Consider the following 57,671-nt stretch of genomic DNA (forward strand, 5'->3'; position numbering starts at 1 on the left):
GGGGGAACCCCTTGAACAAGCTTGCGAGCAAAGTGCGTTCCGGAATTGTGGTGGCAGCCGCCGCGCTAGGCCTGGGAATGGCGGTCTTCGTGGCGCCGAGTCCCGCACTGGCTGCGCTTACCTCTGAGGACAACACGGCGGTGGCAGCCTCTGCGCCGTCGGATACATCCCAGAAGATCTCGGTGGCCGGCGCAACGGTGTACTTCGTGGACAACGGCGACACCTGGTACGTCAAGGACACCGCCGCGGACGGCAGGTCCGCCGTTGTGCTGTGGGAGAATTACATCAACTTCGAGAGGGCGCGTATCGGGACGTGTGCCAACAAGTTGGGTAACGGAACGTGGGGGAAATGCGCCAAAGATTACGCTGAGAGCAGCGGTATTCGCGCCATGGCGTGCACCTATGACTTCAGTGCCGGAGTCCGGGGTTCGTGCTCCGACTGGGAGGTCGTCAAGGGCGAAATCATCCCTTGATCAGTATTGCGGGAAGTAGTTTCAACCTGCACAGGGATCTGAGTTCATGCGAGCGCGGTTCTTCGTGGGCACCTGGTCAGCCACCTTCTGCCAGCGTGACGGCTTCGACAGGAGTCGGAGCCGTGTGAACGGCGTGCGCACGCTTTCCCAGGCACATGTCCGCGAAGGTCCCCGCCTCCGGTACTAGGTGTGCTGTCCGGACAGGCCGGCTGAGGTGCGACCTCGGAGTCCACGCTCGCCGACAGGTGAAGGCCTCCGATTGTGGGGTGGAGCAGGAACCGCTCCGGCAATCAGGAGGCCTTCATGCTTCACCCTTCAGCCCACCGGGTGCGGGCCGCCGCCGCCGGACATCCCCGCCGAAGCCGACGCGGCGAGCCTGGCGAACGTCCACCTGGGCGAGAGACATCCGCGAATGGGACCGCAACATGGTCGGTGCGCTCGGCGACGGCACCAGGGCGGTCGTCTTCGCCCACCTGAAATCCATCCTCAACGCCGCCGTTCACGACGAGAAGACCGGCAGGAACCCGTGCCTGGCTCGTTCGGTCACCGCGCCGCGCCCCATCCAGCGCAAGATTCCCTGGAAAGCGGAGACCGTCTCGGCGATCCAGGCAGGCATCCAGTGGCGCTCCCGTCTCTGACGGCCTGGCGACGGCCTGAGCGGGGTGAAGGTGGGTGTCTTCGCAGTTCAGGTGTAGACGGGCCGCCGATACGGGACCTACCGGCGGCCCGCGGCCGCGGCGTCGGAACGGGGGATCCGGCGCCCGCGAGCAGTCCAACGGTACGCCCCGCGGCTGTGCCGGCCTCGAAAACCGGGGCGGTCCACGCCGCGCCCGGCCCGGGAAAAGGGCGCCGTGACGGCGGCCGGGGGCGGCGCTCACCTCGCGGAACGGGTCGCGCGTCGGCCCCGGGCGGCCGGGCCCGCCGGGAAAAGGGGCGGCGCGACGGCGCCCCTCACCCGTAGCGTGTCGGGCATCACGGTCTGTTCGGGTGGGAAAGGCGCATCCTGAACACAGCGCCCTCTCAGGTGCGCCCGCGCAGAATGCCGTGAGCCCTGAACCCGCGAGGTGGCCCGTGCGATGACCGATCTGCTGACCATGTTGGCCACACCGGCGTGGGTCTATCTCGCGCTGTTCGGCTTCCTCGCCGTGGACGCCCTGATCCCGGTCGTGCCGATCCAGGCCATCATGATCACGTCAGGCGCGCTGACCGTCTACGGGGATCTTCATCTGGCCCTGGTCATCGCGGTGGGAGCGGCCGGCATGTTCACCGGCGACGCCACCGCGTTCGTGCTCGGACGCTCCACCGGGCACCGGCTGAGCGCCCTGCGTGCCCGTTTCGCCCCGCGCAACGACGAGGGCGGCGACTCCCGGACCCGGCGGGCGGCCGAACGCTTCACCCGCGGCCTGCGCCGGCCCGGCCCGCTCGTGATGCTGCTCTGCCGGTTCGTCCCGGGCGGCCGGATGGCCTCCGGCTACCACGCCGGCCGCACCGGATACCCGATCAAGTACTTCGTCGGGTACGACGGTGCGGCCGCGCTCTGCTGGGCCAGTTACGGCGGGCTGGTCGGGCACCTGGGCGGCACCGCGATCACCCAGTCGGCGTGGCGGCTGTTCGCGCTCGCGGCGGGCGCCGCGGTCATCTTCGGCACGGCCGGCTGGATCCTCGCCCTCTTCGGCGGCAAGCCACCGCAGGACGGCCCACCGGAGGCTCCGGTCACTGAATCTCGTGCTGCATCAGCTGACGGGCCGCCTCCGCGATCGAACCCGACAGCGACGGATAGATCGTGATGGTGTGGGCCAGCTGGTCCACGGTCAGGTTGTTCTCGATCGCCATGGTGATCGGCAGGATCAGCTCGCTCGCCTTCGGCGCCACCACCACACCACCGACGATCTGACCGGTCGCCGGGCGGCAGAACAGCTTGACGAACCCGTCCTGCAGGCCGGCCATCTTGGCCCGGGCGTTGCCGGTCAACGGCAGCATCACCTGGCGGGCCGGGGTACGCCCGGAGTCCACCTCGTTCTGCGAGACGCCGACGGTGGCCAGCTCCGGGTCGGTGAACACGTTCGCCGAAACGGTACGCAGCCGCAGCGGGTTCACCGCCTCCCCCATCGCGTGCCAGATCGCGATCCGGCCCTGCATCGCGGCGACGCTGGCCAGCGGGAGCACGCCGGTGCAGTCGCCGGCCGCGTAGATGCCCGGCACGTTGGTGCGCGACACCCGGTCGACGGTCACGTAGCCGCCGTTGCCGACCGCGACACCGTACTCGGCCAGGCCCAGGTCGGCGGTGTTCGGGATGGCGCCGACCGCGATCAGCGCGTGCGAGGCCTCGATCACCCGGCCGTCGGCCAGGGTCACCCGGACGCCGTCGCCGGTGTTGACCACCGAGTCGCCCCGGGCCTGGCTGAGGATCGTCATCCCACGGTCGCGGAACACCCGCTCGATCGCCATGGCCGCGTCGGCGTCCTCGTGCGGCATCACCCGCTCGCGGCTGGAGACCAGCGTCACCCGCACGCCCATCGCGAGGTAGGCGCTGGCGAACTCGGCGCCGGTCACGCCGGAGCCGATCACCACCAGGTGCTCGGGAAGCTCGGTCAGGTCGTACACCTGCCGCCAGTCGAGGATGCGCTGCCCGTCCGGGCGGGCGGTGGGCAGCACCCGCGGGGTGGCGCCGGTGGCCAGCAGGACCGTGTCGGCCTCGACCGCGTACTGCTCGCCGCCGTCCGGCGTGATCAGCACCTGATGGGTGTGACCGAGCCGGTCCTCGCCCATCCGGGCCCGGCCGCGGACCACGTCCACCCCCGCCTTGACCAGCTTGGTCCGGATGTCCCCGGACTGCGCCAGGGCCAGCTGCTTGACCCGCTGGTTGACCGCGACCGCGTCGACGCTGACCCCGTCCAGGCCGGCGGAGCGGATCCCGAAGCGGTCGTTGCGGCGGTGCCCGGTCATCACCTCGGAGCTGGCGATGAAGGTCTTGGACGGCACACAGTCGGTCAGCACGCAGGCGCCGCCGGGGCCGTCCGCCTCGACCAGGGTCACATCGGCGTCGAGCTGCGCGGCGACCAGGGCCGCCTCATAGCCGCCCGGTCCCCCACCGATGATCACGATCCGACTCACGATTTCCCGACCTCCAAAAAGCGGCTGTGGTTCGCCGCGGCGAAAAGCGGTTGTGCCGACACGCACTCCTCATATTCTCACCACCGTCGGATCCGGCTATCGTCGTCGCCGTGCGTCATTACGCCGCGTATGGCTCGAACCTGGACCCCGCCCGCATGCTGGCCTACTGTCCGCACTCGCCCATGGTGGGCGTGGGCTGGATCGAGGGCTGGCGCCTGACCTTCGCCGGAGAAGGGGAAATGGGCTGGGAGGGGGCGGTGACGACGATCGTCGAATCGCCCGGCGACCGTGTCTTCGTCTCCCTCTACGACGTGCATCCGTGGGATGCGGCACAACTCGACGAGGTCGAGGGGGTGCCCGCCGGGACGTACCAGAAGCTCACCGTGCGTGTCTCCACGCTCGACGGCGAGGTGCCCGCCTGGGTCTACGTCTTCGCGGGTTACGAGGGCGGCATGCCGACCGCGTGGTACCTCTCGGAGATCGCCAACGCGGCCGAGAAGGCCGGCGCGCCCGACGACTACGTCAGCGAGCTGCGCCGCCGCCCGACCCGGACGGCGTCGCCCGAAGCCTGACCGGGGGTCACCGCGTCAGCCGCGGTCCGCGGTCACCGTGGTCTGGTACACGTTCGCCCGGTACAGCGGGGTCATCCCGACCCCGTGGTAGAGGCGCGCGGCCTCGGTCGGGTTGGCCAGGTCCACGCCCAGACCGACCTCCGGCCGGCCCTTCGCGGCGTAGGCGGCGAAGGCGCGGCGCAGCAGAGCCGCGCCGATACCCCGCTTACGGTACGGCCGGAGCACCGCGAGGTAGCGCACCCAGGCCTCGTCGCCCCCGTCGCCCGGGTCGGCCGACTGCAGCACGCCGGCCAGCCCGCCGTCCCCGGTCTCGGCGACGAACCACTCGTCGAAGGAGACCGTGCTGTCCGTCTCGAACTGGTGCCGCCAGCCGGCGTGGTCCATCGCCGGGTGGTCGGAGTCGCGGAACGCCTCCTCGATCACCGCGTGGAAGCGGCGCATCTCGTCGGCGTCGTCGTGACGCACCGCGCGGACGGTCACGCCGGGCGGCGGCTCCGGGGCCGTCCCGCTCACGCCGGCCAGCGACATCCGCATCCGGGCGTGCTGCTTGAGGAACGTGAAACCGGCGCCGGTGAGCGCCTCGATGTACGCCGTCTCGTTGGGGATCGCCCCGGCCCGCACGGTGTACACCTGGTGGCCCAACTCGGCGGCGCGCTCCGCCATCCGGCCCATCATCAGCTCCAGGAGGGGGCGCTGTGCCGGGACGCCGCGCTCCGGCCAGACGTACACCTCCAGGAAATCCCGGGCCTGGCCGGTGTGGTTACGCGCGTACGCCCACCCGGCGATCCGGCCGCCGGCGTCGAAGGCCAGCCAGGAGTCCCGGGACATGTCGGTGTTCGGGCCGGTCAGCTCCTCGCGCACCTCGTCCGCGGTGAAGTCCGGCTCGCCGATCGCGGCGATGTCGCTGGCATGCACCAGCGCGAGGATCTGCGGCACGTCGTCGAGGGTGGGCCGGCGGATGGTCCAGCCGTCCGGAAGCGCACTCATGCGGGCATCCGACCACGCGGGCCGGCTCCTGCCAATCGATTTCACTGGTTCGGCTGGTCCCCGGCCGCACGCTCGCCGGCGGTGCGGCCGATCCGCAGCGCGTGGCGCGGCCGGTTCCCCGCGTACGCGGTGTGGCCGATTCCCGGCGCCTGGCACGGCCGGTTCTCAGTGCGCGAAGCGGTGCCGACTCCGATTCTCAGTGCGCGAAGCGGTGCCGACTCCGATTCTCAGCGCGCGAAGCGGTGGGCCAGCGACTCCAGCAGGCCGGCGAACTCCACCCGCTCCGGGCGGTCCAGCGTCGCGTACGCCTGGCCGGCGAGCGAGTTCGCCACCGCCTCGGCCCACATCAGCCGGCGCACCAGCGGACCGGCCGGAGGATACGGCGGCTGCCAGCCGAACGCGACCGCGCCGGTCTCCCCTTCCGGCCCGGCGAGGATCGCCTCCAGCGGGGTCAGGCCACCCGCCCGTACCGCGATCACGTGCACGCCCTGGCGGTGCTCGTGCAGCAGGTGCAGCAGCACCGCGGCCTGCGCGCCCGGTTCCTGGCTGGGTACCGGCATGGCCCGCCACGCGGCGAACAGCGGCAGCCCTGCCGGGTCCACCTCGTCCACCACCCGCCGGCCCAGCTCCAGCAGCCGAGGCAGCCGCGGGAAGCCGCCGACCTGCTCCTGCCCCCAGGTGCACAGCTCACGCAGGTGCCAGGTGGCCACCTCGGGCGGCGCCGAGCTCTTCGCGGTCGCCTCCCAGCCCTCGGTGACCGCCTCCGGCGCGATGAACGCCAGCGCGGCCGCCACCGTCTCCGGGCGCACGTCGCCGAGCGCCCCGGCCCGGGCCGAGACGTGATAGGCCCAGCCGGAGAGCCCGAGCAGACGGGCCCGGCGCAGCGTCTGCGGCGATTCGGCGAAAGCTCCGACGATGGTGGCGAGGCCCGTCTTGGCGTTGGCGGCGGCCTGTTCGGGGGTCACCGCCCGATTCTGCTCCGCTTGACCGGTTGAGGAAAACGCTCCGGCAATCGATAACCGTCCGGCTGTGAGATCTCACCCACATCGACCGACCGCCGCACCGCAGCCGGTCACCGGTCGATCACGACGGGTCCGTCACCTCGTCCAGAGCGGCCTGCACGTCACCGACCCGACGACGGGCGGCTGCGGCCTCCCGCTCGGCGACACGGCGCGCCTGCTTGCGGCGGGCCACGTCGGCCACCGCCTCGGTCCGCCGCCGTTCCAGCTCGGCCAGCTCCGCCTCCAGGTCGTCGACCAGGTCCGCGGCATCACGCTCGGCCGCCTCGGCCCGCTCCAGGTGCTCGTCCGCGCGCCGCTCGGCGGCCTCGGCGGAGGCCAGCTCGCGCTCCAGCTCCCGGCGTCTGCGCTCGGCCTCCCGGCGGCGGCGTTCCCGGGCCGCCCGCTGCTGGGCGGACACCCGCTCGACCGCGGCCGACGGCTCCTCGGCGACGCCCTCCTGCTCGCCGCCGGTGATCCGGCGGGCCGGCGGCTCCTCGGCGACGCCCTCCTGCTCGCCGCCGGTGATCAGGCGCAGCCGCGGGCGGGGCACCTCGCCGAACCCGGCGTACGCCGCGGAGCGGATCAGCCGCCCGGTCCGGACCTGCTCGGCGACCTCCGGATCGGCGAGCGCCGCGGTCAGGGTCGACTCGACCTCGCCCAGCGGCAGTTTCCCCGCCCCGGCGCCGGCCGCCACCGCCAGCTCGCGGGCCGCCGCGACCAGCGCCGACACGAACCGGCGGCGCTGCTCGGAGAGCTCCCGCAGCTGTTCCCCCCGCAGTTCGCGCTGTGCGGCCCGCAGCGCGCCGGAGAGCTCGACCAGCTCGCCGATCAGATCCGGACGCCTGCGGACCAGCAGGTTCACCACCCAGGCGGCCACGGTGGGCTTCTTCAAGGCGGCGAGCCGCTTGGCCGTCTCCCGGTCACCGGCCGCCCGGGCCTGCTGGATCGCGGCGGCGCGGGTGGCCACGAAACCGTCGGGGGGCTCCTCGTAGAGCCGCCGGAGGACGTCGTCGATCAGGCTGGGCACGTCAGTCGAGCGTGTCGCCGGGCGCCAGGTGCTGGTACCGGGTGCCGGAGAAGTTCTCCAGGTGCCGGTCGGAGATCGCCGCCCCGCGCTCGTTGAGCAGCCCGTCGTGCACCGCGAACGCCCGGCCGGGCCGCACCGCCCGGGCGAAGTCGATGGCCTCGGCGACCTTCATCCACGGCGCGTTGAGCGGGACGCAGAGGGTGTCGACGGTGGCGCCCTCGGGGACGACGAACGAGTCGCCGGGGTGGTACACGTTCGTGCCCTCGTCCGCGATCAGATAGCCCAGGTTCGCGATTCGCGGGATGTCCGGGTGGATCACGGCGTGCCGGCCGCCGTACGCCCGCAGCCGGAACCCGGCGGCCTCGAACTCGTCACCGGGCGCCACCGCCGTGGTCGCCGCGGCCACCTCGCCGAGCTTGGCCAGCACGTCCGCGTGCGCGAAGATCCGCAGCTCCGGCCGGCGGGTCACCGCCGCGACGACCGCGGCGACGTCCAGGTGGTCGAAGTGCTCGTGGGTGACGACCACCGCGTCCGCACCGTCCAGCACCGACTTCTCGGTGAATTCGCCCGGATCGACGACGAGCACCCCCGCCCCCTCGATCCGTAGACAGGCATGGGTGAACTTCGTGACACGCACGGTGCTCCTCCGTCGCTGAATCGTGACCGGTCATCTCGCAGTCTGCCGGAACCGGGCAGCGCCCGCCGTACGTCCCAGGGGTCAGTCGTACCGACGATCGGAGTAGTCATGCGGAAACGGGGACACATCTGGCTCGGCGCCGTGCTGCTTGCCGGAGCGCTCCTGACCGGTTGCGGCGCCGACGGCGCGGCCGAGGACTCCGGCTCGGGCAGCGCCGCCCAGCCGGCCGCGGTCGACGCGAACCCGGCCGAGCCCGCCGCCGGGGCCGCCCAGCACGGCAGGGACACCGCCGCCCAGGCGCCGCCGGACGTGGCGCAGCGTTCGATCGTCTACACCGGCACGATCACCGTGCGGGTCGGCGACGTGAACGCGGCTGCCGCCCAGATCACCGGCATCGCGGGCGGCACGGGCGGGTTCGTCGGCGGCGACGACCGGCACAGCGGCGCCGACGGGTCCGACACCGCCACGCTCAAGCTGCGGATCCCCGCCGCGAAGTTCGGCTCGGCGCTGGAGCAGATCGCCGGGCTGGGCGAGGAGCAGAGCCGTGCGATCAACACCGAGGACGTCACCGAGCAGGTCGTCGACCTGGACGCCCGGATCGCGGTGCAGCAGGCCCGGGTGGACAGCGGCCGCAAGCTGCTCGGCCAGGCCAAGTCGCTCGACGACCTGGTGATGCTGGAGAAGGAGGTGGCCAGCCGGGAGTCCGACCTGGCGTCGTTGCAGGCCAAGAAGCGCCGGCTGGCCGACCTGACCGCGCTCAGCACGGTCACCGTGGTCCTGCTCGGCCCCGAGGCGCCGGCCCAGCCCGCCGAGGACGACGGTCCCGCCGGTTTCCTGGGCGGGCTGGCCGGCGGCTGGCGGGCCCTGGTGGCGTCGCTGGGCGTGCTGCTGACCGTCCTCGGCGCGCTGCTGCCCTGGCTCCTCGCGCTGGGCCTGCCGGCGTACGGCCTCCTCCACCTGAGCCGCCGCTACCGCCGCGCCCGCGGCGGCGAGGAGGTACCGGCCACGCCCGCGCCGCCCGCGGAGACTCCGGCCACTCCGTGACGGCTCGGCCGACACGCGCGGTGGGACGTCGCGCCGGGCACACCGGTGGGACCGCCTCGCCGGTATGGGCGGGGCTGGGGCGGTGGCCTGCGGACGGGGCCCCGAGGTCGTACCGGAGGCGGGTTGTCCCGGGCCCGCGCGGGCCGCGCCGGGCGGCGCGGCCTCGGGCGGGGCCGGCCCGGGTCAGAAGGCGCCGGTGGAGAGCGCCGCCAGCGCGGTGTGCGTCATCACCCGGATGCCGTGCGCGATGCAGCTCTCGTCCACGTCGAAGTCGCCCTGGTGCAGGTCGTGCCGGGTGTCGGAGCCGGGGATCCCGGTGCCGAGCCGGATCATCGCGCCGGGCACGTGTTCCAGGTAGTAGGAGAAGTCCTCGCCGCCCATGCTGATCTCGGCCTCGACCACCCGGTCGGCGCCGAGCGCGGCGCCGGCGGCGCCCGCGATGATGGCGCTGGCCATCCGGTCGTTGATCACCGGCGGGACGCCGCGCTTGTACTCCACCTCGACCTCGGCGCCGGTCGCGGCGACCACGTCCCGGATCAGCTTGGTGATCATCTCGGGGGCTTCGCGCCAGGCGTCCCGGTTGAGGATGCGCACCGTGCCGCTGACCTCGCCGGCGCCGGGGATGGCGTTGAACGCCTGACCGGCGTGCACCGAGCCCCAGACGAGCGAGACGCCGGCCCGCGGGTCGACCCGGCGGTCGAGCAGGGCCGGCACGTCGACGATCACCCGCCCGAGCGCGTGCACCAGGTCGGCGGTCAGGTGCGGGCGCGCGGTGTGCCCGCCCGGGCCGGAGAGCTTGACCTTGATGGTGTCCGCGGCGGCGGTGAACGGACCGGAGCGGACCCCGACCAGGCCGGCCGGCAGCTGCGGGTAGCAGTGCAGGGCGTAGATCGCGGAAACGTCCTTGAGCCCGCCGGCCGCGATCACCTCGGGCGCGCCGGACGGGATCGCCTCCTCGGCGGGCTGGAACAGCAGCCGCACCCGGCCGGGCAGCTCGCCCTGCTCGTGCAGCTCGGCCAGGAGCAGGCCGAGGCCGAGCAGGATGGTGGTGTGCACGTCGTGCCCGCAGGCGTGGGCCAGCTTCTCGGCGGTGCTGCGGTACGGCACGTCCTTGAGGTCGTGCAGCGGCAGCGCGTCGAGGTCGGCCCGGAAGGCGACCATCCGGTCACCCTCGCCGATGTCGCAGATCACCCCGTTGCCGCGGGGCATCAGCCGGGGCCGCAGGCCGGCCACGGTCAGTTCCCGCATGATCAGGGCCGCGGTCTCGAATTCGGAGTGTGACGGCTCCGGGTGGGCGTGGATGTGCCGGCGGATGGTCACCAGCTCGGCTCCCCGGGCGGCGAGCCAGTGGTCGAGCTGGCCGGTCAGGGGGTCCTCGCCGGGCTGCGGCCCGGCCCACGCCGTATCGGCGCCGGCGGGCGCCGTCAGAGCAGTAGTCACGTCGGCTTCCAGATCACTCTCGGATTTGGTCGGGTTTGGCGACGCGCGACAGCTTAGTCCGATCTTGGTCACGCTGTGTAACGGTCAGGTAAACATGCCGGCCCCGGTGATGCGGCGCAGCGGACTTGTCGGGGCGGCCGCCCGGGAGATCGTCCCGGCCCGCCCACCACAACGGGTAACGAATCGCGGAGGTAACGCGACGCACCACGAGTACGTCGAGCGGCCTCAGAACCGCTCGACCGGCCGATGGACGCCCCACACGTCGCGCAGCGTGTGGCAGACCTCCCCCACCGTGGCACGGAGTCGTAGCGCCTCCTTCATCAACGGTAGGACGTTCGTGCTTCCGGCGGCGGCCTTCGCCAATGCGGCCAGGGCGCGCTGTACGCCCGGATTGTCCCGCTCGTCCCGCAGCCGGGCGAGCCGCGCCGCCTGGGCCGCCTCGATCGCCGGGTCGACCCGCAGCGGCTCGTACTTCTCCTCGGTGTCCATGACGAACCGGTTGACACCGACCACGACACGTTCGCCGCTGTCGATCTCGTTGGCGATACGGTACGCCGACTGCTCGATTTCCGCCTTCTGGAAACCCTGCTCGATCGCGTCGACCGCGGAGCCGTACTCGAAGACCCGCTCGATCAGGCGGGTCGCCTCCCGCTCCACCGCGTCGGTCATCGCCTCCACCGCGTACGAGCCGGCGAACGGGTCGACGGTGCCGGTCAGGCCGCTCTCGTAGGCCAGCACCTGCTGGGTGCGCAGCGCGAGCCGGGCGGACTTCTCGGTCGGCAGGGCGATGGCCTCGTCGTACGAGTTGGTGTGCAGCGACTGCGTCCCACCGGCGACCGCGCCCAGCGCCTGGATCGCCACCCGGATCAGGTTGACCTCCGGCTGCTGGGCGGTCAGCTGCACGCCCGCCGTCTGGGTGTGGAACCGCAGCATCATCGACTTCGGGTCCTTGGCGCCGAAGTCGTCCCGCATGATCCGGGCCCACATGCGGCGCGCGGCACGGAACTTGGCGATCTCCTCCAGCAGCGTGGTACGGGCCACGAAGAAGAACGACAGCCGGGGCGCGAAGTCGTCGACGGCCAGGCCCGCGGCGATCGCGGCCCGGACGTACTCGATGCCGTTGGCCAGGGTGAACGCGATCTCCTGCGCGGGCGTCGCGCCGGCCTCGGCCATGTGGTAGCCGGAGATCGAGATGGTGTTCCACTTCGGGATCTCGGCCCGGCAGTAGGCGAAGGTGTCGGCCACCAGCCGCAGCGACGGCTTGGGCGGGAAGATGTACGTCCCGCGGGCGATGTACTCCTTCAGGATGTCGTTCTGGATGGTGCCCTGCAGGGCGGCGCCGGGCACCCCCTGCTCCTCGGCGACCAGCTGGTAGAGCAGCAGCAGCACCGAGCCGGGCGCGTTGATGGTCATCGAGGTGGACACCCGGTCCAGCGGGATGCCGTCGAACAGCTGCCGCATGTCGTCGATCGAGTCGATCGCCACGCCGACCTTGCCGACCTCGCCGTGCGCGATCGGGTCGTCCGAGTCGTAACCCATCTGGGTGGGCAGGTCGAACGCCACCGACAGGCCCATCGTGCCGGCTTCCAGCAGCTGGTGATAGCGCGCGTTGGACTCGGCGGCGGTGCCGAAGCCGGCGTACTGCCGCATGGTCCAGGGGCGCTTGGTGTACATCGTGGGATAGACGCCACGGGTGTAGGGGAACTCACCCGGCCGATCCAGGCCGGCGCCGGGAGGCACGTCGTCCGGGCCGTACACCGGCTTGATCGGAAAACCCGACTCTGCGTTCACGAGGTGATCCTAAGGCTCGTTCAGGCGGCTGACAGTACGGGAGGTCGCGCCGGGCGCGAGGGCCTGCCCACCCTCGGCCACTCGCCCGCTACCCGCTGTCGTTTCCCGGTGAACACTCCGACCGCGACTTTCGTTGCGGCAGGCGAGCGGGCAAGATAGCTGGGTCAGCCCCAGCCCCCTAGACCCCCTCGGTGGCACCCTCAGTGACTCAGATTCCGACGTGGAGCAGCGGCGACGCGGCCTCCCTCAGCGGACGTGCGGCCCCCGGCACGCTGATCGGCGGGCGGTACACCCTGCGCGCCGCGGTGGGTCACGGCGGCATGGGCACGGTCTGGCGGGCGGCGGACACGCTGCTGCGCCGTGATGTGGCGATCAAGGAGGTCATCCTCCCGCCGGGGCTGGCGCCCAGCGACCGCGACGCGATGTACGAGCGGACCATGCGCGAGGCGCGGGCCGCCGCCGCCCTGCAGCACCCCGCGGTCGTGCAGGTCTACGACGTCGTCCACGAGAACGGCCGCCCGTGGATCGTGATGGAGCTGCTGGAGGCGCGCAGCCTCGCCGACATGGTGATCGAGGACGGCCCGGTGGCGTCCCGGGTGGTCGCCAAGATCGGCATCGCGCTGCTCGGCGCGCTGGAGGTGGCGCACGCACACGGCGTGCTGCACCGCGACGTCAAGCCGGCCAACGTGCTGATCTGCTCGGACGGCCGGTGCGTGCTGACCGACTTCGGCGTCGCCCGGATGCCCACCGACGTGCAGCTGACCACGCCGGGCATGGTGCTCGGCTCGCCGCACTTCATCTCCCCCGAGCGGGCGATGGGCCACGAGTTCGGCCCGCCCAGCGACCTGTTCTCGCTCGGCGTGACGCTGTACACGGCGATCGAGGGCCGCCCGCCGTTCGACAAGGGCGACCCGATCGAGACGATGCACGCGGTCGTCGAGGACCCGCCCGCCCCGGTGGTCCGGGCCGGCTCGCTCACCCCGGTGCTGATGGGCCTGCTGGAGAAGAACCCGGCCCAGCGGATGGACGTGCAGACCGCGCGCACCCTGCTGCGGCAGCAGCTGGCCGGCCCGCTGGCCAGCAAGAACCCGCCGCACATGATGACCGATCCGTACTCGGTCGTCCCGACCCGGCCGGTCTCGCCGCCGCCCGAGGCGCCGACCCAGCCGATCCCGCCGCAGCCCAGCGGCCAGATCGGCGGCCGGGCCATGCTCAGCCCGGGCGAGTCGCTCACCGACCACCTGAACAAGCTGGAGCAGCAGAACTCCGGGGGCCGGCGACGCGCCCCGCAGGCGCCGGACCCGGGGTATCCGACCGGCGCCATGCCGGCCCACCAGATCCCCGCGACCACCGGCGCGACCAGCGTGATCCCGCCGCAGGACGCCTGGCTGCCGGGCGGCGCGCGGCAGGGCACCGTGGTCACCAGCCCGGCGGCGAAACGCCGGATGGCCGTGCAGAACGCCGCCCAGGCGGTCCGCGACACCACGGACCGGGCGGTGCGGACGTTCCGCGGCTGGCCGCGCAACAGGCAGCTGGCGGTCGGCGGTGGCGTGGCCGCGGCGCTCGCGCTGATCCTCGTCCTCTCGCTCACCGGCGGCGACGACGCTCCCCCGGCCGCCCCGGTGGCCGCCCCGGACAGCAGCGCGCCCGCCGTGTCGGCTGCCGTGCAGACCCAGGACTACCGGGGCAACAAGGCCATCTCGGTGAAGGTGCCGGCCGGCTGGAAGCGCACCGTGAACGGCAACTACGTCGACTACATCGACCCGGCCGACAAGCTGCGCAAGGTGCGTGTGCTGGCCGAGCCGGGCAAGGCCACCCCGGCCCGGTTCGTCACCGAGATCGCGCCGAACGGCCTGAAAAAATCAGCCAACTGTCCCAAGCCGTTCAGATCGGTCGGCACCACCGAGGACGTCCAGATGGCCGGCCACCCGGCCGCGCAGCTGGAGTACACCTGCGGCACCGGTGACGCGATGCGGCACGGACTGTGGCGGATGACCCAGGTCGACGGCACGATGTACTCGTTCTTCCTGAGCACTCCGGCGGCCGAGTTCGACGGGAGCAGGAAGTATTTCGACGCGATGGCGGAGAGCTTCCAGCTCAACCTGTGACGGCTCTGTGCTATCAATCCGTAATGGCACCAGAAGTTGATATTGAACTCCGGGCGACGGCCGAGGCCTGGCTCGCGGACGACCCGGATCCAGCAGCTCAGTCCGAGCTGCGTGAACTGATCGATGGTCTGCCGGCCACCGCGGCCGAGCTGCGGGACCGATTCGCCGGACCGCTCACGTTCGGGACGGCGGGGCTGCGCGGCCGGCTCCGCGCCGGGCCCAACGGGATGAACCTCGCGGTGGTCACCCGCGCCGCGGCGGGCCTGGTGGCCTGGCTGGCCGAGCAGGGCGGCGAGGGCCCGCTGGTGATCGGCTACGACGCCCGGCACGGCTCCCGGGAGTTCGCCGAGCAGACCGCCCGGGTGGCGACCGGCGCCGGTCGCGAGGCGCTGCTGATGCCGTCGGTGCTGCCCACCCCGGTGCTGGCGTACGCGGTGCGGGCCCTGGACGCGGTGGCCGGCGTGATGGTCACCGCCAGTCACAACCCGCCGCAGGACAACGGCTACAAGGTCTACCTGGGCGGGCGGCTCGGCGGTCCGGCCGGGGACGGCGCGCAGATCGTGCCGCCGGCCGACACCGGCATCGAGGCGGCCATCCGGGCGGTCGGGAGCGTCACGTCGGTCCCGCTGGGCGAGGCCGGCCGGGTTCTCGGCGAGGAGATCGTCTCCTCGTACGTCGATCGCGCCGCCGCCGTGCCCGCCGCCGGCGGCCCGCGGGACCTGGTCGTCGCGTACACCCCGCTGCACGGCGTCGGGGGCGGCACCCTGACCGCCGCGTTCGCCGCCGCCGGGTTCGCCACCCCGGCCGTGGTCGCCGACCAGGCCGAGCCGGACCCCGAGTTCCCCACCGTCGCGTTCCCCAACCCGGAGGAGCCGGGCGCGATGGACCACCTGCTCGCGCTGGCCGGCCACATCGGGGCGGACCTGGCGATCGCCAACGACCCGGACGCCGACCGCTGCGCGGTGGCGATCCCCGGGCCGGACGGCGGCTGGCGGCCGCTGCGCGGCGACGAGCTCGGGGTGCTGCTCGCCGACCACCTGATCCGACGCGGCACGCCCGGCACGTACGCCACCACGATCGTGTCGTCGACGCTGCTGGGCCGGCTGTGCGCGGCGCGCGGGGTGCCGTACGCGGAGACCCTGACCGGCTTCAAGTGGATCGTCCGGGCCGCCGAGGACCTGGCGTTCGGATACGAGGAGGCGCTCGGCTACTGCGTCGCCCCGGCCATGGTGCGCGACAAGGACGGCATCACCGCGGCGCTGACCGTGGCCGAGCTGGCCGCCGCCCTGAAGGCCGAGGGGCGCACGCTCGCCGACCGGCTTGACGAACTGTCCGTCGAGTTCGGCGTGCACGCCACCGACCAGCTCTCGGTGCGGGTGGACGACCTGGCCGAGATCGGGCTGGCGATGGGGCGGGCCCGGAGCAACCCGCCGGCCACGCTGCTCGGGATGCCGGTCACCGAGGTCGCCGACCGGCTGCCGGAGAACGACGTGCTGACCTTCCGCACCGGGAACGCCCGCGTGGTGATCCGCCCGTCCGGCACCGAACCGAAGCTCAAGGCGTACCTCGAAGTGGTGGAGCCGGTCGCCGGCGGTGACCTGGCGGCGGCCCGGACCCGGGCCGCGGCCGCGCTGACCGCCCTGCGCGCGGAGATCGCGGCGGTTCTCGGCGTCTGACCACCCTCCCGGGTGTCCGGCGCCGGACACCCGGGGGTGGGCTCAGGAGGCCTTGGGCGTGCCGAGGGCGGCCGAGATGGCCTTGCCCAGGGTGGCGACCACGAGAGCGACGCTGGGGCGCACGATCGAGTCCTCCAGGTTCGCACCGCCCGCGAACCCGGCCCCGGCCGAGATCTCCTCAAGCCGCCGGTGGGCCCGCTCGACCTCCTCGGCGGGCAGCTTCAGGGCCGGCTCCATCCGGGCCGCGCAGAGCAGGGTGGCCAGCGCCGCGGTGCGCTCGTCCGGCACCCGGTCGCTGGTCAGCGCCTCGGTGAGCCGCTCGCGGATCTCCGCCTCGAACGCCGGGTCGGTGGTCGGGTAGCGGTGCACGTGGATGAAGTCGAGCTGGGTCTCGTCGACGTCCTTCACCACCCCGCGGGCGCACAGGTCCTCCAGCACCCGGGTGCGCAGCCGGTGCCGCAGCCGCTGCAGCCACTGCGCCGGGGTGTGCGGCGGGTCGCCGGCCAGTTTCGTGAGCACCGCGTCGGCGACCGTGTCCCCGATCGGCGTCGTGTCCTTGACCTGCAGGTAGCCATCGACGTAGGCGACCCGGCCCGCCAGCGCCAGATCGATCAGCACAGCCGCGGCCATGCCGAGATCGAGGCCGATCCGGGAGCCGGTCGCTTTGCCTGTCTGGTCGTCGTACGCGAGAAGGAGGAGTTCCTCGGCGAGCGGAATGGACGTCATGGAGAAAACATAACGGCTCGGCGCTCGGGCGCCAGCGCCCAGTCGACCGGCTTCGACCGCGACCGGACGACAGCGGACGACCCGAACCGCGTCGGTACACCCAGGGTAGCCGAAGGGTGATCGGCGGTGACCGCCTTCCGCTCGTGCCACCGGCTGGGCGGCCGCGCCCACCGGCGCCGGTCGGGCCGCGCGGGGCCGGTGGATGCCACCGGATCAGGTGGACGGGGGACGACCGGACGGCTGACCGAGGAACACCCGCCGGACCACCCGCTCGCTGGCGTGCCCGTCCTCCAGCGAGCAGAACCGCGCACGGAACCGGGCCCGCCGCGCGGCCGCCGCGGCGTCGTCCACCCGGCCCCCGCGGAACGCGTCGACCAGCTCGTCGAAGGTGCGGGCGAAGGTGCCGGGATGGTCGGTGGCCAGGTCGAAGGAGACGCCGCGGACCGCCCGGTAGACGTCCCAGTCCGGCGCGAAGATCACCAGCGGCCGGTCCAGCACCGCGTAGTCGAACATCACCGAGGAGAAATCGGTGATCATCACGTCCGCGGCCAGGCAGAGCCGCTCGATCGACGGGTGCCGGGACACGTCGAGCACCCGCGGGTGCCGCGGCGGGAAGCCCAGCGCGTCGTAGAAGTAGTGCCCGCGCAGCAGCACCCGGGTGTCCGGGCCGAGCGCCTCGGCCAGCGCGTCCACGTCCAGCACCGGGGTGAAGACCGGGTGCCACTCACGGTGCGTCGGCGCGTAGAGCACCACCCGCTCGTGCGCGGCGACGCCCAGCTCGGCGCGGGCCGCGGCGATGTCCGCCGCGGTGGCCAGCGCCAGCCGGTCGTTGCGTGGGTAGCCGGTCTCCAGGGTCTCCCCGCCGATCGGGAACTGCCGGTCCCACAGCAGCGTGGTGTGCCGGTTCGCGCTGATGCTGAAGTCCCATTTGGCCAGGTTGCGGCGCATCCGCTCGGCGTCGAACCCGCGCAGCGAGGCGGGGAACCGCGGCTGGTCCAGCCCCATCGTCTTGAGCGGGGTGCCGTGGTGGGTCTGCACGTGGACCTGGCCGCGGCGCTTCACCACGTACGGCGGGAAGGTGGCGTTGTTGACCAGGTACCTCGCGCGGGCCAGGGCGCGGAAGTAGGGGCGGGTGCCGGGCCGGACGACGACGACCCCGGCGGGCGCCTCGTGACCGTTCCCGACCACCCAGACCCCGCGGACGTGCGGGGCCAGCTCGGCGGCCTTCTCGTAGATCGCGGCCGGGTTGCAGGCGTACCCGCGGTACCAGTACGCGGCGTACACCGCGAGGTTGTCGTCCAGCGGGCGGCGCAGCTGCCAGTGGTAGTACAGACGCAGGCCGGCCTTGCGCAGGACGTCGCGGAACCGGCGGGCCGGGCCGGCGACCCGGCGCGGGATCCGGCGCAGGGCTCGCAGCGCGCGGTACGTCCGGTACCGGTCCCCGGCGACCAGCGCGAGCCGCAGGCCGCCGAGCCCGCCCGGGGAGTGCGCGCGCAGCAACCGGGACACCTCGGCGAACATGCCGCGCCGGGCCGCCGCCGGCACCCGGGTCGCCAGGACCCCGAGCGACTCGTCGACCGCCCGGCGCACGGCGGCGCGGCGCAGCTGCGGCTCGGCGGTCGCGGCGGCCGGCCGGGTGAGCGGGTGCTCGTACTGGGCGACGGCGGTGGCGTGCTCCGGCGAGCCGGCGCCGCGCAGCGAGCCGAGACGGTCCGGGCGGGCCACGTAGCAGGCGTGCCCGACGGTGGCGACGGTGCGGGCGGCCAGCAGGGTCTCGTACCCGAACGCGTGGTCCTCGTAGAGTCCCGGCCGGAACCGGATGCCCGCCTCGATCAGCAGAGCGCGGCGAACGATCAGGCCGCCCAGCGGGGGTGGCGGCGCGGCCAGCGCCGCCGGGCCGGAGCGCACCTCGTCGCCCGGCACGGTCCACCGGCTGACCCGGCGGTCCCAGCGCTCCCGGGCCACCCCGACGACCAGCACGTCCGGCTGCTCGGCGCGCAACCGGTCCGCGATCACCCCCAGCGCGGCGGGCACGATCCGGTCGTCGCCGTCGACGAACCAGACGTAGTCCCCGGTCGCCCGGTCCAGGCCGGCGTTACGGGCCCCGCCCGGGCCCCGCCGGCTCGCCAGGTGCACGGCGACGACCCGCGGGTCCGCGGCCGCCCGCTCGTCGATCAGCGCGCCGCAGTGGTCCGGGGACGCGTCGTCCACCGCCACCAGCTCGACCGGGGTGTCGTGCTGGTGGCGCAGGACCGAGTCCAGGCATTCGGTCAGGTACCCCTGGACCCGCCACGCGGTCGTGACGACGGTGAGCGCAGCGCTCATCCGGCGTCCGCGACCACCTTGTCCATCACGTCCATGATCTGCTGTGACGTGGTGCCGTCGCCGTACGGGTTGGCGATGGTCGCCATCCGCTCGTACTCCGCCGGGTCGTCGAGCAGGCGCGCGGCCTCCCGGACGATGTCCTCACGACCGGTGCCGACCAGGCGCAGCGTGCCGGCCGCCACCCCCTCCGGGCGCTCCGTGGTGTCCCGCAGCACCAGCACCGGCTTGCCGAGGCTGGGCGCCTCCTCCTGGATGCCGCCGCTGTCGGTCATCACCAGGTACGAGCGGCTCAGGATGTTGTGGAAGTCGGTGGTGCCGAGCGGCTCGATCACCCGGATCGCCGGCGACGTGAGGTACCGGTCCGCGGCCTGCCGGACGACCGGGTTCATGTGGATCGGGTAGACCAGCCGGTGGGTGTCGGCGTACCGCTGCGCGACGTCGTTGATCGCCGAGAACATCTGGCCCAGCTCGGAGATGTTCTCCCGGCGGTGGACCGTGATCAGGACCAGCTTGCGGTCGCCGACCTCGTCCAGCACCGGGTGCCGGAAGTCGTCGCGCACGGTGTAGCGCAGCATGTCGATCGCGCTGTTGCCGACCACGAAGATCCGCGACGGATCCTTGCCCTCCCGCTCCAGGTTGCCCCGGGTGACCTCGGTGGGCGTGAAGTGGTAGTCGGTCAGCACCCCGGTGAGCTGCCGGTTCATCTCCTCCGGGAACGGCGAGTGCTTGTTGAACGTGCGCAGCCCGGCCTCCACGTGGGAGAGCGGCACGTTGCGGTACAGCGCGATCAGGCTGCCGGCCAGCGTGGTCGAGGTGTCCCCGTGCACGAACAGGTGGTCCGGGCGGACCTGGGCGACCACCTGGTCGAGCGGGCTCAGCGTGCGGGCCAGGATGTCGGCCAGCGTCTGCTGCTGCGTCATGATCTTCAGGTTGAAGTCGGCCGACATGCCCATCTCGTCGAGCAGCTGGTCGAGCATCTCGCGGTGCTGGCCGGTGTTGACCACGACCACCTCGTGCTCGCGGCGGCGCGCCTCCATGATCACCGGGTAGAGCTTGATGAACTCCGGGCGCGTCCCGAAGACGAACATCAACCTGCTCACTTGGCGGTCCTCTCCAGCACGGCGGTCCTCTCCAGCACGGCGTCGATGATGCGCTTGCGGTTCTGCCGGTCGCCGTACGCGAAGAACCCGTCCGCGGCGCGGACCTTCTCCTCCGCGGACCGGAAGCCGCGCTCGGCCGCCGCGACCACCGCCGCGACCGCGGCCTCGTGGTCCTCGACCCGGGTGCCCAGCTCCTCGTAGAGGCCGAGGTCGGCGCCCGTGTTGGTGCTGTGTTTCTGCAGCTCCGGGAAGGTGAAGTAGACCACCGGGCGGCGCAGGTACAGCATGTCGAACGAGATCGACGAATAGTCGGTGATCATCATCCGGGCGGACGAGAGCAGCTCGGCGAAGCTCGGCACCTGGCTGAACGGCACCACCTCGACGTGCTGGTCCTCGTCGAAGCAGTGCGCGAACTGGCTGATGCTGGAGTGCAGCACGAGCTTCAGGCGCACCCCCGCCGCGGACATCGCCGCGCTGACCCGCGAGTCGTGGATCAGGCGGTGCCAGCTGCGGAAGAACTCGGAGTCGCGGAACTCCGCCTCGGTCGCGTCGGACAGGAAGGACCGCCAGGTCGGGCTGACCAGCACGTAGTCGCCGTCCTTGGCCTCCAGCAGGTCGTGCCGGGCCAGACCGGTGAGCTTCAACCGGTCCGGGCCGAGGTTGTAGCGGACGTTGTTGATCAGCCCGTTGTACTCGCGCTCGGCCGACGCGCAGAACAGGTGGTACTTCTTGGCGCCCAGCCAGCCGGACAGGTCCGACCGGATGATGCCGTGCTGGAGGAAGACCAGCTTGTACCGCGGCTTGAGGTCGGACGCGCCGTACGACGCCCACGGCTTGATGATCACGTCGTCGACGTGCGACGCGAAGAAGTACTCGCAGTTGAAGTGCAGCCGCCAGTGCTCCAGCGAGTTGTACGCGACCAGGTTGAAGCCGTCGGCGGCCAGCCGGTCGTAGTCCGGGCTGTCCCGCCGGATCACGAAGGCGATCTTGTCGTGGAGCCGGTTGTCGCGGACGTACCGGTAGAGGGCCTCACCGTTGTCCGCGGCCTTCTCCCGGCGGTCCATGAAGACCCAGTACCCGTTGGCGACGCCGGCCAGGTTCTTGCGGATCCGGGTGGTCCAGAGCTTGCCGAGACCACCCTCCTCGCGCACCGCCCGCCGGCTGAGGCCGACCAGGTTCGAGGCCTTGAGGGCCAGCTGGACCGGGCGGCGCTCCATCTCCTTGAGCCGCTTGGCCTGCGCCCGGTTGCGGCGGTTGGCCGCGCCGGTGCGCTGGTTCATGAAGAACAGCATCAACTGGCTGTACTGGCGGTCGCGCAGCAGCTCGACGATCCGCCGGTCGGTGGCGTTCGCGGTCAGCAGCAGGCGGTCGAAGCCGAACGACTCGCACGCCTCCCGGCACAGCTCCAGCGCCCGGTCGGTCAGACCCGGGTCGAGCAGCAGCAGCTTGGGCAGGTAGAAGGTGCGCAGCAGGGCGGCGACGCGGTAGGCCACGATGGCCTCGTTGAAGTACACCGACAGCGCGTCGTCCAGGCCCGCGAAGATCGGGACCAGGTCCTCGTACACCTTGATCCGGATCTTGCTGGTGATGCTGCCGGTGCGCGCCACCGTGTACAGGTAGACGACGTCGTTGATCTTGGTGATCTTCTCGGAGAGCAGCAGGTACTTCTTGTCGAAGATCTCGTCCTCGCTGCTGCTGACGCTCTCCAGGAAGCGCAGCCCGTACCGCTCGATCAGGTCGCGCCGGTAGATCGTCTTCAGGATGACCGGCCGCTGGGAGAGCAGATCCAGCTTGATCTCGTACGAGTTCTGGTTGACGTACGGCTTCTCGGCCATCCAGTCGACCCAGACCGGGTTCTTGCCGTCGGTCTTCTCCTTGACGCCGTACCGCGTCGCGATGACCACGTCGCTCCGGTGCTTCTCCATGGCCTTCAGGAGCGTGCTGTAGCCGTCCTTGTAGATCCGGTCGTCCGGGTCCATGAAGATGACGTATTCGCCGGTGGCGCGCTCCAGACCGGCGTTGCGCGGCCGGCCGGGCCCGCCGGAGCCCTCGTCGAAGCTGATCGGGAAGAAATTGTCCGGGTACCGCTTCTGGTACTCCTGGATGATCTCCCAGGTCCGGTCCTTGGAGCCGTCGTTGACCGGGATCACCTCGAACTGGGCGAACGCGGATTGCCGGACGATGGACTCGAACGCGTCCTCGATGAAGGCATCGACGTTGTAGCACGCCAGGATGATCGAAACCTTGAACAACTAAACTCCTTGAACCCGTTTCGGCCGGGCGGGGTTGGATGGGTCTTGCCTCACGGGGAGGTACACACCGTCACGGCAGCTCGTAGGGAGACCGGAAGGGATAGTACGCGGTCAGGAAGCCGGTGAGCAGTTTCGCCTGCTCCTGGGGTGAGACATCGCTCTCCACCGTGTCGTTGAGGCAGAAGACCTGGTATGGCCGCTTCTTCAAGGTCATGTCGAAGTGCTCCTCGGTGTGCGGCTGGGCGAGGTCGCGGTACATGAACTTCAGCTCGCCGATCACCGCCCGCCCGGTCAGGTACGACCAGTGCTGCTGCAGCGAGGACAGCACCGCGATGTCGTCCGGGTGCCGGAACTGGTGCGACGCGGTCGCCTCGAACGCCTCCGGGCACCGCTGCTCGATCTCGGCCAGCACGCTGCGGCGTGCGGCGTGCGGCGTGTGCTTCATCTTGTACGCCACCCGCCGCCCGAACTCGCGCTCGATGATCGCCCGGTTGTTCTTGCCGGCGGCCATCACCGGCGGCTCGTCGGCGACCGGCAGGCCCCCGTCCACCCGGTAGGTGGACAGGAAGAACCGGGTCTGCCCGGTCGCCGTGAAGAAGAACCCCGGCTGCAGCGGCTGCCCCAGGAAGACGTCGTCGTTCATGTAGATGAAGTGCTCGGCGAGCCCTTCGATGTGGTGCAGCCGGGTCTCGATCGCCATCGAGTTGAACGTCGGCAGCCGACCGGCCGTACCGAAGATCTCCTTGTGGCTGACCACGGTGACCTTGGGGTGCTCGGTGTTCAGCCAGGCCGGCACCTGGTCGTCGGTGACCAGGAAGATCCGCCGCACCCAGGGGGCGTACATGTGCAGCGAGCGCAGCGAGTACCGCAGCTCGTCGCGGGAGATGTAGCGCGACAGGTTGGCCGCCTGCTCGTTGCCGCCGGCCCAGCCGTTCTCGGCGAGCGCCGCGTTCTTGCGGGCCAGCCAGGCCGGATCGCCGCCGTCGACCCACGTGTAGACGACGTCGATCGGGAAGTCGACGTGGTCGATCGGCGGCAGCAGGAACGGCTGCCGGGTCGGGTAGCTGCGGGACGGCCCGGCGCCGTGGAAGTCGCTGAAGACGCTCTCCGGCGCCTCGACCACCGGGTCGGCGGCCGACACCACCTCGGTGGACCGGTTGTAGCGCGGCGCGGTCAGGCGGCCGTCCGGCAGCTCCGCCCAGAACTCCACCTCGCAGGCGTGCTGGCGGCCCAGCAGCAGGGTCCGGGACGGGTCGGTGACCGGCCAGTAGACCGCGGTGGCCACCGGCTCGGGCGCGAGCTCCTCCTCCGGGCCCTCCACGCTCTCCGCCTTGGCGGCGGCGGCCGGCCGGTCCGGGACGTTGGCCGCGCGGCCGGTCGGCGTCTTGGCGCCCTTCGCGCGCCGGGGCGGTGGCATGGCGGCGCCGGGCACCATCGCGGTCACCGTCCACCGGCGTTCCGGCAGCACCGGCCGCACCGTGGCGCCCGCCCCGGCCAGCTCGGCCAGCAGCGGCTCGACCCGCGGCCGGAACGACTCGGGCACCGCCACCACGGTCCGCTCGAAGCGGTTGGCCGGCACCCGGAACCAGGGCACCCCGGCGGCGTCCAGCGCGTCGGCCACCCGGTCCAGGTTGGCGGACCGGACCGAGAGCGGCGTGGCCTCCGGGTCGACGTGCGCCTCGTCGATCGGGCGCGGCCCGCCCGAGGCCGGCGCGAGCCTGTTACGCGCGGCTTCGGGCAGGGCCCGGCCGAGCCAGCGGCGAACCGGCCGGGGAACCACCTTCCGTGCGACAACCATCGGGCGCAGCACCTCTGTCGTCCTCTCCCCCGAGCCTGGTGGGGTCCCGGTCGGCGGAGCGCGGACCGTCGGCCGGCGAGGACGGACGGCCGGCGCACCGGCGGGTCGTTCGATTCTCCCGGGCGTGGGCGCGCGGGAGCATGACGTCGAGACCGGATGGCACAGTCACGCCACACCGGTCACCCCGGGATCATCTCATTCGGCGACAACGGCGCTGAAGGAACCCTTCGGGGGTAGTTCATCGGCTGTTCGTGCCTCGTCCGGCGGCTTCTGCTATGGCCGGGGTGCCGCGGCTTCTGCTACGACCGGCGTGCCGCGGCGCCGGCCCGGCCGCTAACCTTCGCGGTCCACCACTTCGCGACCGGGACGCGCGTGCCGGTGCGGCCGCGGCCACCCGGCGCGATCCGGTCGCCGGCCAGACAGGAGAAGCACATGCGGGCGGTGCTCGCCACGCTGGGTTATGTATTGTCGCCCGACTCGTCCCGGGTTCTGATGATCCGTCGGGACACCCGGCCGGACGACATTCATTTCGGCTACTACAACGGGCTGGGCGGGAAACTCGAGCCGGACGAGGACGTGCCGTCCGGGATGCGCCGGGAGATCGCCGAGGAGGCCGGGCTGCAGTGCGGACGGCTCGACCTCGCCGGGACCATCTCCTGGCCCGGCTTCGGCCGCGACGGGGAGAACTGGTTCGGCTTCCTCTTCCGGATCCCGGTGTGGAGCGGCACCCCGAAGACCGCCAACCACGAGGGCTCGCTGCACTGGGTGGAGCGCGCCGATCTGCTCGCCGGGCGGCTGCCGATGTGGGAGTCGGACCGGCATTTCCTGCCGCTGGTCTTCGCCGACTCGCCGACGGTGTTCCACGGCGTGATGCCGTTCCGGGCGGGGCGGGCGCAGTCCTGGTCGTACACGACGTGAGCGGGCGCGCCCGGCGGGCAGGCACACCCGGCGGGCGGGCGCGCCCGGCGGGCAGGCACACCCGGCGGGCAGGCACACCCGGCGGGCAGGCACACCCGGCGGGCAGGCGCGCCCGGCAGGCAGGCGCGCCGCGCTCTTTCAGAATCGGCGCATGCCGCCGAACTGACGGTCGCCGGCGTCGCCGAGACCCGGGACGATGTACGCCTTCTCGTTCAGCCCCTCGTCGATCGACGCGGTGATCAGGCGCAGCGGCAGCCCGGACGCGCGCAGGCGCTCGATGCCCTCCGGGGCGGCCAGCACGCAGCAGACGATGATGTCGGTGCAGCCCCGGTCGGCGAGCAGCCGACAGCAGTGCAGCAGCGAGCCGCCGGTGGCCAGCATCGGGTCGAGCACCAGCACCGGCTGGCCGGACAGGTCGCTGGGCAGCGACTCCATGTACGCCCGGGGCTCGTGGGTCTCCTCGTCGCGGGCCAGGCCGACGAAGCCCATCGACGACTCGGGCAGCAGGCCCAGCGCGGCGTCGGCCATGCCCAGCCCGGCGCGCAGCACCGGCACGATCAGCGGCGGGTTCGCCAGCCGGGTGCCCTCGGTGGCCGCGACCGGCGTCTCGATCGGGTACTTCTCCACCGCGAAGAGCCGGGCTGCCTCGTAGACCACCATCGTGGTGAGCTCGTGCAGGGAGGCGCGGAAGACACCGGACTCGGTCTCGGTCCGGCGCATCGCGGTGAGCCGGGTCTGAGCCAGCGGGTGATCTACGACTAGGACGTCCACGGAGCTCAACCTACCGTTCACCCAAGATCAACTGCCGTCGGGTCGCATAGAATCGTTCTCATGACTGCGACAGCGCCCGTCGGCCTGTCCGATCTCCGCGCTTACCTGCACGGCCTGCCCGGGGTCGACAGGGTGGGCGTCGAGGCCAGGGCGGCCGCGCTGGGCACCCGTTCGGTGAAGTCGAGCAGCAAGGCCCGGGCGATCGACCTGGCGATCCGGATGGTGGACCTGACCACCCTGGAGGGCGCCGACACGCCCGGCAAGGTGCGGGCGCTGTGCGCCAAGGGCCGGCGGCCCGACCCGGCCGACCCGAGCTGTCCCCCGGTCGCCGCGATCTGCGTCTACCCGGCGATGGTCGAGGTGGCCGCGGCCGCGCTGGCCGGCTCCGGGGTGCACCTGGCCAGCGTCGCCACCGCGTTCCCGTCCGGGCAGGCCCCGCTCGAGGTGAAACTGGCCGACACCCGCGCGGCGGTGGCGGCCGGCGCCGACGAGATCGACATGGTGATCAGCCGGGGCGCGTTCCTGGCCGGCGACTACGCGACGGTCTTCGACGAGATCGTCGCGGTCAAACAGGCGTGCGGCGACGCGCATCTCAAGGTCATCCTGGAGACGGGCGAGCTGGCCACGTACGACAACGTCCGGCGCGCCTCCTGGCTGGCCATGCTGGCCGGCGCCGACTTCATCAAGACCTCCACCGGCAAGGTGGCGGTGAACGCGACGCTGCCGGTGACCCTGGTCATGCTGGAGGCGGTGCGCGACTTCCGGGAGCGGCACGGGCGGCAGGTCGGCGTGAAACCGGCCGGTGGCATCAAGACCACCAAGGACGCGGTCAAGTACCTGGTACTGATCAACGAGACCGCCGGCGTGGACTGGCTCGACCCGGCGTGGTTCCGGTTCGGCGCCTCCTCGCTGCTCAACGACCTGCTGATGCAGCGCGCCAAGCTCACCACCGGCCACTACGGCGGCCCGGACTACTTCACCCTGGACTGAGGGACCGAGGGCCGGGCCCGAGCGGCCGGCCCCGCCGCACTGCGAGAGAAACCGTGGTGAGAATGTTCGAATACGCTCCCGCCCCCGAGTCGCGCTCGGTCGTCGACATCGCGGCTTCCTACGGACTCTTCATCGACGGCTCGTTCGAACCGGGCCGGGACGGCAACGTCTTCAAGACCGTCAACCCGGCCACCGAGGAGGTGCTCGCCGAGGTCGCCGCGGCCGGCCCGGAGGACGTGGACCGCGCGGTCGCCGCCGCCCGGCGCGCCTTCGACGGCTGGTCCGCGCTGCCCGGCGCGGAACGCGCGAAGTACCTCTTCCGGATCGCCCGGATCATCCAGGAGCGCTCCCGGGAGCTGGCCGTGCTGGAGTCGCTCGACAACGGCAAGCCGATCCGGGAGTCGCGGGACGTCGACCTGCCGCTGGTCGCCGCGCACTTCTTCTACTACGCCGGCTGGGCGGACAAGCTGACGTACGCCGGCTTCGGCCCGGACCCGCGGCCGATCGGCGTGGCCGGGCAGGTCATCCCGTGGAACTTCCCGCTGCTGATGCTGGCCTGGAAGGTCGCGCCCGCGCTGGCCACCGGCAACACCGTGGTGCTCAAGCCCGCCGAGACCACCCCGCTGTCCGCGCTGTTCTTCGCCGACGTCTGCCGGCAGGCGCAGCTGCCGCCGGGCGTGGTCAACATCGTCACCGGCGCCGGCGACACCGGGGCCTACCTGGTGGCCCACCCGGACGTGGACAAGGTGGCGTTCACCGGCTCCACCGCGGTGGGCCGGCAGATCGCCCGGACGGTGGCCGGCACCGGCAAGCGGCTGACCCTGGAGCTGGGCGGCAAGGCGGCCAACATCGTGTTCGACGACGCGCCGCTCGACCAGGCGGTCGAGGGGATCGTCGACGGGATCTTCTTCAACCAGGGGCACGTCTGCTGCGCCGGGTCGCGCCTGCTGGTGCAGGAGTCGATCGCCGAGGAGCTGCTCGCCTCGCTCAAGCGGCGGATGGCCACGCTGCGCGTCGGGGACCCGCTGGACAAGAACACCGACGTCGGTGCGATCAACTCGGCGGCGCAGCTGGCCCGCATCACCGAGCTCGCCGAGACCGGCGCGGCCGAGGGCGCGCAGCGCTGGTCGCCGCCCTGCCGGCTGCCGGAGCGCGGCTTCTGGTTCGCCCCGACGATCTTCACCGGGGTGACCCAGGCGCACCGGATCGCCCGGGAGGAGATCTTCGGGCCGGTGCTGTCGGTGCTCACCTTCCGCACCCCGGCCGAGGCGGTCGAGAAGGCCAACAACACCCCGTACGGGCTGTCCGCCGGGATCTGGTCGGAGAAGGGCTCGCGGATCCTGGCCGTGGCCGACCGGCTGCGCGCCGGGGTGGTCTGGGCCAACACGTTCAACAAGTTCGACCCGGCGTCGCCGTTCGGCGGTTACAAGGAGTCCGGTTACGGCCGCGAGGGTGGCCGCCACGGCCTGGAGGCGTACCTTGCCTAAGTCATCGAAGGTGGTGGAGACGGCACGCCCGCGGCTCGCCGTCCGCAAGACCTACAAGCTCTACATCGGCGGCAGGTTCCCGCGCAGCGAGTCAGGACGGACCTTCGTGGTGGACGGCGACAACGTGGCCCTCGCCTCGCGCAAGGACGCCCGTGACGCGGTGGTCGCGGCCCGCGCGGCGCAGCCCGGCTGGGCCGGGGCCACCGCGTACCACCGCGGGCAGGTGCTCTACCGGGTCGCCGAGATGTCGGAGGCGCGCCGGGCCGAGTTCACCGCGCTCGGTGTGCCCGCCGCCGAGGTGGACGCGGCCGTCGACCGCTGGGTCTGGTACGCCGGTTGGTCCGACAAGATCGCCCAGGTGGCCGGCGCGGCCAACCCGGTGGCCGGCCCGTTCTTCAACGTCTCCGCGCCGGAGCCGACCGGGGTCGTCGCCGTGGTCGCCCCGGCCACGCTGCTCGGCCTGGTGAGCGTGATCGCCCCGGCCGTGGTCACCGGCAACACCGTGGTGGTGCTGGCCGCCGACCCGCAGATCGCGATCACCCTGGCCGAGGTCCTGGCCACCTCGGACGTGCCCGGCGGCGTGGTCAACATCCTCACCGGGCGGTACGCCGAGACCGCCCCCTGGCTGGCCGCGCACGCCGACGTGAACGCCCTCGACCTGACTGGCGTGGAACACCCGGACCTGGCCGCCGAACTGGAGCGGGCCGCGGCCGGCACGCTCAAACGGGTGGTGCGGCCACCGGGCGGCGAGATCGACTTCACCGCCGACCCGGGGCTCAAGCCGATGACCTCGTTGCTGGAGACGAAGACGGTGTGGCACCCGAAGGGTTATTGACGACGCGCGGGGAAAGGGAGGGGACGGGGCCGCTGTCACACAGCGTTGCGGACTAGGGTATGTGCCCGTAGTCACCCGTCCCGCCCACCCCCAGATCAACCCGGAGGTCTACCGTGACCAGCCAGTCCGACGAGCCTGAGGCGTCCACGCCGGTGGCCGAGAAGTCCTCAGCGGAGGGGCTCAACGGGCGTGAGCTCTGGGAGCAGGTCCGCGTCGAGCCGGTCGAGATCGCTCTCCCGGGCGGCGTCGGCCTGACCCTGCGGGCGTACCGGAAGGCCTCCGAGCTGACCCCGACCGAGATCGAGGCCGAGGACGACGACCCGTTCGACACGCGCAAGCGCGCCGCCCTCGACGAGGACGGCGAGGAGGGGATCATCGTCGACGAGGAGTACGAGGCGCTCCTCGCCGAGGGCGACGACGAGGACGGCAGGTCAGCCGACGACAAATCCGATTCCGCCGAGGAGCCGGAGGAGGCGAAGACCCAGCCGGAGGACGAGGAAGTACCCATGTTCCTCAGTCACAAGGGCCGCTTGCTCGCCTTCAAGAACGCCGAAGCGCTGGTCGCCTTCATTCGTTCGGGTGCTCCGCACGATCTCGCACAATTGGACAGCTGGGGCGAGCTCGCGGAGCGGGTACAGTCGAGCGACATCGACCCGCTTCCGGAGGAGCGCTACGAACTCGACCTCGTGGTGGAGAACCTGCGGGGCGGACACGACACCTGGGACCTGCCGCTGCTCATCGCCGCCGGCGAGGTGGCGCGTGACCTCGGCTACGCGCTCCGGATCAAGCCGGTGATCCTGGCGCTGTCGGCCGGCTCCCCGCTCGACGACCTCGACGAGTCCCTGCGTGCCGCGGAGAGCGGTGGCATGGGCGGTTTCTTCGGTCGCCGGCGGCTGAAGAAGATCGGGGCACAGCAGGCGAGTCTCGGCTGGCGGTCGGTCATCGGCAAGATCTCTGCTGCTGTGGACTGGCGTGACTGACCGATTACCAGGGAACATCAGTCCTTGGCCACAGAGAAGCAGTCCCGGGGAGGAGGACGACGCCGTGGCGCTCGTGCGCGTGTACTGCGGTCTGGCGTCGGCTGATGATTCGGTGCGTACGGCCTCGGCCGCGCCGCTGACCATCGCCGTGGTGGACGACGCAGGACGGCTGCTCGGCGTCCACGAGATCAGCGACGACCCGGCCGGTTACGCCCTGCTGGGAACGCTGCTCGTGGAACGTACGACGGGGTTCAGCGACGCGGCCGTGGCCGCCGACAGTGACGACCACGTCGTCACCTCGCTGCTCACCGCCGCCGGGCGGCCGCTGGTCGTGGTCGACGACGACGACGCGGACGACTTCGCCGAGCGTTTCTCGGACGACGACTCCCCGGAGGAGATCTCCGCCCCGGCCGCCGCGCGGCGCGCGGTCGGGCTGGCCCGGGCCCTGCAGGCCGGCGCGATCGCCGCGGTGAACATCCCCGCGCCGCGCGAGCTGGTCAGCTACAAGCCGGTCCTGGCCGCGCACGTGGCCATGCTGGTCGGGCGGAACGCGGCCGCGGTCGCGCTCCGCGAGGTGCTCCGCGAGCTCTACCCGGCCGCCCTGCGGGCGTACCCGGACCCGGCGCACCCGCTGGCCTTGGCGGTGCTGGACGCGGTGCCCGAGCCCGGCCGGATGACCGGCCGGGGCGGCGACCCGGCGCAGGCCGCGCAGGAGGTCGCCACCACGCTCACCCGCTCCGGCGCCGGCACCGAGGACGAGGTGATCGCCGCGGTCACCGCGCTGCAGGTGGCCATCAGCGAGTCGCCGCGCCGGGGCGGCGTCAACAAGTCGCTGGCGCCGGCCGCCGCCGAGGCGGTCCGCCAGGCCGTCGCCGCGGTGCGCACCTGCGACGCGGCGTGCGCCGCGCTGGTCGGCACGCTGGCCGCCCGGGCCACCAGCCCGGCCACCGAGCCGAACGTCGGCCGCCGGGCCGCCCGCCGGGCCGCCGAGCCCTCCGTGCTGCCGTCCGGGCCGGCCGCCGACACCGGTTCCCGGTTCGGCCGCCGCAGCCGTCCCGAGCCCACCGTGGCCGGCACCGGCAACGGCCCGGCCACCCCGCAGCCGATGAACGCTCCCCCGGTCGCCCCGGACCCGATCACGCCGCCACCGGTCGCGCCGGCCGCGGCCAACGGGCTCCCCGGCCGGGCCGGCACGCCGGGCAACCGGCCGGTGTCGGTGCCACCGCCCCCGCCGGGCATGACCCCGATCACGCCGGGCACCCGTCCGGTGCCGGCCACGCGGAGCCCGATCGCGCCGTCCTCGCCGGCCCCGCTGCCGACCCGGAGCCCGATCGCGCCCTCCTCGCCGGCGGCTCGCAACCCGGTCTCGCCGGCCGGTGCGGCGAGCACCCCGGCCGAGGCGGGCGAGCCGTTCCGGCCCACGCTCACCAACGCCGAGCTGAACCGGGCCCGGGCGGAGCGGCAGCGCGCGGTCATCCCGGCCCGGCCGAACACGCGCACCACCCCGCCGCCCGCGGCGGCGGCGAACGGGACGCCGACCAGCCCGACCGACTTCAGCCTGCCGATGCCGTCGCCGCGTGCCGCGCAGGAGGCCCCGGAGCCCGGCTCCCGGGCGAACTGGCCGCTGCTGAACAACGGCGGCGACGACGCCGCGGTGACCGAGCGGCCGGCCGCCGCGTCGGTCAGCTCGCCCGGCGCCGAGGGCCGGGTCAAGCCGCCGTGGCAGGACATGCCGAAGGAGCCGCCGGCGCTGCGCCTGGTGGATCCGCAGCGCAACGGCGGACGGGCCAAGCTGCCCGGGCTCGACCAGATCGGTGACCCGCCGTCGCTGCGGGTCGTCGACGGCGGCGCCCGTGGCGCCGAGAGCCTCCCGCCGAAGGTGACCGCGCTGGACCGCAGCGCCACCCCGCCGGTCCCGGCCGACGGCAGCGACGGCGACCTGCTGATCTTCGCAGCGGCCCGATCCGCCTGGTTCACCGGCACCAGCGACTCGGGCAACGTGGACTGGGCCAACCCGAACGACAGCGGCTGGCGTGCCGCGGAGAAGGCGGCCACCCCCGCCGTCGCCGCGGAGACGTCGGCCGGCCTGCCGAAACGGGTGCCGCAGGCGAACCTGGTGCCCGGCTCGCCGCTGCGCGAGGAGCGGCCGCTGCGGATCGTCCGGGACGCCGCCTCGATCGCCGCGCACACCACCGGGTACTTCCGCGGCTGGCGGCGCGGCCAGGAGATCGGCGGGTTCGCGATGGGTGGCCGCCCGGGCCGCGAGGCCGCCGGCGGGTGGGACTTCACGCGCGACCGCGAGAGCGCGGACGAGTACCGCAACGGCGCCGGCTACGGCAACCGCTGAGCCGGCCCCCTCGGGGCGTTCGCAGAGGGCCGCGACCCACCGGGTCGCGGCCCTCTGCCGTGCCCGGGCCCGGCGGCGTCGTCGCCTTCTCGGTACGCTGACCGGCCCAGCTCCGGCGTCGGCCGCTGTGCCGGTTCCGGCGGCCGTGGCACGGACCCGCCGCGCGGGCGCTGAGGTGGTCCGCAGACCCGGTCCGGAGCCGCCGGTGCGATTGGGGCAGCGCCCGCGGCGTGGTCACGTCCTGGGCCTTCTCAGCCGGCCGCGCCGACGAGCTGCCCGACCGGCGACGGACCGCCCGCGCCGGTGCACCGCCCGGCCTCTCCCGGCGGTGACGGACCGCTTCCCCAACGGCGCACGGGTGACCCTTCCAGCTCTCCCGTCGGTGACGGACCGCTTCCCCAGCGGCGCACGGGTGACCCTTCCAGCTCTCCCGGCGGTGACGGACCGTCTCCCACCGGCCGCGTCGGCGAGCGCCCGCGCCTGCGCCCGGTGACGCACCGCTTCCCGCTGCGCCGGTGACGGACCGTTCTCGATCCACTGCGCGATCCACCTGCCTGAAGACGCGCGAAAGCCCCGCTCCGGCTCGCGGAGCGGGGCTTCAACCGGTCGTCAGGCGGGCGCTACCGCGCGCGAGCGACGCATCGTCAGCACATACTCGACGAGCGAGATGAGGACGTTCTTCGTCGACTCGCGGTTACGGGCGTCGCAGCTCACCACGGGCACGTCGCTCGAGATCGCCAGCGCGTCCCGGACGTCCTGCGCGTTGTGGTACTGCATGCCGTCGAAGCAGTTGATCGCCACCAGGTACGGCAGGCGGCGGTGCTCGAAGAAGTCGATGGCGGCGAAGCAGTCGGCGAGCCGACGCGTGTCCACCATGACCACCGCACCGATCGCGCCCCGCACCAGCTCGTCCCACATGAACCAGAAGCGGGTCTGGCCGGGCGTGCCGAACAGGTAGAGGATCAGGTCCCGGTCGATGCTGATTCGGCCGAAGTCCATGGCCACGGTGGTGGTCATCTTGCCCGGCACCTGCCGGTTGTCGTCGACACCCACACCGGCCGAGGTCATGATCGCCTCAGTGGTCAGCGGGGTGATCTCGGAGACCGACCCCACCAGCGTCGTCTTGCCGACGCCGAAGCCACCGGCGATGACAATCTTCGCCGATGTCACGCGTCCGGCAGCAGGACGTTGCGACATGTCAGAGCCTGCGAAGTCCACTCAGCACCCTTTCCAGCAGTTCCGTGCCTACCGCGTCGGTCTCGTCTTCGAGCGAGGTGGGCTCGTAGACCGCGACGAGACCGTCGGAGGCCATGTCGGCCACGATCACACGTGCCACACCGAGCGGCAGTTGCATGCGTGCGGCGATCTCGGCGAGCGACTGAACTCGGCCGCCGTCGCACATCGCCGCGATGTACTGATGCTCGCTTCCACCCTGCCCGCCGCGGATCATCCCAGAACGGCCGCGCACGGTTGTCTCGACCAGCGCTTCCAGCGCTATCTCAAGCTTCGGCCGGGTTCGACCACGGGTCACGGCATACGGCCTGACCAGCGCGCCGGTCGGCTCATCGCGTTCGGGCATCGTCACCGTCAACCCCTCCCTCGGCCCCTCGAAGTGTATTGGTTCTCAAGTTTCTGGACAGTAGCCGGATGGGCCGGCTCACCGCGCCTTCAGCCCAGCACCCCGGCGGCGGACCGCGGCGCCGGAGTCAGCGCCTCGCCCACCCGGTCGACCAGCAGGGCCATCTCGTAGCCCACCTGACCGACGTCGCAGCTACGCGCCGCGAGAACCGCGAACGAGGAGCCATCGGAAATGGACATCAGGAACAGGAACCCATTGTCCATCTCCACGACCGTCTGCAGAACGGCGCCGCCCTCGAAGCAGCGCGCCGCGCCCTGGGTCAGGCTGACCAGGCCGGATGCGATGGCCGCCAGCTGGTCCGCACGGTCCCGGGGAAGGTCCCGCGAGGCCGCCAGGAGCAGGCCGTCGGCGGAGACGGCGATCGCGTGCGCGACCCCGGGAACGCGGTCGGCAAAGTTGGCCAGGAGCCAACCGAGATCCTGCGTAGATGTCATGCCTCATGCTCCTTGCCAGCCTGCGAGGGCTGCTGCCCTCCCGGAGTCTCCTCCAGGTTGGTCGATTGTTCCTTGGTGCGACCGCGCTGCACACCCCGGTGGTACGCGGACAGCAGACCGCGGACCCCCTCGGGCGTACGGCGCTGGACGGAGTTACCGCCCCGGTCGACACCGCCGGGGACGAGTTGCGCCATCGGCGTGCGCTTGGGAAGGCCCGCCGTGGTGGTCGTGTCGATGGTGACTTCGGACGCCTTGCGAGCGGCCTGCCAGCCCTCGTCGGCCGCGGTACGCCACGGGCTGGAGCCCGCCGCGCCGCCGTGGGAACCCGCGCCGGCGGCCGTGGCCGGGGCGCCGACCGTGGCCGTGTCGAGCTCCCGGGCCTCCGGGGCGGCCGCCTGCTGCGGCACCCCGGCGTTGCGGGCCGGCTCGCCGGTCGGGATCCGCTGGGAGACCACGGCCTCCTCACCGGAGCCGGAGACCGACGGCTTGGACGGGGTGGCCTGGGTCGTGGTGAACCAGGCCGACTCCAGCTCCCGGAAGATCGGCAGCTCCATGGTCTCGTCCGCGAACGGCACCGCGCCCTCCCGGGCCGGCGCCTGCGCCGCCGCGATCTGGGCGGCCGCGGTGGCCTGCACGTCGGCGGCCTGGGGCGCCGCGCTCACCGGGTCCGGCGAGTCGTACGCCGGCGGGGCGGACGCGGGCAGCGCGGCCAGCGGCGGGTTGACCGGAGGGGCCACCTCGGGGTGCGGCTCGGCGTGCTCGGAACGGAACCGCGGGATCTCGGCGGTCATGTCCAGTGCCGCGGCGAGGTTCTCCGGGACGTGCGGGGTGGCGGTCTCCCGGTCCCCGGCGACCGGCGGCCAGGCCGGCGGCGCCGACGCGAACGGGCTCGCCGGGGCCGGCTCGATCGGGGCGGCGGAGACCGGCGGGGCGGACGGCACCGGCGGCACCGAGCTGACCGGCGGCACCGAGGTCACCGGCGGGGCCGAGACGACCGGCGGCACCGGCGGCGCGGACACCGGCGGCATGAACGAGCCGCGGCTCTGGCTCTCCGGGTTGGCCGGCAGCTGGCGCGGGATGGCCGCGCCGAAGCCGTTCACCTCTGGCTCGGGGCGCTGCTGGTAGTCGTGGCCGTTGCGGCGCTGGGCCAGCTCGTCGAGTCCGGCGAAGCCCTGCGGGCCGGTGCTGATCGGGCCGGACGGCAGCGGCGGCAGCGGCTCGTTGCTGCGCGGGCCGTGGAAGCCGTTGACGGACCCGTTGACGAAGCCGTTCGTAGCGCCGCCGAAGCCGTTCGACGGGGCGGCGCCGGTGAGGTCGGACCAGGCCGGGACGGAGCCGTTGGTGCCGTTGACCGGGGATTCGTACGGCCGGATGTCGCCCGGGTAGCCGCCGCGGCCGCTCTCCAGGGCCATCGGCTCGCCGTAGGACGGCATCGCGGCCGGCGGGGCATCGTAGCCACCCGGCATCCGGGCGGACGACGAGGTGGCCAGGACGGAGACGGGCAGACCCACCTCGGCGACGGTGCCGCGCTCGCGGTCGGCCGGGCGCAGCTCGACCCGTACGCTGTGCCGGTTCGCCAGCCGGGCGACCACGACCAGGCCCATCATCCGGGAGACGGCCACGTCCACCGTGGGCGGATTGGCGAGCCGTTCGTTCAGGTCGCGCAGCTGCTCACGGCTGATGCCGATGCCGTGGTCCTCCACGGTGAGCACCGCGTTGTCGCCGACCCGGCGGGCCTCGACCAGGACGTTCGAGTTAGGCGGGGAGAAGGCGGTCGCGTTGTCGAAGAGCTCGGCGACCAGGTGCACCATGTCGTTGACGGCGTGCGCCGCCACCTCGATCTCGCGGTCGATGACGCCGAACTCGATCCGGGTGTAGTGCTCGACCTCGGACTGGGCGGCGCGCAGCACGTCGATCAGAGCGGCCGGCTCGCGCTGCACACGGGTGGAGTCGGCGCCCGCGAGAACCAGGAGGTTCTCGTCGTTGCGCCGCATTCGGGTGGCCAGGTGGTCGAGCTGGAAGAGCTCGGCCAGCCGGTCCGGGTCCTCCTCGCCGCGCTCCAGCCGGTCCAGGTGACCGATCAGCCGGTCGACCAGGATCTGCGAACGGCGGGCCAGGTTGACGAACATGGTGGCGACGGAGGCACGCAGGGCCGCCTGCTCGGCGGCGGTCCGCACGGCTTCCAGGTGGACCGCGTTGAACGCCTCGGTCACCTGCCCGAACTCGTCCCGGCTGCGGACCGGGAGCGGCTCGGCGATCTGGTCGGCCACCTGGGCCGGGGTGAGCGACGCGGACAGCGCCGGGTCGCGCAGCCGGCTCACCGCGTGCGGCAGGCCGAACTGCGCCACGGCGAGCGCGCCCTGCCGCAGCTCGCGCAGCGAGCGGGCCATCGACCGGGCGACCAGCCAGGCGAACAGGATGGCCAGCAGGAGCATGCCGAGCAGGACGCTGGTCTCCAGGAAGACCCGGCGGTTCGTGCTGTTCCGCAGGTCGGTGGCCTGGGCGACGATGTCCTTGTCCAACTGCACCTCGACCTGGCGGAAGGTGTTGTTGTAGTCGGTCATCGCCTTCTCCCACCCGTCGGTGGTGAGATGCGCCTTGGTGATGTCCGTGCCCTGGCTGGCCAGCAGCGGGACGGTGAGGTTGGTGGCCTCGCGCTCGGTCGGGTTGGCCGAGGTGGTCCTCGTGAAGAACTCGAACTCGCCGTCGGTGGCGACCGCCTCCAGCGTGTCCTTGGCCTGCTCGAAGCCGAGACTCGCGGAGAGGAAGGCCTGCCGGAGGGTGTTGGTGAACTCGCGGGCGCCCATCACCTGGTGGCCGATGTAGCGCTCGGTGGAGATGTACTCCTTGGCCCGGGCGACCTCGGCGACCGCGCGCAGGTGGTCGCTCAGGCTGGTGTCGCTGGCCTGCTGGGCCGCGACGTCGCGCACCGACAGCAGGTCGGAGATGAGCTTGCCGTAGGTGGTCTCGACGCTCTTGGTGCTCTCCGTGCCGTTGGTCACCTTGCTGCGGTACGCCGCGAGGTCGGCCAGGTTGAGGTCCAGGCGGGAGAGCAGGATGTCGACCCGGTCCGGGACGTCGTCCAGGGCGGCGCGCTGCTGGGAGTACGGCTGGTTGGCCGCCTCGACCTTGGAGTGCTCGGAGTTGTACCGGTCGACGGCCGCCTTGACGACCGCCGCGTCCTCCTTGCCGCCGTTGAACGCCTTGTTCAGTTCCTTGTCCTTGGCGACGGCGATCATCATCGCGTACGCGCGCTCGGACTGCAGCTGGTCGACCAGGCCGCCGGCGGCCTGGGACAGCGCCGCGAGGGTCCGGGCGTTCTCCGCGTTGTCGGCCTCGTCGATGTGGTCGACCAGGCCGTTGACGCCGACGATGATCGTCGCCACGGTCGGGACCAGCATGATCAGACCAAGCTTGGACCAGATGGGTAGGTCTCGCAGCCGACCCGTGGGTCGACGCAGACGCGACATGACGCCGTCCGCCTCACTGGGGCGCTTGCTCACGTCACCGTCCTCCTGATTCGGGCCCGGCATTCGGCTCGCCGAGCTCCGCGCACGGCCGACTCGCCGGGTCGGGCCCCCGAGATTCCATCACGACGAGTGTCAAAGAGAAAGAGCAGGCGGACACGGACCGGTTGTGTGACGCGATGTTGCAACGTCGTAGTTGGACATCGCCGGCCTGACATCACTGCCTGTAGACGAGCTTGTATCTCAAGGTCACTCATACGGTCGGCGCGGCGTTGGGGGGTGGGCGCAGGCCGACCGGTCAGATCGTAGTCGATCGCGACAGGACTGACGATGGCTCGGTCTCCCGCGATCGGCAAGGCGAGATGCCGGATTATGCCAAGTTTGCAGGCGGGAGTGTAGCCGAACGGTGGAGGCCCGGAACCGGACAGGCAGTTTCGCCTGACGTACGTTCGCTCCTTTCTCGGAAAAGCGCGAAAAGCCGGACTTCCACCCGGCTACCACCCTCAGCCCAGCAGCTTCGCGTACGCCGGCTTGATCACCTCGTTGATCAGCACCAGGCGCTCGTCGTACGGGATGAACGCCGACTTCATCGCGTTGATGGTGAGCCACTGCAGCTCCGCCCAGCCCCAGCCGAACGCCTCGGCGAGCAGGCTCATCTCCCGGCTCATCGACGTCCCGCTCATCAGCCGGTTGTCGGTGTTGACGGTGACCCGGAAGCGGAGGTCGTGCAGCAGCTTGATCGGGTGCTCGGCGATCGAGGCGGCCGCGCCGGTCTGCACGTTCGACGACGGGCACAGCTCCAGCGGGATCCGCTTGTCCCGTACGTACGCGGCGAGCCGCCCGAGCACCGGCGGAGCCGCGTGGGTGCCCCCGGTCGCGGTCACCGAGCTCGGCCCGGGCACCGGCATGGTGATGTCGTCGACCAGGCGTACGCCGTGGCCCAGCCGGTCGGCGCCGCACCACTGGATCGCCTCCCAGATCGACGGCAGCCCGAACGCCTCGCCGGCGTGGATGGTGAAGTGGAAGTTCTCCCGCTGCAGGTACTCGAAGGCGTCCAGGTGCCGGGTGGGCGGGAAACCGGCCTCGGCCCCGGCGATGTCGAAGCCGACCACGCCGGCGTCGCGGTAGCGCACGGCCAGCTCGGCGATCTCCTGGGAGCGGGCGGCGTGCCGCATCGCGGTCAGCAGCGTGCCGATCCGGATCGGGGTGCCCCGGGTGGTCGCCTCGGCGCATCCGTCGCGGAACCCGGCGTGCACCGCCCCGACCACCTGGTCCAGCGTCAGGCCGCGCTCCAGGTGCTGCTCCGGGGCGTAGCGGACCTCGGCGTAGACCACGCCGTCGGCGGCCAGGTCGAGCGCGCACTCGCGAGCCACCCGGTGCAGGCCCTCCTCGGTCTGCATCACCGCGACGGTGTGCGAGAAGGTCTCCAGGTACCGTTCCAGCGAGCCGGAGTCGGCGGCCGCGACGAACCAGTCACCGAGCCTGGCCGGATCCCGCTCCGGCAGCTCGTGACCGACCGCGGCGGCCAGCTCGACGATCGTGTCCGGCCGCAGTCCACCATCGAGGTGATCGTGCAGCAGAACCTTGGGAGCGTTGACTATGTCGGAGTGTGCAATGCCTGCCATCAGCGAAGCGTAGAGGGAAACCCCTGATGATCGATGGCGCATTGCCGTACCTGAGGTGCCCGGTGTGTCGACGGACACTCGACCGCCACGAGCGGGCGCTGCGCTGCCCGCTCGGCCACAGCTTCGACATCGCCCGGCAGGGGTACGCCGACCTGAGCGCCGGGCGCCTGCCGCACACCGGGGACAGCGCCGAGATGATCGCCGACCGGGCCGCGTTCCTGGCCGCCGGCCACTACGCCTTCATCTCCGGCGCGCTGGCCGCAGCCGCCACGGCGCAGCCGCCGGCCGCCGGGTCCGGCCCGGCCGGGCTGGTCCTGGACGCCGGGGTCGGCACCGGCGACTACCTGGCCCGGGTCCTGGACGCCGCGCCGGCCGCCACCGGCCTGGGCCTGGACGTCTCCAAGCCGGCCCTGCGCCGGGCCGCCCGCGCGCACCCGCGCGCCGCCGCGGCGCTCGCCGACCTGTGGCGTCCGCTGCCGGTCACGGACGCCTCCGCCGCGGTGATCCTGAACGTCTTCGCTCCGCGCAACGGCCCGGAGTTCCGGCGGGTGCTGCGCCCGGACGGCCGGCTGCTGGTCGTCACCCCGGCCGCCGACCACCTGGTCGAGCTGATCACCGCGTACGGGCTGATCCAGGTCGACCCGGACAAGGCGGCCCGGGTCAGCGGCGCCCTCGACGAGCACTTCGAGCGGCTGGACGTCACGACCCACCGGCACCGGATGCGGCTGACCGCCGCCGAGGCGCGCACCCTGATCGGGATGACGCCCAGCGCCCGTCACGTCCCGGTGGACGCGCTGCCCACCCGCGAGGTCACCGTGACCGCCGCCGTGCGGCTGACCACCTACCGGCCGCGCTGACACGCGCGGCCGCTCACACCGAGAGGTCGACCTCTTCCCACTCCGGCGGTTCGTCGTGGTACGGGCCGTGGAAGATGACCGCCCACTCCAGCGCCCACCGGCGCTGCCCGATCGCGTTGCTGTCCACCTCACCGGGCAGCGGCCGGCCGGTCTGTTCCGCCTCCTGGAACGCCCAGTCCAGGCAGTAGTACAGGTCGAGCAGCACCGCGGCCTCGGCGGCGTCGCGCACCGCGACCAGCGACCGGGACCGCCAGCGGGCGAACGTCTCGCCCGCCGGCAGATCCGGCATCTGGGTCATCAGGTGGTCGTCCGGCGGCACCGTCGGGTCCAGGTGCCGGCCCAGCCCGAGCAGCCAGGCCAGCGCGAAGACCGCGTCGTGGTGCAGTACGAACGACCGGTGGTCGCCCTTGGCGCCGATCACGAACTGCCACTCCGGCGGGGTGACCAGCTCCACCAGGTGCGAGCCGAGCAGCCAGCTCATCGCCGCCTCGGTCGGCATCCCGAAACAGCGGGCGACGACCACGTGCAGCACCGCGGCGCGCGCCTCCAGCTCGGCGACCGGGCGCAGCTCGACCGTGTCACCGAGCTCCCAGACCAGCGGGAAGGCGGGCGGCGGCAGCGGCAGGCCGAGCCGGGCCAGCTCGTCCAGGCTGGCCTCGCGGACCGCACGGGGGTCGGGGGCGGCCTTCGTCATGGTGGGTCAGGCTATGCGGTCGAGCAGCAGACCGGCAGGGGCGGGTGCGCCGGTCCCGATGCTGATCGCGGCGACCGCGTCGGCCCGGGCCGCCGGGATCCGCGCCTCGTCGTCGGCGCGCAGTTCCAGCAGCACGTCGCCGGCCCGTACCCGGTCGCCGGGCTTGACCCTGAGCTGCACCCCGGCGCCGAAGCTGACCGGGTCCTCCTTGCGGGCCCGGCCGGCGCCGAGGCGCCAGGCCGCGATGCCGATGCCGTACGCGTCCATCGCGGTCACCACGCCGTCGCTCTCGGCGCGCAACACCTCGGTGTGCGCGGCGGACGGCAGCGGGGCGTCCGGGTCGCCGCCCTGCGCGCGGATCATCGCCTTCCAGGTGTCCATCGCCGCGCCGGACGCCAGCACCTTCTCCGGGTCGGCGTCCACCCCGGCCGCGGCCAGCATCTCCCGGGCCAGCGCCAGGGTCAGCTCGACCACGTCGGCCGGTCCGCCGCCGGCCAGCACCTCGACCGACTCGGCCACCTCGTTGGCGTTGCCGATGGCCAGGCCGAGCGGGGTGCTCATGTCGGTGAGCAGGGCGACCGTGGTGACCCCGCTGTCCTTGCCCAGCTGCACCATGGTCCGGGCCAGCTCCTGCGCGGTGGCCAGGTCCTTCATGAACGCGCCGGAGCCGACCTTGACGTCGAGCACCAGCGCGCCGGTGCCCTCGGCGATCTTCTTGCTCATGATCGAGCTGGCGATCAGCGGGATGGCCTCGACCGTGCCGGTGACGTCGCGCAGCGCGTACAGCTTGCGGTCGGCCGGGGCCAGGCCCTCGCCGGCCGCGCAGATCACCGCGCCGATGTCCCGCAGCTGCGCGATGAACTCGGCGTTGCTGAGCCGGGCCCGCCAGCCCGGGATCGACTCCAGCTTGTCCAGGGTGCCGCCGGTGTGCCCGAGGCCGCGGCCGGACAGCTGCGGCACGGCCACGCCGCATGCGGCCACCAGCGGGGTCAGCGGCAGCGTGATCTTGTCGCCGACGCCGCCGGTGGAGTGCTTGTCGGCGGTCGGCCGGGACACCGCGGACAGGTCCAGCCGTTCGCCGCTGGCGATCATCGCGGCCGTCCACCGGGCGATCTCGGCCGGTGTCATCCCGCGCAGCAGGATCGCCATGGCCAGCGCGGACATCTGCTCGTCGGCGACCACACCGCGGGTGTAGGCGTCGACCACCCAGTCGATCTGCGCGTCGGTGAGGGTGTGCCCGTCCCGCTTGGCCCGGATCACGTCAACTGCGGCGAACCCGCTCACTTTTCCTCCCAGCGCTGCGGGATCCCGTCCGGCAGCTCACCCTCGCCCGCCCAGGACAGGTTGCCCTGGGCGTCCACCACCACGATCCGCGGAGTGCGGACCGAGCCCCAGGCCACTGCGGCCGAAGCCGACGGGAAGTTCGGCCCCTCCTCGAGGATCCCCTTGTCCTCCCCGGAGCCCGGCGCGCCCGACGAGCGCTCCCAGTAGGCGGTCCAGATCGTCTCGCCGCCGGACAGGTCCGGGTGCACGAAGACGGTGCCGCGCCCGCGCCACTTGGCCAGCTCGGCGGGGACCTCGGGACCGCCGGCCGAGCCGGTGACCTTCTCCATGTCCACCCAGCCGAAGGCGTGCGGCAGCAGCTCGTCCATCCGCAGCGGCCGGGGCAGCGCCTCGACCAGCAGGTCCGGGCCGCCGTGCTCCCACAGCAGCTGCCGGCAGCGCCCGCAGGGCATCAGCGGCGCGCCGGTCGCGTCGACGCAGGAGATCGCGACGAGCTTGCCTCCGCCGGTCGCGTGCAGCGAGCTCACCATGCCGCACTCGGCGCACAGCGTCATGCCGATGGAGGCGTTCTCCACGTTGCAGCCCACCACGACCCGGCCGTCGTCGACCAGTCCGGCCACCCCGACCGGATAGTCGGACGCGGGCACGTAGGCACGCCGCATCACCTCGATGGCGGCGGCGCGCAGCGCCGCCCAGTCGATCTCCATGATCTCGATTCTGCCCCACTGTTTCGTCTGCCAAAGACGGATGCCCGGGCAAGGGCCCGGGCATCCGCAGGAAAAGAACTCAACCCTTGACGTACGGGATACCGTCCGCCGCCGGCGCCCGGACCCGGCCGACCAGACCGGCCACCGCGATGATGGTCGCCAGGTACGGCAGCATGTTCAGGAACTGGCTCGGCACCGGGCTGTTGATGGCGCTCAGGTAGGTCGCCAGCTTCTGCGCGAAGCCGAAGAACAGCGCCGCGCCGAACGCCCCGACCGGCGTGAACCGGCCGAAGATCAGCGCGGCCAGTGCGATGAAGCCCGCCCCGGCGGTCATGTTCTTGGTGAAGCTGCCGGTCGCCACCAGCGTGAAGTACGCCCCGCCGAGGCCCGCGACCACGCCGCCGAGCAGCACGTTCGCGTAGCGCAGCCCGCGCACCCGGATACCCACCGTGTCGGCCGCGGTGGGGTGCTCGCCGACCGCCCGGGTCCGCAGGCCCCAGCGGGTCCGGTTGAGCCCGAAATGGATCAGCACGACCAGGCCGAGCGCCAGCCACAGCAGCAGGTTGGCGTTGAACAGCACCGGCCCGATCACCGGGATGTCGGCCAGCCCGGGGATCCGCCAGACCGGCATCTGCGGCGGCTGGTTGTAGCCGGCCGCGTCGGGCTGCATCAGCCGCTCGTAGAGGAAGCCGGTGATGCCGAGCGCGAACAGGTTGAGCACGATGCCGACCACGGTCTGGTCGACCAGGTAGCGGATCGACAGGACGGCCAGGATCGCGGCGATGATGACACCGCCGACCGCCGCGCTGATCAGCCCGGCCCAGACGCTGCCGGCCATGGTGCCGACCAGGGCGCCGGCGAACGCGCCCATCAGGAACTGCCCCTCGATCGCGACGTTGACCACGCCGGAGCGCTCGCCGAGCACGCCGGCCAGCGCGCCCAGGATCAGCGGCAGGGCCAGCTGCAACGTGCCGCTCGAGGTGTCCACCAGGGGCATGAACTGGCCGGCCACCTGCCAGCACAGGAAGGACAGCACGAAGGTCAGGATGCCCGCCCCGAGCAGCGCGTTCGACCAGCGCTTGGCCAGACCGGCGACCAGCACACCGCCGGCGACGGCGGTCAGCACGCCGAACAGGACGGCGCCGAGCTGGCCGTTGATCGAGATCGCGGCGCCCTGCGCGTCGTCGCTGAGGGTGAAGCGTGCGGTCTCGCTGGGCGCGAGCGAGCCGAAGACGGACGCGGCGACGATACCGATCAGGATCAGCGCCACGCCGAGCCGGCGCTGCCGGGTCCAGAACGGATCCGGTGCGGCGACGACCTCGGTCGCCTCCGCCACAGTCGTGGTCGACATGGTCTCAGCCCTTCGCCGGAGTGACGCTCGGCCCGGCGGCGCGGGCGGCGCGAAGTCGGAAGATCGCCTTCACCAGGGCGGGCGCGGCGATGAAGATGACGATCAGGGCCTGCAGCACGGTGACCAGCTCCAGCGAGATGCCGGTGTACGCCTGCATCCGGTTGCCGCCGGCCCGCAGCGCGCCGAACAGCAGCGCGGCGAGCAGGGTGCCCCACGGGCGGTTGCGACCGAGCAGCGCGACGAGCAGCCCGTCGAAGCCGATGTTGCCGGCCACGGACGGGGTCAGCGCGTGGGCCGTGCCCAGCACCTGGCTCGCGCCGCCGAGCCCGGCCAGGCCACCGGCGACCGCCATCAGCAGCGCGTACGTCTTGGCGACGCTGATCCCGGCGGTCTTCGCGGCGTGCGGGTTCGCGCCCACCGCGCGCAGCTCGAAGCCGAACGCGGAGCGGTTGAGCAGCCAGGCCACCGCGGCCGTGACCAGCACCGCGAGCACGATGCCCAGGTGCACCCGCAGCGCGCCGCCGAACGAGGGCAGCTGGGCCGACTCGGCGACCACCTTGCTGATCGCGTCGGTGCGGCCCGGGTCCTGGATGCCCTTCTGGATGACCAGCCAGGACAGGAACAGTCCGGCCGTGTAGTTGAGCATGATCGTGGTGATCACCTCGTGGGCGCCGGTCCGCGCCTTGAGCAGGCCGGGCAGGAAGCCCCAGAGGGCGCCGCCCAGCGCACCGGCGACCAGCGCGACCAGCAGGTTGAGCACGATCGGCAGGCCGAAGGCGAAGCCGGCCACGCCGGCCGCGATGCAGCCGAGCACGGCCTGGCCCTGGGCGCCGATGTTGAACAGGCCGCCGCGGAAGGCCAGCGAGACGGACAGACCGGTGAAGACCAGAGGGGTGGCGTAGGTCATCGTCTCGGACAGCGGCGCCAGCGCGTCCTGCCAGCTGCCGCTGCCGGACACCCACGCGTCGATCGCCTCCGGGTCGCCGAGCGCGCCCTTGAGCAGGTCGGAGTAGGCGGCGCTGATCAGGTCCCAGCTCGCGGTGAGCGCGTCGCCCGGCCGGGCGGTGAAGTAGGTGAACTTCTCCAGCACGGCCGCGTCGGACACCACGATCAGCACGGCGCCGATCACCACGGCCAGCAGGATCGACAGGACCGTGACGGTGAACCCGTTCGCGGCCCACAGGTTGCGCAGGAAGAGGTCGAGGAAGGACTCGCGCTCGGCCGGTTTCTGCGCCGGCTCGTGCGGCGCCTTGGTGGTCGCTTCGGCGGTCACTTAGTCCCCTTTTCTTCGCCGGCGCCGCCGGCCTCGTGCGCACGCTCCGCCGCGGGAGCGCCGGGCCGCGTGGGCGCGCCGGCCGCCGCGGGCTCGGACGCCGCCGGCGTGCCGGTGATGCCGGCCATCAGCAGGCCGATCTCCTCACGCGGGGTGTCCGGTGAGACGATCGCCAGGATCCGGCCGCGGTACATCACCGCGATCCGGTCGGCGAGGCCGACCACCTCGTCCAGCTCGCTGGAGACCACCAGCACCGCGGTGCCCTGGTCCCGCTCGCGGACGATCCGGCCGTGGATGAACTCGATCGAGCCGACGTCCACGCCCCGGGTGGGCTGGGAGGCGATGAACAGGCGCAGCGGCCGGGACATCTCCCGGGCGATGACGACCTTCTGCTGGTTGCCGCCGGAGAGGGTGCCGACCGGCGTCTCCGGCGACTGGCACCGGATGTCGAACTGGGCGACCCGGTCCTTGGCGTTGGTGCCGATCCGGGAGGTGTCCAGCCGGAACGGGTTGCCGAACGGCGAGCGGTCGTACATGTCCAGGACCAGGTTCTCGGCGACGCTGAACTCCTTGACCACGCCGTCGTGGCTGCGGTCCTCGGGCACGTAGCCGACCCCGGAGCGCAGGATCCGCTTGGTGCTCATCCCGGCCAGGTCCTCGCCGTCGAGCTGGACCTGCCCGGCGCGCACCTCGCGCAGCCCCATCACGGCCTCGACCAGCTCGGTCTGCCCGTTGCCCTGCACCCCGGCGATGCCCAGCACCTCGCCCGCGCGGATCTCCAGGTCCACGCCGTCGACCGCGCGCACGCCGCGGTCGTCGTCGACCACCAGGCCGGAGACCTGCAGCACGGTACGGCCCGGCTCGGCCGGGGCCTTGTCCACCTCGAGGCTGACCGCGCGGCCGACCATCAGGGCGGCCAGCTGGTCCTCGCTGGTGTCCGGGCTGGCGCTGCCGACCACCCGGCCACGCCGGATCACGGTGATCCGGTCGGCGATCGCCTTGACCTCTTTGAGCTTGTGGGTGATGAAGACGATGGACTTGCCCATCTCGGTGAGCGAGCGCATCACCGCGAGCAGTTCCTCGGTCTCCTGCGGGGTGAGCACCGCGGTCGGCTCGTCCAGGATGAGCAGGTCGACGTCACGGGTCAGCGCCTTGACGATCTCCACCCGCTGCTGGGCGCCCACCGGCAGGTCCTCGACCAGCGCGTCCGGGTCGACCGGCAGTCCGAAACGCTGGGAGGTCTCCAGCACGTCCTTGCGCGCCCGGCGGCGGTCCAGCCAGCCGAGCGGGCCGAGGCGGGTCTCCTCGGCGCCGAGCGCGATGTTCTCCGCCACGGTGAAGACCGGGACGAGCATGAAGTGCTGGTGCACCATGCCGATGCCGGCCGCGATCGCGTCCCGCGGGCTGCGGAACACCCGGGGTTCACCGTCGACGACGATCTGGCCCTCGTCCGGCTGGAGAAGGCCGTACAGCTGGTTCATGAGAGTCGACTTGCCGGCGCCGTTCTCGCCCAGCAGGGCGTGCACCTCGCCGGGCTCGACGGTGATGTCGATGTGGTCGTTGGCCACCAGGTCGCCGAAGCGCTTGGTGATGCCGCGCAGTTCCAGTTTCAGCGGAATCTCCCGACTTCGGTACTGGGCCTGGTGGATGTGTCAAGGCGAGCCGCCGCTCGGCCACGGGTCGGAGCCCGTGGCCGCGCGGCGGCCGAATGTTACTACCGGGTCACTTCGGCGCGTTGGCCGACTGGACCTTGACGGTGCCGGCGATGATGTCCTGCTTCAGCTGCTCGACCTCGCCCTTGAGGGCCGCGTCGATCTTGCTGTCGAACGAGTGGTACTCGGCCAGTTCGATGCCGTTGTTCTCCAGGGTGCCGAGGTAGCCCGGGGTGGCGGCCAGCGCCTCGCCCTTCGCGCCCTTGAGCACGGCCTCCTTGACCGCTTCCTGGACGTTCTTCACCACGGTGCTCAGGAACACGTCGCAGTACTGCGCGGCGCTCTTGCAGCCGTCCTGGTCGACCCAGATGACCGCGACCTTGCCGGCCGAGTCCTTGGCGACCTGGGCGGTGCCGAGGCCGGTGCCGCCGGCGACCGGCAGGATCACGTCGGCGCCCTGCGAGACCAGGGTCTGGGTGATCGTCTTGCCCTTGTTCTGGTCGATGAAGCTCTCGGCGAAGGTGCCGTTCTGCTTCGCCTTGTCCCAGCCCAGGACCTTGACGGTCTTGCCCTTCTTCTGGTTGTAGTAGGCGACGCCGTCGGCGAAGCCGTCCATGAAGACGGTCACCGGGGCGATCTTCATGCCGCCGTAGGTGCCGACCGTGCCGGACTTCGAGTAGCCCGCGGCGAGGTAGCCGGCGAGGAACGCGGCCTGCTCGGTGGCGAACTGCATCGGGTAGACGTTGCTCCCGGTGCTGCTGCTGTCCACGATGCCGAACTGGGCGTTCTTGCTCTCGTCCGAGACCTTCTTCGTGACGGTGCCCATCAGCCCGCCGACCGCGAGGATGAAGTTGCACTTCTGGGTCACGAAGCTGCGCAGGCCGGGCTCGTAGTCCGCCTCGGACGACGAGGAGACGTACTTCGCGTCGACGTTGCTGGCCTCGTTCTTGGCGGCCTGCATGCCGGCCCAGGCGGAGGCGTTGAACGACTTGTCGTCGATGCCGCCGGTGTCGGTCACCATGCAGGCCTTGAATGCGGCGGCGGCGCTGGCGCTGCCACCGGCGGACGGCGTGTCCTCCGGCGCGTCACCACAGGCGGCGGCCGCGAGCGTCAGCCCACCTGCCGCGAGAATCGCCACGATCCGCTTCCCACGTACTGGGCGCAAGACGCCCTCCTTCCATGCACACCGACACACTCGGTGGGTCTCGGTCGGCAGCGTAACTGCGGGCCATCTACCCGTCAGGCGAAAGGTACGGACTGTTGGCGCACCGTTATCGCGCCGCAATCACCAGGGCTTTGACGTGCCGCTTTCGGTCGGTTCACAAGGCAAATGCCCGGTAGCCACGTAACGAAGGATTAATCTTCGCGGCCCGCGGGGCCGCTCACCGTCCGTTCTTCGGCGCCGCCGGTCCGGGCCGATTCTGCGGTACGCCGGACCCGCGCGCCGCCCGCCAGGCGCGCACGCCGAGCACCCCCACGACCGTCCCGATGGTCAGCGACGCGGCGATCAGGAGCGCGTGCACCCAGAGGAACGACGTGGGCGTGCCGCCGTCGAACGAGCGGTCGTCCCGGTAGATGGCGAGGCCGAAGCGGGGCCAGATCACCCACGTCCACACGCCGACCGCCATCAGGAACGCCGCCCACCGTCGTGTGATCACCACGGGGCCAGTATCGCAGCGCGCTCAGCCGCTGAGCCGGGCGGCTATCCGGCGCCAGCCGTCGCGTACATCGATCGGCTCCGGCGTCCGCGGCGGCGGTCCACCGCCGGACTGCTCGGCCAGCAGCTGATCACCGGGACCGGTGTCACCCTCGGCAGCCGCCCGGATCGTCTCGATCTCCGTACGGATCGCGTCCACCCCGTCCAGCGGCAGCATCGGCTCGACCACCGCCATCAGGTCGTCGTCGGCCACCACCGCGCGGGCCAGCGCCACCGCGTGGTCACGCTCGTACGGCCCGCAGACCACCGGCTCCCAGTCCTCCCGGTCGCCGAGCGAGCCGATGGTGATCACCCACGGCGCGTCGGTGAGCGGCGAGCCGGGCGGCAGGTGCAGCGTGACGAGTGTCCCCACGCAGGACATCATCTCGGGCGGACCTCCCGGATCCACCGGTTTTGCCCCACCGGAGCGGTCTTGTCGTCGGCGGACAGGTCCACCACCCGCCCGTGCGGGCTGGTCGCCGCCCACGCCGCGCCGAACAGCAGCAGCTGGTTGAAGACGTAGAGGTAGACCAGCGCGCCGACGGCCGAACCGACCAGGCCGTACGCCGGGTTGCGCTGGACCACCGCGACGAACGACTTGCCGACCGTGTTGAGCAGCATCAGCCCGATGCCGACCTGCAGCACCGGCGGGGCCATCCGGCGCGCGGTCATCCGCAGCCGGGGCACCGCGGCCAGCAGCGCCGCCGCCAGCAGCATGTTCACCCCGAGGCTGAGGACCAGGCTGACCACCGCGAGCAGCGCCGGGACGTGGTTGCCGGCCAGCCAGTCGAGCAGGCGTTCCAGGCCGTAGACGGCGCCCTGGGTGAGCGCGAGCAGGAGCAGGACGCCGACCAGGACCATCAGGTCGAGCACCTGCCGGACGCCGATGTAGCCGGGCTGCTCGCGCAGCTGCCAGATCAGCCGCTGCGAGGAGCGGATCGACTCGACCCAGCCGATGCCGGTGAAGGTCAGGCCCAGGAGACCGACGATGCCGACCGTCTTCTTGCTGTCCAGGATGGCCTGCACGTCCAGGAACGGCAGGTTGTCCCGCAGGAAGTCACGGACCAGGTCGAACAGCTCGCTGTTGCTGGTCAGCAGGAAGCCGAAGACCGAGTAGCCGATCAGCAGCAGCGCGAACACCGCGAAGAACCCGTAGTACGCGATGGCGGCGGCCAGCCGGCCGCCCTGCACGCTCTCGTAACGCAGAACGGCCCGGCAGAGGTGGTCGAAGGAACGGGAGCGGTAGCGGACGGCCATGATCCGGGCGGCGGCGGCGTCGTACGCCCGGTCGACAGGGTTCACCGGGCGACCGTATCGAACGATCCGGCCGCGGAGCGGGAAGTCCCCGGCCGGGTCGGCGCCAGGAGGGGTGCCGCACCGCCACCGCGAAGGCGACACCACAGCGGCAGCTCTTTCACAGGAGCATTTCCGTGAATATTTCCGGTCTCGCAGAAGTAGAAGTCACCGCCGGCCGCATCACCTCGCGCGGCACCATCCGCGAGCACCGCGCAGCGGAATGCGGATGCGTCAATCAAATTCCCAAGCGAGCGAGACGTTAGTCGATGTGACAACGAGCTGTCAATGTGACGTCGCCAGCACCGCTCCGCCCTGCCTGGCACTTCCGGATCGTGATCGACTCAGGTATGGACCCCGCCCCGACCGGCGGCCCGACGATCGGCGAACGGCCCCGCGGGCTTTGCATAACCCCAGCTCAATGCGCCGCACGGGGGTCCGGGCACGCGTGTCCGCCACACCCCCGGGACCGGCCCCCGACTCCCCGCGGCGCGGGGTGGCGCGCCCGCCGATGTCCGAAGTAGAGTGCGGCACGGCAGCTATTCGCGTTTTCTGTGACCGGCATTCTGCGCGTCGGCCCGGCGCCGCCGCGCACCCCTCGAAGAATGGTGTCAGATGGCTGACGAAATGGTTCTCCGGGCTCAGCGTTTCATAAATCAGACGTACAGCAACGGCGCGACCCTCGGCATTTCCAAGGTGCCCGAGGACGGCCGTACCGGCTGGACCACGATGTACGCCCTGACCCGAGCCCTGCAGTACGAGTTGGGCATCACGAGCCTGTCGAACTCGTTCGGCCCGACCACTCTCTCGACCCTTCAGTCGAAATACCCCAAGCTGAATCAGTCGACCATTCCGTCCTGGATCTTCGGCTGCATCATCCAGTCCGCGCTGTACTGCAAGGGCTACGACGGCGGCGACATCGACGGTGTCTACGGCGATCGGGTCCAGGCCGCCGTCCTCAAGCTCAAGCAGGACATGGGTGTCGCGGGCGCCTTCCCGGGCAGCTCCCTGGAGCCCAAGGTGGTCAAGGCGCTGCTCAACATGGACGCCTACGTCACCGTGAACAACGGGTCGGACGTCATCCGTTCCATCCAGCAGTGGATGAACGGCCGATACATCAACCGCGCCGACTTCTACGTCATCCCCTGCGACGGGCACCACTCCCGGGACGTCGCCAAGTCCATGCTCCTGGCCATCCAGTACGAGCTGGGCATGGCGGACGGCACCGCGACCGGGGTCTTCGGGCCCGCCACGCAGGCCGGGCTCAAGTCCCACCCGGTCACCGTCGGCGCCAGCGGCGCCTGGGCACAGCTGTTCACCGCGGCGATGAACCTCAACAAGCGGGCCGTGCCGTTCGGCAGCTTCACCACCGAGGTCCGCGACGCCGTGCTGGATTTCCAGTCGTTCGTGAAGTTGCCGACCACCGGGATCGGTGACTTCCAGACGTGGGCGTCCCTGCTGGTGTCCTACGGCGACCAGACCCGGAAGGGCGCGGCGTGCGACGGCGTCACGAGGATCACCGAGGCGCGCGCGGAGGCGTTGAAGGCCGCCGGCTACAAGTACATCGGCCGGTACCTCTACAACCCGTCGAAAACCGATCTGCCGGAGAAGCAGATCCAGCCGGGCGAGCTGGACATGATCTGGCTGAAGGGGCTGCGCTGCTTCCCGATCTACCAGACGTGGTCCCGCGCCGCCGACAACTTCAGCTTCGCCAAGGGCTCCGTCGACGCGTCCAACGCAATCGAATGGGCGAAGATCCACGGCTTCAAGCCCGGAACGATCATCTATTTCGCCGTCGATTACGACGCGATGGACAGCGAAGTCACCGATTTCATCATCCCGCACTTCAAGGGCGTCCACGAGACCGTGGAGGAGCTCTCCCCCTACCACGTCGGCATCTACGGCCCCCGCAACGTCTGCCAGCGGGTCTCCGACGCCGGCTACGCGGTCACCTCGTTCGTCTCCGACATGTCGTCCGGGTTCTCCGGCAACCTGGGCTACCCGATGCCGACGAACTGGGCGTTCGACCAGATCGCCACGATCACCATCGGCTCCGGGGACAGCAGGATCGAGATCGACAACAACATCGCGTCCGGCCGGGACACCGGTCAGGGCGAGTTCAACCCCAGGACGCCCATCACCGAAGAACTGGACGTGGACTTCGCCAAGGACAAGTACCGCGACGCCTGTCTGCGGGAGGTGCAGACCTACCTGGAGTCGATCGGCATCCCGGAGCGAGGCGGCGAGGGCTGGTCCACGGACTGGCTGCTGTTGGCCAACAGCACCACCGACGCGTTCAACGTCGTCATGAACATGGATTGGTTGATCACCAACCTGGCCCGCCAGCTCAAGATCCGCAAGGCGCTCATCCAGGCCCCCCTGCTGTTCGAGGTCCGCAGGTACGGCCCGGACGACCCGATCAAGGACGAGCTGGTCAAGCGGGGGCAGTCCACCGACTGCAGCACCGGCTTGGCGCAGATGTGGGCCTGGGTCGCCATCGAGGCGCGCAACTACTGCATGGACCAGGGCATCATCAACGGCACGCGGTTGCGGAACCCCGAAGACCTGCGCGCGGTCTGGGACCGGCTGCAGGACCCGGTCTACAACATCTCGTCGGTGGCGTACCTGACCATCTACAACGCGTTCCAGGTGCATCTGCCCCGCCCGACCGTCACCATCAGCTATGCCGACACCCAGAAGATCCTGGCCCGGTACCAGGGCGACGGCCCGGCTTCGGTGGGATACGGGCAGAACCTGATCGGCCTGTACAGCGCGCTGGAAAACTACAATGCGCTCAGTCGCGCTCAGTAGCAGGAACCGTGGCGCCATCGCGAAGGCTCGCGGTACCCATCGGGGTGAACCTGCTGCTCGGCGTTCCGGCCATGATCCCGATACACCTCACCTGGTACATCGTGGCCAATGGTCCGCTGGCGGAGCTCGGGTGGACCGAGCAGTCCTGGACCTGGAACCCGAACGACGGTCTGCTCCCCCTGGTGACCATGGCCACGGTGCTGTTCGTGCTCTTCGGTTCGATCTGGGTGGGCGTGAACGCGTACATGCGATACCGGACGGCCGTACCGGCAACCCGGTACTGGCTCGCGTGCTCTGTCGCCACCCTGGCGCCGCTGTGCATTGATGCGGTCCGATAAAACTGGGAAAAGGTAGGGAAGCATGAAGCACAACGTGACGCGACGATCAGTTCTGAGAACCGCCGCCGTCGCCGGCGCCGCTGCCGCCGCCGGCCCGGCCCTGGCCGCCGCCCCGGCGTCGGCCGAGGAGCGCCGTGAGCGACAGCGCCCGGAAACGTCGGCGAACGGATGGCCGATCCAGCCGAACGCGGATGTCAGCTCGCTGGTATGGACCCGATCGGTGGCGGGCACGGGGTTGAGCGTCGCGGTGTGGATCGGTGACGTCGAGGCGATTCTGCTGCACGTGATCCGCCGTTTCCACTACGAGGTGGAGGAGATCCAGGGGATCGACCTGACCGGCTGGCAGGAGATCGGCAAGGTTCGCCGGGACCTGCCGGAGTCCAATCTCGCCTCCGGCACCGCGGTGCGCATCCGGCCGGGCGCCCGGGCCAAGGGTGGCTTCTTCCCCCTCCAGGAGCTGGCGCTGCGGGACATCCTGGCCGACTGCGAGGGTGTCGTGCGCTGGGGCGGCGACGACCGCCACGTGGACGAGTCGCTGTTCTACATCGCCGTCGGGCGGCAGGACGCCCGGCTCGCCAAGCTCGTCAACAAACTCCGCGGCTGGGAGGGCACCCCCGGCGAGGGCGCCGGCGTGACGGTGGACATCTCGTCCCAGGCGCGGCGTACCCGCGCGGAGGGCCTGGCCCGCGTCCAGCGCTCCTCCTGAGCTGCGGGCATCCGCGACGGCCGGCCGGCAGCGCCCGCACGCCTCGCGCTGACCCGTCGCCCATCCCGGCGCTGACCGCCGCTCCAGCGGCGGAAGAGCCCGCGGGGCCGGATCCCTCGACGGGGTCCGGCCCCGGTTCAGTTCCCGGTCAGACGTTTCAGCCGCCGAGCGGGAAGTCCCGTCGCGGCCGCCACGGCCCCTCGCCACCGTGCGAGAACAGCGTGAACGACGACACCGGGAAGCGGGCCGAGAAGCCGGCCAGGTCGTCGAAGACCGCGTCCAGCGCCTCCGGCGCCACGTCCTGCGCCACGGTGACGTGCGGGTGGTACGGGAACCGGCTGTCCCGGCGGATGTCCTCGGAGCGGGTGATCGCCTCGGCCAGCATCTCGCACTCGCTGATGCCCACCGCCAGGCTCACGAACACCACCTCGGTGACCGGCCGGAACGTGCCGGTCCCGCGCAGGTGGATGGTGAACGGCGGCTGCGCCGAGGCGACCGCCTCCAGATGCTTCTCCACCGCCGGCAGCGCGTCGGTGTCCACCTCGGTCGGGCCGAGCAGCGTGACGTGCGCCGGCGTCCAGGCGGCCTGCGGGTCACCGGCGTCCGCACGCCGGCGGGTCAGCATCGCGCCCCACGGCTCCGGGATGTCGATCGCCACGCCGATGCGGGTCCGGGCGGGGTCGTTCACCGGGGTCAGGCTCCCCGGGTGGGGCTGAGGAACCCCACATTCTTGTACGTCTTGGCGAGGGTGGCCGCCGAGACCGCGCGCGCCTTCTCGGCGCCGACCGCCAGGATCTTGTCCAGCTGTGCCTTGTCGTCCAGGTAGGCCTTGGTCCGCTCCTGGATCGGCTTGACGAACTCCACCAGCACCTCGGCCAGGTCCTTCTTCAGGTCGCCGTAGCCTCGCCCGTCGTACTGTTCGAGCAGCTCGTCGATGGTGCGCATGGTCAGCGCGGCGTACATGGTGAGCAGGTTGCTGATGCCGGGCTTGTTCACCTCGTCGTAGAGGATCTCCCGGCCGGTGTCGGTGACCGCCGACTTGATCTTCTTGGCCGAGCGGGCCGGGTCCTCCAGCAGCTCGATGATGCCGTTGGGCGAGGAGGCCGACTTGGACATCTTGATCGTCGGATCCTGCAGGTCGGTGATCTTGGCGGTGTCCTTGACGATGTACGCCGAGGGCATGGTGAAGGTCGGGCCGAAGCGGCTGTTGAACCGCTGCGCCAGGTCCCGGGTCAGCTCCAGGTGCTGCCGCTGGTCCTCGCCGACCGGCACCTGGTCGGCCTGGTAGAGCAGGATGTCGGCGGCCTGCAGGATCGGGTAGGTGAACAGGCCGACGGTGGTGCTGTCCTGCCCGGCCTTGGCCGACTTGTCCTTGAACTGCACCATCCGGCCGGCCTCGCCGAAGCCGGTGATGCAGCTGAGCACCCAGGAGAGCTGGGCGTGCTCGGGCACGTGCGACTGGACGAAGAGCGTGCACCGCTCCGGGTCCAGCCCGACCGCCAGCAGCTGGGCGGCGGACACCCGGGTGCGGTTGCGCAGCGCGGCCGGGTCGTGCCCCACGGTGATCGCGTGCAGATCGACCACGCAGTAGAACGCGTCGTGGGTCTCCTGCATCGCGACCCAGTTCCGCACGGCGCCGAGATAGTTGCCGAGGTGGAAGGAGTCGGCGGTCGGCTGGATGCCGGAGAGCACCCGTGGGCGGCGAGCATCGGACATGAACGCCATTGTGTCAGTGACCGTCCCCGTATGACCAACACCCCCGGCGCCCGCGCGGGCGCGCGGCCGGGGTCACGCGCCGGCCGGCGCGTGACCCCGGCCATCGACGCCGATGCCGGGTGGGCCCCGCGGCGCGCCGGCGAGCGACCCACGAGGGAACGTTATCGTTCGTGTTCATTGTTGTTGACTTTTGATCGTTCCGGAGTGAGACTCCGTGAGGGTGGACAGCATGTAGGCTCCCCTCCAGAGCCGCATCCGCCCCTGCTCGGGAGGTCTTTCTCTGTGAAACTGCTAGTCACCGGGGGCGCCGGTTACGTCGGAAGCGTGACCAGCCGGCTGCTGCTGGACGCCAGTCACGAGGTCGTCGTGCTGGACAACCTGCGCACCGGGTTCCGCGAGGCGGTGGCCCCGGACGCCACCTTCGTCGAGGCGGACATCGCCGACGCCGCACGGGTGCTCACGCCGGAGGCCGGCTTCGACGCGGTGCTGCACTTCGCCGGCCTGATCGCGGCCGGCGAGTCGATGGCCAAGCCGGAGCTCTACTGGCACGAGAACGTGGTGAAATCGCTGGCCCTGCTGGACGCCGTCCGCGCCGCCCGGGTGCCGCGGGTGATTTTCTCGTCCACCGCCGCGGTGTACGGCAACCCGGTCGAGGTGCCGATCAGCGAGTCCGCGGCCAAGGCCCCGACCAGCACGTACGGGTCGACCAAGCTGACCTTCGACCTGGCCCTGACGTCGGAGACGTTCGCGCACAACCTGGCCGCCGTCTCGCTGCGCTACTTCAACGTGGCCGGCGCGTACATCAGCGATGAGCACGAGATCGGCGAGCGGCACGACCCGGAGACCCACCTGATCCCGATCACCCTGCAGGCGGCCGCCGGCAAGCGGGACAAGCTGCAGCTGTTCGGCGACGACTACCCCACCCCGGACGGCACCTGCGTGCGCGACTACATCCACGTGGCGGACCTGGCCCGGGCGCACCTGCTGGCGCTGGACGCGGCCACCCCGGGCGAGCACCGGATCTACAACCTGGGCAACGGCAACGGCTTCTCCAACCGGCAGGTCGTCGAGGCGGCCCGCGAGGTCACCGGCGCCGCGATCCCGGTGGAGATCGCTCCCCGCCGCGACGGCGACCCGGCGACCCTGGTCGCCTCCTCCGAGCGGGCCCGCCGGGAGCTGGGCTGGGTGCCGGAGAAGAACACCCTGCAGGCGATGATCAGCGACGCCTGGACGTTCTACCGCAAGCACGTGGCATGAGCGGCGACGTCACGGCCGCGGCCGTCGCGGCCTTCACCGAGGCGTACGGCGCCGAGCCGGCCGGGCTGTGGGCCGCGCCCGGGCGGGTCAACCTGATCGGCGAGCACACCGACTACAACGACGGCTTCGTGCTGCCGTTCGCGCTGCCGCAGCGCACCGTCGCGGCGGCCGCCCCGTCCCCGGACGGCGTCTGGTCGGTCTGCTCCACGCTGGCGCCCGAGCCGGTGACCTTCGGGGTCACCGAGCCGGGCGAGGTGACCGGCTGGGGCGCGTACGTCGCCGGGGTGGTCTGGGCGCTGCGCGACGCCGGCTTCGAGCCGCCCGCCGCCCGCATCGCGCTCGCCTCCGAGGTGCCGCTCGGCTCGGGCCTGTCGTCGTCGGCCGCGCTGGAGTCGGCGGTGCTCACCGCGCTGATCGACCTGGGTGGCCTGGACGTCCCGCTCGAACGGCGCCCGGCGATCGCGCAGCGGGC

49 protein-coding genes (1 of these 49 only partly in view) are annotated in these 57,671 nt (G+C 71.8%); 19 read left to right on the forward strand and 30 right to left on the reverse strand.

Features of this window, described 5'->3' with window-relative positions; translation table 11 throughout:
- The first annotated feature begins 11 nt into the window (after positions 1-11).
- From ACTEI_RS33320 to ACTEI_RS33330, 3 genes are all read left to right on the forward strand, one after another.
- Positions 12-473 carry a hypothetical protein gene (locus ACTEI_RS33320; RefSeq protein ID WP_145830761.1) on the forward strand — a complete coding sequence of 154 codons (462 nt, stop codon included), beginning with the start codon at positions 12-14 and terminating at the stop codon, positions 471-473.
- A 425-nt stretch (positions 474-898) separates the two neighbouring features.
- Entirely contained in the window at positions 899-1,111 is a 213-nt protein-coding gene (locus tag ACTEI_RS33325; RefSeq protein WP_122981267.1) for a hypothetical protein, read from the forward strand.
- Between the two features lie 438 nt (positions 1,112-1,549).
- Entirely contained in the window at positions 1,550-2,260 is a 711-nt protein-coding gene (locus ACTEI_RS33330) for a DedA family protein (RefSeq protein WP_122981268.1), read from the forward strand.
- Here the strand turns inward: ACTEI_RS33330 and ACTEI_RS33335 are convergent.
- The gene (locus tag ACTEI_RS33335) at positions 2,187-3,587 is read right to left on the reverse strand and encodes an NAD(P)H-quinone dehydrogenase (RefSeq protein ID WP_122981269.1); all 1,401 of its coding nucleotides are present in this window, start codon (positions 3,585-3,587) and stop codon (positions 2,187-2,189) included. The two genes, ACTEI_RS33330 and ACTEI_RS33335, sit on opposite strands and share 74 nt — an antisense overlap.
- 110 nt (positions 3,588-3,697) lie before the next feature.
- Between ACTEI_RS33335 and ACTEI_RS33340 the strand changes: the two genes are divergently transcribed.
- On the forward strand, positions 3,698-4,159 hold the full coding sequence (locus tag ACTEI_RS33340) for a gamma-glutamylcyclotransferase (RefSeq protein ID WP_122981270.1): 462 nt from the start codon (positions 3,698-3,700) through the stop codon (positions 4,157-4,159).
- 15 nt (positions 4,160-4,174) lie between these two features.
- Here ACTEI_RS33340 and ACTEI_RS33345 read toward each other — a convergent pair whose 3' ends face one another.
- The 4 genes from ACTEI_RS33345 to ACTEI_RS33360 all read right to left on the reverse strand — a co-directional run bounded on the left by ACTEI_RS33345 (position 4,175) and on the right by ACTEI_RS33360 (position 7,811).
- Positions 4,175-5,146: a GNAT family N-acetyltransferase gene (locus ACTEI_RS33345; RefSeq protein WP_122981271.1), complete on the reverse strand. Its 972-nt coding sequence runs from the start codon at positions 5,144-5,146 to the stop codon at positions 4,175-4,177.
- Positions 5,147-5,373: 227 nt separating this feature from the next.
- Positions 5,374-6,111 carry an SCO6745 family protein gene (locus ACTEI_RS33350; RefSeq protein ID WP_122981272.1) on the reverse strand — a complete coding sequence of 246 codons (738 nt, stop codon included), beginning with the start codon at positions 6,109-6,111 and terminating at the stop codon, positions 5,374-5,376.
- Between the two features lie 118 nt (positions 6,112-6,229).
- Positions 6,230-7,174, reverse strand: a complete 945-nt coding sequence (locus tag ACTEI_RS33355) for a hypothetical protein (protein WP_122981273.1) — start codon at positions 7,172-7,174, stop codon at positions 6,230-6,232.
- 1 nt (position 7,175) lies between these two features.
- Positions 7,176-7,811, reverse strand: a complete 636-nt coding sequence (locus tag ACTEI_RS33360; protein WP_122981274.1) for an MBL fold metallo-hydrolase — start codon at positions 7,809-7,811, stop codon at positions 7,176-7,178.
- A gap of 108 nt (positions 7,812-7,919) precedes the next feature.
- On the opposite strand from ACTEI_RS33360, the gene ACTEI_RS33365 reads away from it, so the two are divergent.
- Entirely contained in the window at positions 7,920-8,855 is a 936-nt protein-coding gene (locus tag ACTEI_RS33365; RefSeq protein ID WP_122981275.1) for a DUF4349 domain-containing protein, read from the forward strand.
- Between the two features lie 183 nt (positions 8,856-9,038).
- Here ACTEI_RS33365 and ACTEI_RS33370 read toward each other — a convergent pair whose 3' ends face one another.
- Together ACTEI_RS33370 and ACTEI_RS33375 are read right to left on the reverse strand one after the other, a co-directional pair.
- Positions 9,039-10,295 carry an amidohydrolase gene (locus ACTEI_RS33370; RefSeq protein ID WP_122981276.1) on the reverse strand — a complete coding sequence of 419 codons (1,257 nt, stop codon included), beginning with the start codon at positions 10,293-10,295 and terminating at the stop codon, positions 9,039-9,041.
- A gap of 225 nt (positions 10,296-10,520) precedes the next feature.
- Entirely contained in the window at positions 10,521-12,086 is a 1,566-nt protein-coding gene (locus tag ACTEI_RS33375; RefSeq protein WP_122981277.1) for an acyl-CoA mutase large subunit family protein, read from the reverse strand.
- 203 nt (positions 12,087-12,289) lie between these two features.
- Between ACTEI_RS33375 and ACTEI_RS33380 the strand changes: the two genes are divergently transcribed.
- Entirely contained in the window at positions 12,290-14,194 is a 1,905-nt protein-coding gene (locus ACTEI_RS33380; RefSeq protein WP_122981278.1) for a serine/threonine-protein kinase, read from the forward strand.
- Between the two features lie 23 nt (positions 14,195-14,217).
- Positions 14,218-15,870, forward strand: coding sequence for a phospho-sugar mutase (locus ACTEI_RS33385; protein WP_122981279.1), 1,653 nt, complete (start codon positions 14,218-14,220; stop codon positions 15,868-15,870).
- A gap of 42 nt (positions 15,871-15,912) precedes the next feature.
- Here ACTEI_RS33385 and ACTEI_RS33390 read toward each other — a convergent pair whose 3' ends face one another.
- The 5 genes from ACTEI_RS33390 to ACTEI_RS33410 form a co-directional block, all read right to left on the reverse strand.
- Positions 15,913-16,596, reverse strand: a complete 684-nt coding sequence (locus ACTEI_RS33390; protein ID WP_122981280.1) for a GOLPH3/VPS74 family protein — start codon at positions 16,594-16,596, stop codon at positions 15,913-15,915.
- Positions 16,597-16,809: 213 nt separating this feature from the next.
- Positions 16,810-18,921, reverse strand: a complete 2,112-nt coding sequence (locus ACTEI_RS33395) for a bifunctional glycosyltransferase/CDP-glycerol:glycerophosphate glycerophosphotransferase (protein ID WP_122981281.1) — start codon at positions 18,919-18,921, stop codon at positions 16,810-16,812.
- The gene (gene wecB, locus ACTEI_RS33400; RefSeq protein WP_122981282.1) at positions 18,918-20,021 is read right to left on the reverse strand and encodes a non-hydrolyzing UDP-N-acetylglucosamine 2-epimerase; all 1,104 of its coding nucleotides are present in this window, start codon (positions 20,019-20,021) and stop codon (positions 18,918-18,920) included. Before wecB ends, ACTEI_RS33395 begins: the two co-directional genes overlap by 4 nt.
- Complete coding sequence (locus tag ACTEI_RS33405) at positions 20,018-22,273, reverse strand: bifunctional glycosyltransferase/CDP-glycerol:glycerophosphate glycerophosphotransferase (RefSeq protein WP_122981283.1); 2,256 nt, start codon at positions 22,271-22,273, stop codon at positions 20,018-20,020. The genes wecB and ACTEI_RS33405 overlap by 4 nt, the downstream gene beginning before the upstream one ends.
- Positions 22,274-22,343: 70 nt before the next feature.
- Positions 22,344-24,071: a stealth conserved region 3 domain-containing protein gene (locus ACTEI_RS33410; protein ID WP_239082144.1), complete on the reverse strand. Its 1,728-nt coding sequence runs from the start codon at positions 24,069-24,071 to the stop codon at positions 22,344-22,346.
- 492 nt (positions 24,072-24,563) lie between these two features.
- On the opposite strand from ACTEI_RS33410, the gene ACTEI_RS33415 reads away from it, so the two are divergent.
- Positions 24,564-24,989: an NUDIX hydrolase gene (locus tag ACTEI_RS33415; protein WP_239082145.1), complete on the forward strand. Its 426-nt coding sequence runs from the start codon at positions 24,564-24,566 to the stop codon at positions 24,987-24,989.
- Positions 24,990-25,127: 138 nt separating this feature from the next.
- On the opposite strand, the gene upp is transcribed toward ACTEI_RS33415, so the two are convergent.
- On the reverse strand, positions 25,128-25,760 hold the full coding sequence (upp, locus tag ACTEI_RS33420) for a uracil phosphoribosyltransferase (RefSeq protein WP_122981285.1): 633 nt from the start codon (positions 25,758-25,760) through the stop codon (positions 25,128-25,130).
- 60 nt (positions 25,761-25,820) lie between these two features.
- Here upp and deoC point away from each other — a divergent pair, with 60 nt between their 5' ends.
- The 5 genes from deoC (at position 25,821) to ACTEI_RS33445 (ending at position 32,399) form a co-directional block, all read left to right on the forward strand.
- Positions 25,821-26,750, forward strand: a complete 930-nt coding sequence (gene deoC / locus ACTEI_RS33425) for a deoxyribose-phosphate aldolase (protein WP_122981286.1) — start codon at positions 25,821-25,823, stop codon at positions 26,748-26,750.
- A gap of 62 nt (positions 26,751-26,812) precedes the next feature.
- On the forward strand, positions 26,813-28,237 hold the full coding sequence (locus ACTEI_RS33430) for an aldehyde dehydrogenase family protein (RefSeq protein ID WP_122981287.1): 1,425 nt from the start codon (positions 26,813-26,815) through the stop codon (positions 28,235-28,237).
- Complete coding sequence (locus ACTEI_RS33435) at positions 28,230-29,072, forward strand: aldehyde dehydrogenase family protein (protein WP_187645862.1); 843 nt, start codon at positions 28,230-28,232, stop codon at positions 29,070-29,072. Before ACTEI_RS33430 ends, ACTEI_RS33435 begins: the two co-directional genes overlap by 8 nt.
- A 113-nt stretch (positions 29,073-29,185) precedes the next feature.
- Positions 29,186-30,052: a DNA primase gene (locus ACTEI_RS33440; RefSeq protein ID WP_122981288.1), complete on the forward strand. Its 867-nt coding sequence runs from the start codon at positions 29,186-29,188 to the stop codon at positions 30,050-30,052.
- A gap of 64 nt (positions 30,053-30,116) precedes the next feature.
- Positions 30,117-32,399: a transposase gene (locus ACTEI_RS33445; RefSeq protein WP_239082146.1), complete on the forward strand. Its 2,283-nt coding sequence runs from the start codon at positions 30,117-30,119 to the stop codon at positions 32,397-32,399.
- Positions 32,400-33,008: 609 nt separating this feature from the next.
- Here the strand turns inward: ACTEI_RS33445 and ACTEI_RS33450 are convergent.
- The 5 genes from ACTEI_RS33450 to ACTEI_RS33470 all read right to left on the reverse strand — a co-directional run bounded on the left by ACTEI_RS33450 (position 33,009) and on the right by ACTEI_RS33470 (position 39,564).
- Positions 33,009-33,596, reverse strand: a complete 588-nt coding sequence (locus ACTEI_RS33450) for a GTP-binding protein (RefSeq protein ID WP_122981289.1) — start codon at positions 33,594-33,596, stop codon at positions 33,009-33,011.
- A 1-nt stretch (position 33,597) separates the two neighbouring features.
- The gene (locus ACTEI_RS33455) at positions 33,598-33,978 is read right to left on the reverse strand and encodes a DUF742 domain-containing protein (protein WP_122982576.1); all 381 of its coding nucleotides are present in this window, start codon (positions 33,976-33,978) and stop codon (positions 33,598-33,600) included.
- Between the two features lie 89 nt (positions 33,979-34,067).
- Entirely contained in the window at positions 34,068-34,472 is a 405-nt protein-coding gene (locus ACTEI_RS33460; RefSeq protein WP_014447580.1) for a roadblock/LC7 domain-containing protein, read from the reverse strand.
- Positions 34,469-38,005 carry a sensor histidine kinase gene (locus tag ACTEI_RS33465; RefSeq protein ID WP_392390155.1) on the reverse strand — a complete coding sequence of 1,179 codons (3,537 nt, stop codon included), beginning with the start codon at positions 38,003-38,005 and terminating at the stop codon, positions 34,469-34,471. The genes ACTEI_RS33460 and ACTEI_RS33465 overlap by 4 nt, the downstream gene beginning before the upstream one ends.
- A 437-nt stretch (positions 38,006-38,442) precedes the next feature.
- Positions 38,443-39,564 (reverse strand): adenosine deaminase, encoded by a 1,122-nt coding sequence (locus tag ACTEI_RS33470; protein ID WP_122981290.1) that lies wholly within the window; start codon positions 39,562-39,564, stop codon positions 38,443-38,445.
- Positions 39,565-39,590: 26 nt separating this feature from the next.
- Here ACTEI_RS33470 and ACTEI_RS33475 point away from each other — a divergent pair, with 26 nt between their 5' ends.
- Positions 39,591-40,421: a putative RNA methyltransferase gene (locus ACTEI_RS33475; protein WP_122981291.1), complete on the forward strand. Its 831-nt coding sequence runs from the start codon at positions 39,591-39,593 to the stop codon at positions 40,419-40,421.
- Positions 40,422-40,434: 13 nt separating this feature from the next.
- On the opposite strand, the gene ACTEI_RS33480 is transcribed toward ACTEI_RS33475, so the two are convergent.
- The 10 genes from ACTEI_RS33480 to ACTEI_RS33525 all read right to left on the reverse strand — a co-directional run bounded on the left by ACTEI_RS33480 (position 40,435) and on the right by ACTEI_RS33525 (position 50,380).
- Positions 40,435-41,115, reverse strand: coding sequence for a DUF4272 domain-containing protein (locus ACTEI_RS33480; protein WP_122981292.1), 681 nt, complete (start codon positions 41,113-41,115; stop codon positions 40,435-40,437).
- 6 nt (positions 41,116-41,121) lie between these two features.
- Entirely contained in the window at positions 41,122-42,399 is a 1,278-nt protein-coding gene (locus ACTEI_RS33485) for a thymidine phosphorylase (RefSeq protein ID WP_122981293.1), read from the reverse strand.
- Positions 42,396-43,106 carry a cytidine deaminase gene (locus ACTEI_RS33490; protein WP_122981294.1) on the reverse strand — a complete coding sequence of 237 codons (711 nt, stop codon included), beginning with the start codon at positions 43,104-43,106 and terminating at the stop codon, positions 42,396-42,398. Before ACTEI_RS33490 ends, ACTEI_RS33485 begins: the two co-directional genes overlap by 4 nt.
- A gap of 79 nt (positions 43,107-43,185) precedes the next feature.
- Positions 43,186-44,457 (reverse strand): ABC transporter permease, encoded by a 1,272-nt coding sequence (locus ACTEI_RS33495; RefSeq protein WP_122981295.1) that lies wholly within the window; start codon positions 44,455-44,457, stop codon positions 43,186-43,188.
- Positions 44,458-44,461: 4 nt separating this feature from the next.
- A complete protein-coding gene (locus tag ACTEI_RS33500; protein ID WP_122981296.1) occupies positions 44,462-45,730 on the reverse strand; it encodes an ABC transporter permease in 1,269 nt (422 codons plus the stop codon).
- Positions 45,727-47,298 (reverse strand): ABC transporter ATP-binding protein, encoded by a 1,572-nt coding sequence (locus ACTEI_RS33505; protein ID WP_307837871.1) that lies wholly within the window; start codon positions 47,296-47,298, stop codon positions 45,727-45,729. The genes ACTEI_RS33500 and ACTEI_RS33505 overlap by 4 nt, the downstream gene beginning before the upstream one ends.
- 154 nt (positions 47,299-47,452) lie before the next feature.
- Positions 47,453-48,547 carry a BMP family lipoprotein gene (locus ACTEI_RS33510; protein ID WP_122981298.1) on the reverse strand — a complete coding sequence of 365 codons (1,095 nt, stop codon included), beginning with the start codon at positions 48,545-48,547 and terminating at the stop codon, positions 47,453-47,455.
- A 217-nt stretch (positions 48,548-48,764) separates the two neighbouring features.
- Positions 48,765-49,043 (reverse strand): SCO4848 family membrane protein, encoded by a 279-nt coding sequence (locus ACTEI_RS33515; RefSeq protein WP_122981299.1) that lies wholly within the window; start codon positions 49,041-49,043, stop codon positions 48,765-48,767.
- A gap of 21 nt (positions 49,044-49,064) precedes the next feature.
- On the reverse strand, positions 49,065-49,451 hold the full coding sequence (locus ACTEI_RS33520; protein ID WP_122982578.1) for a hypothetical protein: 387 nt from the start codon (positions 49,449-49,451) through the stop codon (positions 49,065-49,067).
- An 8-nt stretch (positions 49,452-49,459) separates the two neighbouring features.
- A complete protein-coding gene (locus ACTEI_RS33525) occupies positions 49,460-50,380 on the reverse strand; it encodes a YihY/virulence factor BrkB family protein (protein ID WP_122981300.1) in 921 nt (306 codons plus the stop codon).
- 606 nt (positions 50,381-50,986) lie between these two features.
- Here ACTEI_RS33525 and ACTEI_RS33530 point away from each other — a divergent pair.
- Genes ACTEI_RS33530 through ACTEI_RS33540 form a run of 3 tightly spaced genes read left to right on the forward strand, consistent with a single transcriptional unit; the run spans position 50,987 to position 54,226 of the window.
- Positions 50,987-53,182 (forward strand): glycoside hydrolase domain-containing protein, encoded by a 2,196-nt coding sequence (locus ACTEI_RS33530; protein WP_122981301.1) that lies wholly within the window; start codon positions 50,987-50,989, stop codon positions 53,180-53,182.
- Positions 53,183-53,226: 44 nt separating this feature from the next.
- Positions 53,227-53,520 carry a hypothetical protein gene (locus ACTEI_RS33535; protein ID WP_239082147.1) on the forward strand — a complete coding sequence of 98 codons (294 nt, stop codon included), beginning with the start codon at positions 53,227-53,229 and terminating at the stop codon, positions 53,518-53,520.
- Between the two features lie 22 nt (positions 53,521-53,542).
- A complete protein-coding gene (locus ACTEI_RS33540) occupies positions 53,543-54,226 on the forward strand; it encodes a hypothetical protein (protein ID WP_122981302.1) in 684 nt (227 codons plus the stop codon).
- 157 nt (positions 54,227-54,383) lie between these two features.
- Here the strand turns inward: ACTEI_RS33540 and ACTEI_RS33545 are convergent, their stop codons facing one another.
- A complete protein-coding gene (locus ACTEI_RS33545) occupies positions 54,384-54,914 on the reverse strand; it encodes a 2'-5' RNA ligase family protein (protein WP_122981303.1) in 531 nt (176 codons plus the stop codon).
- A gap of 5 nt (positions 54,915-54,919) precedes the next feature.
- Positions 54,920-55,942, reverse strand: a complete 1,023-nt coding sequence (gene trpS, locus ACTEI_RS33550) for a tryptophan--tRNA ligase (RefSeq protein WP_122982580.1) — start codon at positions 55,940-55,942, stop codon at positions 54,920-54,922.
- Positions 55,943-56,224: 282 nt separating this feature from the next.
- Between trpS and galE the strand changes: the two genes are divergently transcribed.
- Entirely contained in the window at positions 56,225-57,199 is a 975-nt protein-coding gene (gene galE / locus ACTEI_RS33555; protein ID WP_122981304.1) for a UDP-glucose 4-epimerase GalE, read from the forward strand.
- Positions 57,196-57,671: the beginning of a galactokinase gene (galK, locus tag ACTEI_RS33560; protein WP_122981305.1), read on the forward strand. 673 nt of this gene lie beyond the right edge of the window; the window shows 476 of its 1,149 coding nt (coding positions 1-476); the start codon lies at positions 57,196-57,198; its stop codon lies off the right edge, out of view. The genes galE and galK overlap by 4 nt, the downstream gene beginning before the upstream one ends.

The organism is Actinoplanes teichomyceticus ATCC 31121, from assembly GCF_003711105.1.
Lineage (GTDB): Bacteria > Actinomycetota > Actinomycetes > Mycobacteriales > Micromonosporaceae > Actinoplanes > Actinoplanes teichomyceticus.

Coding starts and splice junctions, on each gene's coding strand:
- ACTEI_RS33325 (WP_122981267.1), top strand. CDS start 899: ATGGTCGGTGCGCTCGGCGACGGCACCAGGGCGGTCGTCTTCGCCCAC.
- ACTEI_RS33330 (WP_122981268.1), top strand. CDS start 1,550: ATGACCGATCTGCTGACCATGTTGGCCACACCGGCGTGGGTCTATCTC.
- ACTEI_RS33345 (WP_122981271.1), bottom strand. CDS start 5,146: ATGAGTGCGCTTCCGGACGGCTGGACCATCCGCCGGCCCACCCTCGAC.
- ACTEI_RS33365 (WP_122981275.1), top strand. CDS start 7,920: ATGCGGAAACGGGGACACATCTGGCTCGGCGCCGTGCTGCTTGCCGGA.
- ACTEI_RS33385 (WP_122981279.1), top strand. CDS start 14,218: ATGGCACCAGAAGTTGATATTGAACTCCGGGCGACGGCCGAGGCCTGG.
- ACTEI_RS33390 (WP_122981280.1), bottom strand. CDS start 16,596: ATGACGTCCATTCCGCTCGCCGAGGAACTCCTCCTTCTCGCGTACGAC.
- ACTEI_RS33395 (WP_122981281.1), bottom strand. CDS start 18,921: ATGAGCGCTGCGCTCACCGTCGTCACGACCGCGTGGCGGGTCCAGGGG.
- ACTEI_RS33410 (WP_239082144.1), bottom strand. CDS start 24,071: ATGGTTGTCGCACGGAAGGTGGTTCCCCGGCCGGTTCGCCGCTGGCTC.
- ACTEI_RS33415 (WP_239082145.1), top strand. CDS start 24,564: ATGATCCGTCGGGACACCCGGCCGGACGACATTCATTTCGGCTACTAC.
- deoC (WP_122981286.1), top strand. CDS start 25,821: ATGACTGCGACAGCGCCCGTCGGCCTGTCCGATCTCCGCGCTTACCTG.
- ACTEI_RS33430 (WP_122981287.1), top strand. CDS start 26,813: ATGTTCGAATACGCTCCCGCCCCCGAGTCGCGCTCGGTCGTCGACATC.
- ACTEI_RS33450 (WP_122981289.1), bottom strand. CDS start 33,596: ATGTCGCAACGTCCTGCTGCCGGACGCGTGACATCGGCGAAGATTGTC.
- ACTEI_RS33455 (WP_122982576.1), bottom strand. CDS start 33,978: ATGCCCGAACGCGATGAGCCGACCGGCGCGCTGGTCAGGCCGTATGCC.
- ACTEI_RS33460 (WP_014447580.1), bottom strand. CDS start 34,472: ATGACATCTACGCAGGATCTCGGTTGGCTCCTGGCCAACTTTGCCGAC.
- ACTEI_RS33465 (WP_392390155.1), bottom strand. CDS start 38,005: ATGCCGGGCCCGAATCAGGAGGACGGTGACGTGAGCAAGCGCCCCAGT.
- ACTEI_RS33470 (WP_122981290.1), bottom strand. CDS start 39,564: ATGGCAGGCATTGCACACTCCGACATAGTCAACGCTCCCAAGGTTCTG.
- ACTEI_RS33475 (WP_122981291.1), top strand. CDS start 39,591: ATGATCGATGGCGCATTGCCGTACCTGAGGTGCCCGGTGTGTCGACGG.
- ACTEI_RS33480 (WP_122981292.1), bottom strand. CDS start 41,115: ATGACGAAGGCCGCCCCCGACCCCCGTGCGGTCCGCGAGGCCAGCCTG.
- ACTEI_RS33490 (WP_122981294.1), bottom strand. CDS start 43,106: ATGGAGATCGACTGGGCGGCGCTGCGCGCCGCCGCCATCGAGGTGATG.
- ACTEI_RS33495 (WP_122981295.1), bottom strand. CDS start 44,457: ATGTCGACCACGACTGTGGCGGAGGCGACCGAGGTCGTCGCCGCACCG.
- ACTEI_RS33530 (WP_122981301.1), top strand. CDS start 50,987: ATGGCTGACGAAATGGTTCTCCGGGCTCAGCGTTTCATAAATCAGACG.
- ACTEI_RS33540 (WP_122981302.1), top strand. CDS start 53,543: ATGAAGCACAACGTGACGCGACGATCAGTTCTGAGAACCGCCGCCGTC.
- trpS (WP_122982580.1), bottom strand. CDS start 55,942: ATGTCCGATGCTCGCCGCCCACGGGTGCTCTCCGGCATCCAGCCGACC.